Below are 52,389 nucleotides of genomic sequence, written 5' to 3'. Positions count from 1 at the left end.
GTTCGTGTACCTTGGCCCGTGCGTTTGCCTCCGGCTTCCTTCAGATTCGGCCTCGCGACCGACACCCTTGCCCTCGGCTAATGGCAGGCGCTCGCCAGCCCCCATTCCGGACTTTCACCGTAGAGATGACGCCCATGCCGGGCGTACAGCAAGAAGGCCGGCGGTCCGAACCGCCGGCCTTCTCCGTTGTTCAACGCGTTTTCCGCAGCAGATCCGCAAGCTTCGCCAGCGCGCGGCCGCGATGGCTGATCGACTGCTTCTCTTCCGTCGTCAGCTGGGCCATCGTCCGGCCGAATGCCGGCACCCAGAACAGCGGGTCGTAGCCGAACCCGCCGCTGCCGAGCGGTCTGTCGATGATCCAGCCGTCCACCATGCCGTCCGCCTCCGCGAACGCGCCGGTCTCCGGATCGTAGAGCGCCAGCGCGCAGACGAAGCGCGCCCGGCTGAGCGCGCGCACACCCTCGGGCAGGCCGGACGGCTGCGGCACGTCCGCCGCCCGCGCCGCCAGCTCGCGCAGCAGCTTCGCGTTGTTCGCGGCATCGCCGGCGTCTTCGCCGGCATAGCGGGCGGAGAAGACGCCCGGCTCTCCGCCCAGCGCCTCCGTCTCGAGGCCGGAGTCGTCGGCGAGCACCGGCACGCCGAGCGCCTCGCCCGCGGTGCGCGCCTTCTTGCGCGCATTGTCGGCGAACGTCTCGCCGTCTTCGACGATCGCGGGCACCCGATCGTCGCCGGAGAGCGTCCGTACGGCGAGCCCCAGCGGCGCGAGGGCGTGCGCGAACTCGCGTGCCTTCCCTTCGTTCTTCGTGGCGATGACGATGACGCTTAAGTCCCGGCTCATGCCGATCCCGCTCCGATCCGCGCGCCCTTCTCGCCGAGCAGTTCGCGCTGCCGCTCGATCAGCTGCCGGATGCCGCCCTCGGCGAGTTCAAGCAGCCGGTTCAGCTCTTCGCGGCTGAACGGCCGCTCTTCTCCCGTGCCCTGCAACTCGACGAACTGGCCGGAGCCGGTCATGACCACGTTCATGTCGACCTTCGCGTTCGAATCTTCTTCGTAATTCAGATCGAGCAGCGGTTGTCCGTCCACGACGCCGACGCTGACCGAAGCGAGAAAGTCGGTGACCGGGTACTTCTCGAACGGCTGCTGCGCGTTCAGCTTGTCGACGGCGAGCGCCAGCGCGACGAACGCGCCGGTGATCGACGTCGTGCGCGTGCCGCCGTCGGCCAGGATGACGTCGCAATCGAGCGTAATCGTCCGCTCGCCGAGCGCTTCCAGATCGACGACCGACCGGAGCGCCCGGCCGATCAGCCGCTGGATTTCCATCGTCCGGCCGCTCAGCTTGCCCCGCGCCGCCTCGCGCTGGTTGCGCACCTGCGTCGCCCGCGGCAGCATGGAATATTCGGCCGTCACCCAGCCGCGCCCCTGCCCTTTCATGAAGGGCGGCACCTTGTCCTCGACGGTGGCGGTGCAGATCACCTTCGTGTTCCCCATCTCGATCCAGACCGATCCTTCGGCGTACGGATTCGGATTGAGTTGCATTACAAGAGGGCGGAGCTGGTCATCCGCCCGGTTGTCGTTGCGCATTCGGCTGCCTCCCGATGATATTCTTCCGCATAACGGGTATATTGTACCAAAGTCATCGGGGAAAAGCATCCGGAACGGGCTTTCGAGCCGTTTGTCTGCTGATTCCCGGATCGGAATCTCGCCTATACGATCAAAAAAATGCCGGCTTCCCCGGCGACGCTCCCGGCCTGTGAAGATCAGGCAAGCGGGATGCATCTTGCGGGCAGCCGGCCCGATGGCCGTTCATGTTTTCAGCGCGTTGACGTGCTCGGGACGACTGACCGGCTCGGCGTAGGAACGATTGTCCGTATCCACGACGTTCGACGAACCGTTCACCCGGATCTGCACCTTCCCGGCTCCCGTATTTTCGCTGACGGACAATACGACCGCCTGCAGCATTTCGGACGGAAGCGGCTGTCCCTCTTCGTAGGTGGCATCCTTCAGATCGACCACCGCCGTATCGCCGTCCACCGTGACCGACGCAGGCTCGACATCTTCCGTCATGACGCCGCTCAGCTCCGTGCCGCGCGCCGGTCCCGCGATCAATTCGCGAAGCGCGGCGACAGCCTGGTCTTCTTCGCGTTCCACCAGCCGGGTGACCGGAACGAAGTACGGATCGCCTACATCGGAGATCGACGAGAAATAGACGGTCACCGGCATCGAATTGCCGTAGGAGGCTCCCGGCGCCACTTCGAGATTGATGCCCATTGCCCGCGTGAGCGGTCCGTCCAGCGGGTAGCCGTCGACCGGCATTTCGCCGAGTTCCTCCCCATCGTGGCGCAGCAGGACGCCTTCAACGTCCTCAAGTCCGGTCAGCGTCCACGTCACCGCTTCCAGGATGCGCCGCTCATCCTGCGGATTGTAATCGGTGAACGAACCGGCGAAGTCGACGATCGCCACCCGCTGCTCCCGATCGATCGTCAGCTTCTCGATCCGCGTGCCGGCCGGAAGCACCCCGCGGAATCCTTCCGGCAACGCCCCGGCCTCGCTCCCCTCGATCATACGCTCCATCGCCCGGATGCCGGCTTCTTCGGCGTCGCGTGCCGCCGCGTTCACCGTCACCGGCGCCAGATATCCGCCCCTGTCCTTCACATAGACGGTCAGCGGCGTCACCGTTTCCGCCGTCTCGTCCGCGGACGCCGAACCCGGGGACGGTTGTCCGGTCTGCGGTTGAACCGCGTCAAGGTCTTCCGGTTCGACGTTCTGCGGCGGGTCAATCTGCCGGCTTGCCGGCTCGCCGAACAGGCTGCAGCCGGACAAGATGAGCGGTAAGGCCAGCAAGCCGGCGGCTGCGCTCCTGCGCAAGGAATGGAACCGATTCATCTGCTCTCGCGCCTCCCGTGCACCATTCAATAATTTGTGGGATTCAGAATTTTTGTAGTAGTATGTATACGAGTCTTGTCCAGCAATAGAACTGAATCCATCGAATGGGAGTGCAGACATATGCCGGAACCGAAACCCTACGTGCTGAACAGCAAAGAAGTTCAGCGCGCGACATTGGAGTGGCTGGAGAAACGCGGCGTGACAACGAGGCACATTGCGGAACTCGTCCATTACTTGCAATCGCCGTATTTTCCCGATCTGACACTGGAAGAATGCGAACATCACGTTGTTGCGGTGCTGTCCAAGCGCGAGGTGCAGAACGCCGTGCTGACCGGCATCCAGCTGGACATGCTGGCGGAGGAAGGCAAGCTGCTGCCGCCGCTTCAGGATATGGTGAGACACGACGAAGCGCTGTACGGCATCGACGAGGTTTTGGCCTTGTCCATCGTGAATGTCTACGGCAGCATCGGGTTTACGAACTTCGGCTACATCGACAAGCAGAAACCGGGCATCCTTAATAAACTGAACGACAAAACCGACGGGGAAATCCATACATTCCTCGATGACATCGTCGGCGCGATCGCCTCGTCCGCGGCGAGCCGGATGGCGCACCGCAAGCAGGAAGAGAAAGAAAACGGCCTGCCGTCTGACTGATGCCGGCAGGCCGGACCGGCACGCAGATGCCATCGATCCGTTGGCGGCCGCTCAGCCGCGCCGCCAGCGGAGGATGCCGTCGGCGCCCCGCGCGGAGGCCGCACGCCCTTCCCCGGCGAGATGCTCGAGATGCGCCAGCGTCTCGGACATGGCAAAGCGCAGATTGTGCAGGCTGCCCTGCACCCGCTCGCCGAACAGGCGCATGCAGACTTCATAGCCGGTGAGCGGCTCAGCCAGCATCTCCTCCATGGCCGCAAGCCGGCGGACGTGGTGCGCCCGGATCTCGCCGATCCGATCTCGCATGCCGCGGAACGGATCGCGGTGACCGGGGTACGCGAGAATGGTCTCGAACGTCTCCAGCTCCGCGAGACTGTGCAGGTACCTCGCCAGCACGCCGGGCTCCGCGCCCGGCACAAGACTGATGTTCGGCGTAATGCCGGGCAGCACCTGGTCGCCGCACAGCATGATCCGGCTCTCGCGCTGCCAGAAGCAGAGATGGCCGTCCGCATGGCCGGGCGTGTCGAGAATTTCCCATGCCCGTCCGCCGATCCCGATGGTCCCGCCTCCCTGGATAAACACCGGCTCCGGCAAAGGAGACACCATGGCGACGAAGCTTTCCAGATGCTCCGCGAGGGCTTCTTCCATCCCGCGCGGCAATCCGTTCTCCCTGTACAGCGCCTGAAGCTCTGCCGTGAACGTCCGTCCGGGTCCCCACAGCCGCATCGCGTACGCATAGGCCCGTTCGGACATGTACACCGGCGCTCCCGACCGCTCCTGAAACCAGCCGGCCAGCCCGATATGGTCGGGATGTTGGTGCGTCAGCACGATCGCCCGGATATCGGCCGCATGAATCCCGCATCGCCTCAACACATCCAGCCACAGCCCTTCGGCATCCGGCGTCCGCAGCCCCGGATCGACCAGCGTCCAGCCGTCATCGTCCGGAATCAGATAGCTGTTAACATATCGAAGCGCAAACGGCAGCGGCACCTTGACCCGGAGCCAGCCGCCGTCCAGCCGTTCTTCTCCCTCACGCGTCATCCTGCCCATCTCCTTCGCGGCGCAAAAATGTCCCGCGGCCGCATCAAGCGCCGCGGGACGTGTGTTGCCGTCCTTTATCGTTCGATCCGCTTCCGATCTTCCATGAGCCGTTCCACCGTGTTCCAGTCCGGCGTGGCTTCCCAGTCGCCGCGTCCCTGCACGACGAGGGAGCCGCAGATGCTGGCGATCCGGACCGCCTCGACGATCGGGCGGCCTTTCAGCAGCCCTGCGAGCAGCCCCGCGCAGAATCCGTCGCCGGCCCCGACGGTATCGACGACTTTCTCCGCCTTGTAGAACGGCACGGCGGTGCGTTTCCCGCCTTCGACGATGACCGTCGTCTCTCCGACACCTTTCACGACCGAGACGGCGGACAGTTCCGAAAGCCGGGCGAAGATCGCTTCCTCGTCCGTCGTATCATAGAGCAGCTGCAGCTCGTCGTAGCCGGGAAGGAAATAGTCCGCCTGTTCCGCGATCGGAAGCAGCACTTCCCTCGCTTCTTCAATCGTCCACAGCTTGAGTCTGAGATTCGGGTCGAAGGATACTTTGACTCCGGCTTCCTTCGCGATCCGGACAGCTTCCCGTACCGTGTCGCGAGCGCTTTCACTGATCGCGCACGTAATGCCGGTCACATGCAGGATTTTGCTGCCGCGGATATAATCCGCATCCAGGTCGGACGGCTTCATCCGGCTGGCCGCGGAAAGTTTCCGGTAGTAGTAAACCGACAATTTGCCGCCGGGATTGTCCCGAAACATGACGCCGGTCTGTTCGCCCGGCACGAGCCGCGCGCGGGAGACGTCAACGCCTTCGCCGCGGATCGCCTTCAGAATCTTGAGTCCGAACGGATCGTCGCCGAGCGCGCCGAACCAGCCGCTGGAAACGCCGAGCCGCGCGGCTCCGATGGCCAGATTGCTCTCCGCGCCGCCGAACGTCAGCTCCAGCGAAGCGGCCTGGTCAAGCCCTTTGTAATCCGGCGCCATGCACAGCGCCATCGATTCCCCGAACGTGATCAGGTCCGGTGATTGTGCCGCCATAACGCAAACAATCCCTTCTCCATGAAGTCGTAGAATGAACCGCAATCAAATATTCGAATACTGCATGACGAAGATGATGGCCACATACAGCACGAGCAGCAAGATGCTGAACAAGCGGACGCGCGAAATGGCGCCTGCCGCGCTCTCGCCGGACTTCGCGGCAGCTACAATCGCTTTCAAAGGCTTCGTCATGATGCCGCCGAGCGCCCCGATGCCCAGGAACAGCACCAGCGTCAGCGTGGACCAAAGCACGGAGTAATCGGCCAGCGTCATCATGTATCCGCCGGTCAGCAACTGCAGAACGAGACAGAATTGCGCCACCCGGTTTGCGATCAGCACCCCGTCGGCAAAACCGGCCTGCCCTTCGCTGCTGAGCTGCGTAATGCGGCCGACCAGGAACGGAAGCACCAGATAGATGCCCATCCCGACAGCCCCGATCGCATGCAGGAAATAGAAAAACTGACCCATTCGGCACCTCCTATCTGAACTACTCCCAGTATAGCCGAACTTGTCCGCCGACACAAAGCCGCAGCCCGCTGAAACGCGCAAGACCCTGAACGCCTGTCAGGGTCTTGCAGCGGGCTCCGGAAATGGCCATTCAGCCGGCTGCGATGCGGATGACGCTGCGGACGGATTCGGCGGATTTGTCGAGCGCCGCCTTCTCCTCCGGCGTCAGTTCCAGCTCGAGCACCCGCTCGATGCCGCCGCCGCCCAGAATGACCGGAACTCCCATGAACAGATTGTCATAGCCGTACTCGCCTTCAAGCAGCGCGATGACCGGCAAAATGCGCTTCTTGTCTTTCAGAATCGCTTCCGCCATCTGCACGAGCGACGCGGCCGGCGCATAGTAGGCGCTGCCGCTGCCGAGCAGACCCACGATCTCTCCGCCGCCGACGCGGGTGCGCTGCACGATCGCCTCGATCCGTTCCTTCGGCAGCAGCTTCTCGATCGGAATGCCGCCGACGTTCGAGTACCGGACGAGCGGGACCATGTCGTCGCCGTGGCCGCCGAGCACGAATCCGCGCACGTCCTCGACCGAGACGTTCAGCTCCCGGGCGATGAACGTGCAGAAGCGCGCCGTGTCAAGCACGCCGGATTGGCCGATGACGCGGTTCTTCGGAAATCCGAGCGTCCGCCAGGCGACCCAGGTCATCGCGTCGACCGGATTGCTGAGGACGATGACGTACGCATCCGGGCAAGTCTGCCGCACCTGCTCGCACACCGAGCGGACGATGCCCGCGTTGGTCGTGACGAGATCGTCGCGGCTCATGCCCGGCTTGCGCGCCACGCCGGCCGTAATGATGACAATATCGGAGTCTGACGCGTCCTTGTAATCGGAAGTGCCCGTGATTCGGCTGTCGACGCCCAGCACCGGCGTCGCCTCGAGCATGTCCAATGCCTTGCCCTTCGTCGGATTCTCCAGTTGCGGAATGTCGAGCAGCACGACGTCGCCGAGCTCCTTCTGCGCGAGCATGAGCGCCGTCGTCGAGCCCGTGAAACCTGCGCCGATTACCGTAATCTTCTTCCTCTTGATGGACACGTTCCCACGCCAACCTCCGTTTCAAACGGCATCAAGCCATATGTTTGATAACCTCGTCGGCGAACTCCGAACATTTGACTTCCTTCGCGCCTTCCATGAGGCGGGCGAAGTCGTACGTGACCGTCTTGTTGTTGATGGCCGTCTCCATCCCTTTGTAGATCAGGTCAGCCGCTTCCTGCCAGCCGAGATGCTCGAGCATCATGACGCCGGACAGGATGACGGAACCCGGGTTGACGACGTCCTTGTCGGCGTATTTCGGCGCCGTGCCGTGGGTCGCTTCGAAGATCGCGTGACCCGTAACGTAGTTGATGTTCGCGCCCGGCGCGATGCCGATGCCGCCGACCTGGGCAGCCAGCGCGTCGGACAGGTAGTCGCCGTTCAGGTTCAGCGTCGCGATGACGTCGAACTCGGCCGGACGCGTCAGCACTTGCTGCAGCGCGATGTCCGCGATCGCGTCCTTGATGATGATCTTGCCGGCCGCTTCCGCTTCAGCCTGCGCCTTGTTCGCGGCTTCGACGCCTTCGGCTTCCTTGATGCGGTCGTATTGGCCCCAGGTGAACGTCTTGTCCGGGAATTCCTGCTCCGCGACTTCGTATCCCCAGTTCTTGAACGCGCCCTCGGTGAACTTCATGATGTTGCCCTTGTGCACGAGGGTCACCGATTTGCGCTTGTGTTTGATCGCATACTCGATGGCGGCGCGCACGAGCCGCTTCGAGCCTTCAGACGATACCGGCTTGATGCCGATGCCGCTCGTCTCGGGGAAGCGGATCTTTTTCACGCCCATTTCCTTCTGCAGGAACTCGATCACTTTCTTCACTTCGGGCGTGCCTTCCTGATATTCGATGCCGGCATAGATGTCTTCCGTATTCTCGCGGAAAATGACCATGTTGACGAGATCCGGACGCTTCACCGGCGACGGAACACCCTGGAAGTAGCGGACCGGACGGAGACAGACGTACAGGTCCAGCTCCTGACGCAGCGCGACGTTCAGGGAGCGGATGCCGCCGCCTACCGGCGTCGTCAGCGGACCCTTGATGGCCACGATGAATTCGCGGATTGCGGTCAGCGTATCGTTCGGCAGCCATTCGCCGTATGTATTATACGCTTTCTCGCCGGCAAATACTTCGTACCATGCGATTTTCTTCTCGCCTTTGTAGGCTTTCTCCACAGCCGCGTCCAGCACGCGCTTCGATGCGCGCCAAATGTCGCGGCCCGTGCCGTCGCCTTCGATGAACGGCACGATCGGGTTGTTCGGTACTTGCAGTTTGCCGTCCTTGATCGTGATTTTCTCGCCTTCCGTCGGCGGCGCAAATTTTTCGAGTTGCAGCATGGTGATGGTTCCTCCTTTACCTGAATCAAGCAGTCAAGTTGGCCGCAATACAGCTTCAGTGTCCGTCAACGGATCGGGCTCGTCCCGTCCGGACGGATCGTCTCACCGCTGGTCGATCGGCACGTAGCGCACATTCGTCGGGCCGGTATATTCCGCCCGCGGACGGATCAGCCGGTTGTCGCTGTACTGTTCGAGAATGTGCGCCGTCCAGCCCGACACGCGGCTGATGGCGAAGAGCGGCGTGAACAGGTCGCGCGGAATGCCCAGCATCGTATAGACCGAAGCCGAATAGAAATCGACGTTCGGCTTCAGCCCCTTCTGTCCGGTCACGAGCTCCTCGATCTTGACGGACATCTCGTACAGCTTCAGGTTGCCCGCCCGTTCGCCCAGCTCGCGGGACATCTTCTGCAGATGCTTCGCGCGGGGGTCGCCGTTCTTGTAGACGCGGTGGCCGAAGCCCATGATCTTCTCCTTGTTGGCCAGCTTGTTCATGATGTAGGACTCGACGTTTTCGATCGAACCGATCTCGTCAAGCATGATCATGACCGCTTCATTGGCCCCGCCGTGGAGCGGACCCTTGAGCGCGCCGATCGCGCTCGTGACACCCGAATAGATGTCCGAAAGCGTCGCCACCGTGACCCGAGCCGCGAACGTCGAAGCGTTCAGCTCGTGATCCGCATGCAGCACGAGCGCCTTGTCCAGCGCCTTGACGGCGACTTCATCCGGATCCTTGCCCGTCAGCATGTACAGGAAGTTGTGCGCGATGGATACGCCGGATTTCGGCTGGATCGGTTCCTTGCCCTCGCGGATCCGCGCGAATGCGGCCACAATCGTCGGCAGCTTCGCCTGCAGCTTCACCGCCTTGCGCAGGTTGGCTTCCGGCGACATATCGTTCGCCTCTTCATCGTACAATGCCAGTGCGGAGACAGCCGAACGAAGCGCAGCCATCGAGTTCGCTCCGGGCGGGTAAGTCCTCAGCTGCGTGAGCAGTTCATCGGGCAGCGCCGCGTTGGCGGCGAGCTCATCCATCAGACTCTTCAGCTCGGCCCTGTTCGGAAGTTTGCCGTGCCAGAGCAGATAGATGGTCTCTTCGAAGGTGGCATGTTCCGCCAGCTCGTCGATGTTGATCCCGCGGTAGGTCAATGCGCCGTCGATGATCGAACTGATCGCCGAAGTCGTCGCGACGATGCCTTCCAGACCTTTCGTTGCTGTCATGTCTCTCTCTCCTTTTCCGCAATTTCCGGGGAAATATTTTGCCCCATATTGCCGCCTGCGGGCATACGGAAGCACTTCAGCCGAGTAACGTACCAGAATATCATAACTTTTTTTGACGGGCATGTGAACATTCATGTAATGTTTGTTGGAAATAAAAATGCTTTATCGCCGTCATAAAAGAAGTTTTTGCCCTCGGACCAACCATCTGCATATGCCGGTATATTGTGCGACTTCTTCCCGCTTTTCATCCGCCGCCGGCCAGCCGCCTGAGCAGCGCGTACAGTTCCGGGGCGGCCCTGTCGAGCCGCGTCGGCTTCCAGTCCCGATTCAGCCAGACGTGGCCGGTTCCGCCTGCCGCGAGCAGCCTGCCGGGCAGTTGCCCGTCCGCATCCGCCGCCGCCGGCGGCTGTTCATCCTCCCCGATCAGCCGGACCTGCGAGTCGAAGTTCAGCCTGAGCGGCGACACTTCCCGCAGCCGGGTGCAGATGACGATGCGGTCGTCATACCGGGCCGGCTGCTCGTACCGGACGTTCAGATCGACGACCGGCAGCAGCAGTCCCGCGTCTTCCACCTTTCGATACGGCCATCCCGCATGCCGGATGAATTCGGTCCGCCCGATCTCGAACCAGGTCACGTAATTCGCGTAGAACACGACGTCCATCCGGTCCGTCTCCTGATAGCGGACACGCAGCGGGAACAGGTGCCAGTGCGAAGCCATGTCACGCCTCCCCCGTTGAAACTCGCCTGCGAACCGAATCGCCGGCGCACGCAGACACGGGAGCGGCCGGACCGCTCGGCGGTCCGCCGCTCCCGACTCGGTGAGCTTCCGGCGGACGGCGCGCTTACAGCACGCGCGCCTGTCCCGTATAGATGACGCCGATCTCGGCGTAGACCGTCACTTCCATCCCGTCCGACATCCGTTTCGTCGCATCGGACACGCCGAGCACGACCGGGATGCCGAGGTTCAGGCCGACGACGGCCGCGTGGCTCGTAATGCCGCCCTGCTCCGTGATCAGCGCCGCCGCTTTCTCGATGGCCGGCATGTATTCGCGGTTCGTCGAAGGCGTAACGAGAATCATGCCTTCCTTCGCCTTGGCGATCGCTTCTTCCGGCGTGTTCGCGACGACGACCTTGCCGGTCGCGGACTGGCTGCCGATCCCCTGGCCCTTGGCGACGAGATCGCCGACCGTATGAATCTTGATGAGGTTCGTCGATCCGGAACGTCCGACCGGCACGCCGGCCGTGATGACGACCGTGTCGCCGAGCTTGACGAGACCGGATTCGACGGCGCCGTTCACGGCGATGTCGAACATCTCGTCCGTCGTCTTCGCCGGCTTGCCGAGCACCGGAATGACGCCCCAGACAAGCTGCAGGCTGCGCATGACGTGCTCGACCGGCGTGACGGCGATAATCGGCGCCTTCGGACGATATTTCGACACCATCCGCGCCGTATAGCCGCTCTCCGTCGAAGTGATGATCGCATCCGCCTCCAGATCGAGCGCGGAGTTCGCGACCGCCTGGCTGATCGCTTCCGTCACGGTCGTCTGCTGGGCGCTCGCCTGGCGGAGGAAAATCTCCCGATATTCAAGCGCAGCTTCCGCCCGCTCCGCAATGCGCGCCATCGTCATGACCGATTCAACCGGATATTTGCCGGCCGCCGTCTCGCCCGACAGCATGATCGCGTCGGTGCCGTCGAAGATGGCGTTCGCGACGTCGCTCGCTTCCGCGCGGGTCGGCCGCGGGTTGCGCTGCATCGAATCGAGCATCTGCGTCGCCGTGATGACCGGTTTGCCGGCGCGGTTGCATTTCTCGATCATCATTTTCTGCACGAGCGGCACTTCCTCGACCGGAATTTCGACGCCAAGGTCGCCGCGCGCCACCATCAGGCCGTCCGCCACTTCAAGTATTTCGTCCAGATTGTCGACGCCCTGGCGGTTTTCAATCTTGGCAATGATCTGAATATGCGACGCGTTGTGCCGTTCCAGCAGTTCGCGGATTTCCAGCACGTCGCTTGCTCTCCGCACGAACGATGCCGCAATGAAGTCAATGCCCTGCTCGATCCCGAAAAGAATGTCGTTGGCGTCTTTCTCCGTGATGCCAGGCAGCGAAATGGCAACGCCCGGAACGTTGACGCCCTTCTTGCTCTTGATCGGGCCGCTGTTCTGAATCTCGCACTTGATCTCGGTGCCCTGGATCTCAACAACCTTCAGGCCGATCAGGCCGTCATCGAGCAGAATGGTGTCCCCGACCTTCACGTCCCGGGGAAGGTCGCTGTACGTCACCGGGATGCGGTGCCTGTCGCCGAGGATGTTCTCCGTCGTCAGCGTCACGAACTCGCCCGCCACGAGCTCGACCGGCTCTTCGGCCAGATTGCCGAGGCGGATCTCCGGACCCTTGGTGTCGAGCAGGATGGCGACGGTCTTGCCCAGTTCGCGGCAAGCCTGGCGGATGTTCTTGATCCGGTTGCCGTGTTCCTCGAAATCGCCGTGGGAGAAGTTCAGCCTCGCGACGTTCATGCCCGCCAGGATCAGTTTCTTCGTGTTCTCGAGTGATTCGCTTGCGGGACCGATGGTGCATACGATCTTCGTTTTGCGCATGTGCGGTATCCTCCGTTATTAGGTCAAACCTTGGAATGTTCACGCAAGCAAAACGGCTCGCTCCGTCTTCCGGGGCGGGCGAATCCGTCTTGCAGTGAAGGAACAGTCTCCTTGCAAGCGGAAAAACTTGCAAAGTCGCATCCTTAAATAAAATACACGATACTGGCTCAACTGTACATGGGCCTGTCCGGTTTCAGCGGGCGTTCGACTCTATCGCCGCGCTTGCGTCCGCACTCTCATCCGCCGCATTCCCGGCAGGGGGCTCCGGCTCCTTCCGGTCTTCCTCCGCTTCCGGCTCCCCGGATTTCCGCGGCGGATCCGGCGGCGCATCCGAACCTCCCGATCCGATCACGCCGATGCTCCGGAACTTCCGGTACCGGTCCTCGACCAGCTCCTCCGGCGACATCGCCATCAGTTCCTGCAAGTGGCGCCAGACGGCCTCTCTCACCAGCTCGGCCTGTCCTTCCGGATCGCGGTGCGCGCCGCCCTTCGGCTCGGGGATCACTTCCTCGACGATGCCGAACGCATGCAGATCCTGCGCCGTAATCTTCATGGCCTCCGCCGCTTCATCCGCCCGGGATGCGTCCTTCCACAGGATCGACGCGGCCCCGTTCGGCGAAATGACGGAATAGATCGCGTTCTCGAGCATGAGCACGCGGTTGCCGACACCGAGCGCCAGCGCGCCGCCGCTGCCGCCCTCGCCGATGACGACGCAGACGATCGGCACGCGCAGCGTCGACATGACGAGCAGGTTGCGCGCGATCGCCTCCGACTGGCCCCGCTCCTCGGCGGTGTCGCCGGGGTAGGCGCCCTTCGTGTCGATGAACGTGATGATCGGCCGCCCGAACTTGTCCGCCTGCCGCATCAGGCGCAGCGCCTTGCGGAACCCTTCCGGATGCGGGCTGCCGAAGAACCGGGCAATGTTGTCCTTCGTATCTTTGCCGCGCTGGTGGCCGATGACCGTCACCGGAACGCCGTTCAGCTTGGCCAGCCCGCCGACGATCGCCAGATCGTCCGCGAACAGCCGGTCGCCGTGCAGCTCGATGAAATCGGTGAAAATCGCCTGGATGAAATCGAGCGTCGTCGGCCGCTGATGGTGGCGCGCAATGTGCATTTTCTGCGCGGCGGTGAGGGCGCTGTACACTTCGTTTTCCAGCTGCCGGTACTGCGCTTCGAGCCTTGCGATCTCGTCGGAGAAGTCGAACCCGCGCTCCTCCGCGAATTTGCGCAGTTCGTCGATCTTGTTCCTGAGCTCGAACAGCGGTTTCTCGAATTCCAGTCCTCCGGCCATCATTCCGCCCTCCTCATGCTGTGCATGTCCAGCAGTTTCGCGAGCACCGTCCGCATATCCTTGCGGTGCACCACTTTGTCAAGCTGGCCGTGCTGCAGATTGAATTCCGCGGTCTGGAAGTTGTCCGGCAATTTCTGGCGGATCGTCTGCTCAATGACGATCCGTCCGGCGAATCCGATGAGCGCTCCGGGCTCGGCCAGATTGTAGTCGCCGAGGCTCGCGAAGCTGGCCGTCACGCCGCCGGTCGTCGGGTCCGTCATGACGGAGATGTAGAGCCCGCCTTCATCCGAGAACCGCGCGAGCGCCGCGCTCGTCTTCGCCATCTGCATCAGGCTGAAGATGCTCTCCTGCATCCGGGCGCCGCCGGACGTCGAGAAGAGAATGAGCGGCAGCCGCTTGTCACGGGCATACTCGATCGCGCGCGTGATCTTCTCCCCCACGACCGATCCCATGCTGCCCGTAAAAAAATGAAAGTCCATCACCCCGACGACGACCGGATGCCCGTCGATCGAACCGGTGCCGGTGATGACCGCCTCGTTCATGCCCGTCTTCGCTTTCTGCTGCTCGAGCTTGGCGGCGTAACCGGGAAAGCCGAGCGGATCGCCGGACTGCATGTCCGCGTCAAATTCATGCAGGATGCCGTCGTCCATCGTCATCGCGATCCGTTCCCGGGCGGTCAGCCTGAAATGGTATCCGCAGGACGGGCAAACTTTCAGATTCTTCTCCAGTTCCTTGCTGTATTGGATGTTGCCGCACTTCGGACATTTATTCATCAAGCCTTCGGGAATGTCCCGCTTTACGGGCCGTTCGGTAGGAATGGTCGCGTATCGTTTTTTATGAAAGAGATCCTTGAACATGAAGCCACCTCTCAGGGCACAAAATTATTGTGACGTGGCCGGCCGGCGCCCGCGTGTGGCGTCATCTGCTCCGTCAAAGGATGGCCGTACCCGTCACAACCGGAGGGTGCTGATCAAGCATTCAGTATTTCGTTCAATACTTCCTGCACTTCGTCCAATTCTGCGGATGGAACCAATATCTCGTACTGCTGTCTTGAGAGATTGACCGGCCTGACTTGCACGAGGAAACCTTCTTCGGTCAGACGCTGGCGGATTGTCTCGGAGATTTTCGCAGTCGGCGCGATATAGATTACCGTCCACATCGAAAGGTACCTCCCGAACCATTCGCAAGAAATAAGGCCGCATGTTGCCATAATGATAGCATATCCGCCCGATATGCCGCAACAAACAGAGCCGCGGCGGGCTTGTCCGCTCCGCGCCGCTTGCGTGGTTTGCGGACGAGCCAGCGGCAGCCGGTCCGGTCCGGGAGGCCGTCCGTTCAGCCCTCCCCCGGCAGCCCGTATTTGCGCGCGTCCGGGTTCTGGTGTGCGATCCGCGCCGATGCCGCGGCCGCAAGCGCCGACACGAGATCGTCCAGGAAGACGTGGACGCCGCGGCCGTGACGATCGCCGATATTCCCGCCACCGCTTCCGCCGTTGGCTGCGCCGTTCAGCCTTCCGATCACGCCCGGCTTCATTTTGTCGAGATACCCGAAGCTCGTCAGGCCGATCATGCCGTAAACGGAGACGATGCCGAGCGCCAGTGTCTCGTCAACCCCGTACAGCGATTCGTCTGCCTCCATGATCTGCTGCAGCGGTTCCGGCAGGAGGCCCCGGTCGGCCAGTTCATCCAGCGCGATGCCGGTCAGCAGCGTATATTGCACTTCCCGCTTCGCGAGCACCGCGCGCACGCTTTCCTCGCAATCGGCAATCGTCAACCGATCGTTGTAAGGACGCTGCAGGGACAGGACGATGTCCGCCACATCCCTGACCGAAACGCCTCTGCGTTCGAGCCATCGTTCAATCGCCGCGGTCATCCGCATACCCCCAATCGGGGCCTTGCGCGCTGCCGGGCAGCGCAGGCCCTTGTCTAACGATATGCATCCGACACGGCGAACGTTCCTTGGGATTTTCCGATCGACTGTTGCAGGCCCTGTTATGGCACGGCGTGCCGTTATTCAGGCTTGCCGCTGCGAGCGGGCAAGCATTAACGGCACGGGATGCCGTTAATGGCTGCCTTTGTTCATTCCCTGGGGCTCACGCTGCCTTTTAACGGCACGGCGTGCCGTTATTCAGGCTTGCCGCTGCGAGCGGGCAAGCATTAACGGCACGGGATGCCGTTAATGGCTGCCTTTGTTCATTCCCTGGGGCTCACGCTGCCTTTTAACGGCACGGCGTGCCGTTATTCAGGCTTGCCGCTGCGAGCGGGCAAGCATTAACGGCACGGAATGCCGTTAATGGCTGCCTTTGTTCATTCCCTGGGGCTCACGCTGCCTTTTAACGGCACGGCGTGCCGTTATTCAGGCTTGCCGCTGCGAGCAGGCCAGCATTAACGGCACGGAATGCCGTTAAGAGCCCTGTGCTGCAAGCTGGTGCCGCAGACAAAACAGCGGCAATCCCGTGAGCCGCTACTTCACGACGGCCGTGCCTTCACCGAGCAGCCGCACGATCGCGGCGAACAGCTCGCGGGAAGGTTTGACGCGCACGCTGTCGCCCAGTTCGATCGTCCGCTGTTCCCGCTCGTAGTAAAGCACCGTGCGCAGCGGGCCCGGATGGCCGTCCAGCAGACGGCGGAGCTCCCGGAGCACGCCGGGCTGTTCCCGGTCCGCCGGTATGCGGACGAAAACCCGCTGCTCGCGGGAAGCGGTCCGCCGCGACGCCGAAGCCTGGGGCGGCACGGAGGCCGGCAAAGGCGCCTCCGCGCGCAGGGCAGCCGCATCGTCAGGCCGTTTCGGCCCGCCGCCCGGCAATGGCGCGGCAGCCGTCCCCGGCGCATGTGCAGATGCGGCCGCGGAAGCGTCGGGTCCGCCGTGTGCGCTCCGGCCCGCGCTGAAGCCCGCGCCGCTCATGCCGCTTGCGCCGGGCTCGCCGGCCGCCGGGCGCCGGGCGCGCGCGTTCGCGCGGCCGCGCATCCGCCGGACATGGGGAGCCGGATTCGGCCCGTCCAGCGGCACGATGTCGTCCACGATCAGCTTGAAATCTTCATCCTGCTGCTGCACGACCGCCTGCACCAGGGCGAGCTTGCCCTTCTCCAGCCAGAAGCTGCTTCGCTTCCATACGCTCTGGAAGACGACTGCTTCCACGCGCGCGATCCGGTCTTCCAGCTCCAGGAAGCCCATCTGCTGCCCCTTGCGGCTCGTGAACGGCTTCACCGAGACGATCAGCGCGGCCGTCACGACCGCGGCGCCGTCCGGCGCGTCGGCCAGCTCGTACAGCCGGTCGACGCCGAGCCGCTCCAGCTCCGCTTCCCGCTCGTCCAGCGGATGGCCCGACAGGTACAGGCCGAGCAGCTCGCGTTCGAATTCGAGCTGCTGCCCCCGGGTGTAGGGCCGCACGTCCGGCAGCTCGACGTCCCAGTTGTTCACTTCCTCGAAGCCGAACAGCTCGATCTGCAGCTCTTCCCGTTCCTTCCGCCACTTCGAGACCGATTCGATCGTCTCGTCGAGCGCCGCGAGCAGCTGGGCGCGGTGGCCGGGCAGCCCGTCGCACGCTCCCGACAAAATGAGCGATTCCAGCACCCGCTTGTTCACGACCCGGAGGTCGACGCGCCGGCACAGGTCGAGCAGGCTGTCGAACGGCCGCTCCTCCCGGGCCGCCTTGATCGCCTCGATCGCCTGCGTGCCGACGTTCTTCACGGCGCCGAGCCCGAAACGGATCGCGCCTTCCGTCGGCGTGAACGATTCCTCGCTCTCGCTGACGTCCGGCGGCAGCACCGGGATGCCCATCCGGCGGCATTCGTCGACGTATTCCGCCGTCTTCCGCTGGTTCCCGGTGACGGAGGCGAGCATCGACGCCATGAACGGGATCGGATAGTGCGCCTTCAGATAGGCGGTCTGGAACGCGAGCACCGCATAAGCGGCGGCATGCGCCCGGGGGAAGCCGTAGTCCGCGAACCGGACGATCATGTCGTACACCGCGTTCGCCTCCGCTTCGGTGTACCCCTGCTTCACGCTGCCCGCGACAAAATGCTCCCGCTCCTTGTCCAGCGTCTCGCGCTTCTTCTTCGACACCGCGCGCCGCAGCAGATCCGCCTCGCCGAGGGAAAAGCCGGCCATCTTCGAGGCGATCTGCATGATCTGCTCCTGATAGACGATGATGCCATAGGTGTCGGCGAGGATCGGTTCCAGCGACGGATGCGGATAGGTCACCTTCGCGCGTCCGTGCTTGCCGGCGATATATTGCGGAATGAACTCCATCGGGCCCGGACGGTACAGCGCGAGCACCGACACGAGGTCCTCGAAGACCGTCGGCTTCAGGTCGCGCAGCACGCGCCGCATGCCGGCCGATTCAAGCTGGAAAATGCCCGTCGTCTCGCCCCGGCTGAGCATCGCGTACGTCTTCGGGTCGTCGTCCGGCACCCGCCGGAAATCGACCGTCTTCCCGTACAGCTTGCGGATCCAGGCCAGCGTCCGCTCGAGGATGGAGAGCGTGCGGAGGCCCAGAAAATCCATCTTGAGCAGCCCGACGGCTTCCAGCGCGTCCATCGGATATTGCGTGAGCGCGGTCCCTTCGCCGCCGGACTGCAGCGGCACATGGTCCGTCAGCGGATCCTTCGAGATGACGACGCCGGCCGCGTGGGTCGACGCGTGCCGCGGCATGCCCTCGACCTTGGCCGCCGTCTTGACCAGATGGTCCACCCGCGGATTCTTCTCGCACAAGGCGCGCAGTTCCGGACTCGCCTCGAGCGCCTTCTCCAGCGTCATGCCTGGCTGATTCGGAATAAGCTTCGCCGCCCGGTCGACTTCGGCATACGGCACGGCGAGCGCCCGGCCGACGTCGCGCACGGCTGCCCGGGCCGCCAGCGTGCCGAACGTGATGATCTGGGCCACATGTTCCTCGCCGTATTTTGCTGTCACATAGGCGATCACTTCATCGCGGCGCTCGTCATCGAAATCGATGTCGATATCCGGCATCGACACCCGCTCCGGATTGAGAAACCGCTCGAACAGCAACTTGTACTTGAGCGGGTCGACGTCGGTGATGAACAGCACATAAGCGGCAAGGCTGCCGGCGGAGGAGCCGCGGCCGGGTCCCGTCCGGATGCCCCGCTCGCGGGCGAACCGGATGAAATCCCAGACGATGAGAAAATAGTCGCTGTACCCCATCCGCTCGATGACGTCCAGCTCATACGCCAGCCTTCGCTCCGCTTCCGTGCGGAAGGCGGGATCGCTGCGCCACGCCGCTGTTCCGCCGTAGCGCGCGGCCAGCCCGTCCCGGCACAGCGCGCGCAAATATTCCGCGGAGGTCATCCCTTCCGGAACCGGCCGGAACGCGGGAAGCTGCGCCCGGCCGAACGTCAGCTCCAGATTGCAGGATTCGGCGATCCGCACCGTATTGGCCAGCGCTTCCGGCACATGCCGGAACCGCGCCGCCATCTCCTCCGCCGATTTCAGGTAGTTCTGGTCGGTCGTGATCTTCAGCCTGTCCTCGTCCTCGATCGTTTTGCCCGTTCCGATGCAGAGCAGCACTTCCTGCAGCGCCGCATCCTCCGGCCGCAGGTAGTGGACATCGTTGGTTGCGACGAGCGGGATGCCGGTCTCCTCCGCCAGACGGATGAGGCCGGCTGCCACCTTCTTCTGCTCCGGCATGCCGTGATCCTGGATCTCCAGATAGAAATCGTCGCCGAACATGTCCCTGAGGCGCAGCGCAACCCGCTTCGCTTCCTCGTCCCGTCCGTGCAGCAGATGCTGCGGAATCTCGCCGTTCAGACAGCCGCTCAGAACGATCAGCCCGTTCGCGTGGGCGGCGAGCGCTTCGTAGTCGATGCGCGGCTTGTAATGGAAGCCTTCCAGGTGGGCGATCGAGGTGAGCCGCATCAGGTTGCGGTAGCCGTCGGCATTTTTCGCAAGCAGCGTCAGGTGGTGGATCGGATGGTCACGGCGCGAACCCTTTTCCAGCCGGGAGCCCGGCGTCAGGTAAACCTCGCAGCCGATGATCGGCTTGATCCCGCAGGCGACGCAGGCGTTGTAGAACGGAATCGCGCCGTACATGACCCCGTGGTCGGTGAGCGCGAGCGCCTTCATGCCGAGCTCGGCCGCCCGGTCCGCCAGGCCGCGGATGCGCGCCGCGCCGTCGAGCAGACTGTATTCGCTGTGCACATGAAGATGAACGAACGAATCCGGTCGCGTCATAAGCGCTTGTCCCTTCCGTACGCGTAATTACGCCATCATTTTATCATAAAAAAGTTCGGTCATCTCATAGACTGGGTAGCGGAGAAGGCCTGTCCAATGCGGAACATGCGGGAGGTGCCGGCATGATCGTTTTTCTGTCGACGGCTGTTATCGATTTCTTCATCGCTTTCGGGGTCATCATCGGCGGATCGCTGCTCGCCGCGGTCGGCGCGGTGTTCGTCTCGTATCCGCCGGCTTCGACGATGCTCGACACGGCCATGCGGCTCAAGATATGGGCGATCGTCGTCGCGATCGGCGGCACAATCGACCCGGTGCGCGTCATCGAGGCGAACGTCACCGAGGGCCATCTGTCGCCGGCCGTTCAACAGATTCTGCTTATCGCCTGCGCGTTCCTCGGGGCGCATCTCGGGACCGAACTGGTCCGCTGGATCGTCCGGGGGGGACTGTGACGATGCGAGTGCCGTCGTTCGACCGGTTCCGCAGGATGAGCACCGCGCTCGGCATTTTCGTGCTTGGCATGGTCGCGGGCGCCGCGGTGTATAACGGGCTGTTCGCCGCGAAGTTCGACGCGCTGGTCGAGCGGCTGCACGAGGCAGAAGAGAAGCTCGGGGAATATGAACTGGAGATCCGGAAGCTGACGAATTACCGGAACCAGCACGGCATCATCAAATCGGTCGTGCCCCACATCGAAACCAGCCGCGGTCCGGACGGCAGTCCGAAGCCGCTTGATACGGTGACCGAAACAATGCTCAAGCAGCAGCTCCGGCGCGATCTCTCCGCTTTCCTCGGGCGCAACGTCTACGACATCGACTCGGAAGCCCGCCTGGCGCGGCTTCTGCTGGACGGCAAAGTGTACAAGGGATTGAAGAACACCGATTACGTGGTCGAGATCCGCACCGTGCTCGTCGCCGACGGCACGATGACCGTCTGGGTAACGGCGCGGCCGCGGCTGCCGGGGTGAAATATGACAAATCCCGGCCCGATTTGATACAATGGCAAGAGATTGTCGGGACGTTTGATCACCCGGACGATATCGGGGTGCTGATCAACCGTCTTTTTCAGCTTCGTGCGTGCTGAAGTCTCGCCGGACGAGCGCCTTGAAGCACTGTAACGTGGTATCCGCGTTACAAATTCGTCTGGTAGGCGCCTTGGGGCGCCGTAGCGTGGTATCCGCGTTACAGACTCTTGCGAGACTTCGAACGCCTCATTTACGCACTATACACGTTGCAACCGCACCATAAAAATGGGACCGCCCGCAATCACCATCTCAAATCCGTCTTGCGGACAGGCCCGTGAAATGAAAAGGAGCCGACATCACATCATGCCGATCGAAAATGTCGTTCTGCAATGGGTGCTCTCCATAGGCGTGATCGCCTCGCTCGCGGCGACCGTCTATTACAGCCTGCGGTACCGGCGCAGCGCCGATCTTAAGACGCGCGGCCTGCTGTCGGCGCGGATGAACATCGTCATGGGCATCATGCTGATCCTGCTGGCGCTGATCCAGATGCTGCTGTTCACCGGATCGACCATCCGCGTCATCGTCGGCGCCGTTTTCCTGCTGCTCGGCCTGTTCAATCTGTTCGCCGGGCTGCGCAACCACAGCGTCTACCGTTCGCTGAAGTAATCCTTTACAGCGGATCGATCATCTGCGCCGCGGCGAGCGCCTTGACGGCCAGGCCGTGCTCGTCGTGCAGCTCCATCTCCACCTTGGCCGACTTGCGGCTCAGCTCGAGCAGACGCGGCATGAGCCGAACCTCCGCCTCAATCTGCACCGGGCGGACGAAATACGTCGTGATGCTCTCCACGACATGGCCGCGCCGGGAAACCTCGCGAATCGTCTGCTTCGCTGCCAATGTCAGAAGCGAGAGCAGCGTGCCCTCGGATACGGTGCCGGCCGGTCCGGACATCTGCGGCGTCATCTTGCCGACATAGACCGGCAGCGCGTCTTCCGTCCGCTTTTCCTCCGTGAACCCGCTCCAGATCAGATCATCGATCGTCTCGCCCGGCTGCTGCTTGCCGGCGAACTGCATCGCCCGCGTAATGTCCGACCGGCTGACGACCGCCAGCAGCCGCCGGTGCCGGTCGACGATCGGCAGGAGGTCGATGCCCTCGCTCGTCATCCGGTGGGCGGCCGCCGCGACAGGCATCGACGGATGCGCCGTAACCGGCGGGCGGGTCATCCGCTTCTCTATCGCCTCATCCGGTTCCGCGCCGTCGGCGTCGCGCGCCGTCATCATGCCGACGATCCGTCCCCGGTCGTCGACGACGGGAAAACGGGCGAATCCCGTCCGCTCCCGCAGCCGCAGGTAGTCGGCGACCGTCTCGCTCATCCGCAGCGTAAGCGGCGCGCTGTCCGTCGTGACGATGTCTTCGAGCAGCATGATCTTCCGCGTAATGAGCCGGTCGTACATCGCCCGGTTGATCATCGAGGCGACCGTGAACGTGTCGTGCTTCGACGAAATGACCGGCAGCCCGGTCTCGTCGGCCAGCCGGATCACGTCTTCGCCGGTGCCGAATCCGCCGGTGATCAGCACGCCCGCGTGCCGCTCGAGCGCCCGCCGGTGCGCGTTCTCCCGGTTGCCGACGATCAGCAGGCTGCCGGCGTCGATGTAGCGGACCATCGCGTCGAGCTCCATCGCGCCGATGACGAACTTGTGCAGCGGCTTGTCGAGTCCCGCCGCGCCGCCGAGCACCTGGCCCTCGACGATGCCCGCCACGTCGCCGAATGTCAGCCGTCCGTCCCGCTGTCCCTGCTTCTTCTCGATCCGCACCGTGCCGATGCGCTCCCGCGTGCTGACATAGCCGGCGCTTTCCGCTTCTTTCAATGCCCGGTACGCCGTTCCTTCGCTGACGTGCAGCTTGCGGGCGAGCGAGCGGACCGAGAGACGGGCGCCCACCTTGAGATCCTTGATATATTCCAAAATGCGTTCGTGCTTCGTTACCGCCTCGTCGCGCGGAACTTCCGGCATGACCATCTTCCCTCCGCTCATGCGAAATGTTATTCTCATTTTACCAGAAAGCCGTTATAGTGAAGATATGCCCTGGATCCGTTTCACCGGCATTCGACACCGGGGCCTGGCGCGAGGTGTGTATGGAGTTTCCGTTGCTGCTGAAGATCGGATGTCTTGTCACGTTTCCCGAGGCGCTGACCGCGTCCTGGTTCTGCTTTCGTTTCTTCGGGCTGCGCCCGCCCCGATTCTTCCCCAGGCTGTTCTTGCTGGCGATTGTGTCGTCCGTGCTCATCGTCATCAGCCTGTCGCTGGTCGACCCGTTCATCCAGCCGTTCGCCGGCATGGTGTTGTATTTTGCCGTCTTGTCGCTCGTCTGTCCCGATCTGCCGTGGAAGGTCCGCGCCTTCCTCACGCTCGTCACGGGCTTGCTCTTCTTCCTGGTCGAGCTGTCATCCGTTGTCTATCTGGCATCCATCGGCGGCAGCCTGCCGACGGATCCCGGCGACTGGCCGCTGTATCGCTTCTTCCAGATGTTTTGGCCCGCGCATGCGCTGCTCGGCGCCTCCGCCTTGTGGATGGAGCTCACCGGACGTTCTCCCGGCCGGCGCGTGCTGCATTTTCTCATGAATGAGCGCAACCGGTACATTCATTACTATGTCGTTCTCGCCTTCGTCCAGTGTTTTCTCCTGATTCTGCTGTTCATGACGCGGTATGTACACGTGCGCGAGTCCGGCTTGCGCCTGCTGTTCTATGTGGGCATTTTCGCGGTCATCGTCATATCCTTCCTGACCGTGCGGCTGATTGCAAGAGCGCGCGATGAAGCCATCCGCGTGACGCAGGAGGCGTTCGTCGGCGACCTGATGCAGATGCTGACGACGATCCGCGGCCAGCGGCACGACTTCGTCAATCATGTGCAGACGATGTACGCGATGCTGACCATGAAGAAGCACGAACAGCTGAAACAATACATGGAAGAAGTCGTCGGGGAGATCCGTTCCGTAACCCGTCTGGCCGAAAAAATTCCGGCCACGGCGCTGGAATCGCTGCTGATGGCGAAGCAGGCGATCGCCCAGGTCAAGCAGATCCGGTTCGAGTATCGGCTGACGGAACTGCCGGAAGGTCTGTCCGCGGTGCGAAGCATCGATCTGGTGCGGATCGTCGGCAACCTGGTCGACAACGCCTTCGATGAAGTGATGAAGCAGAAGGAGAGTGCGCGGATCGTGACGCTGGACATCGACCAGACGGACGGCGAGCTGCGCATCAGCGTCGGCAACGCCGGCGATCCGCTGCCGGAGGCGGAGCGGAAGCGCATCTTCACCCCCGGCTACAGCACGAAGAAGAAAGGCCACGAAGGGCTCGGACTGCCGATCGTCGTCGAACGCGTCAGACATTACGGCGGCGATGTCGAAGTCGGCTTCCAGCCGGAGCGCGGCATCGTCTTCACCGCCCGCATTCCGATCAATCCGGAAGTGCGGCATGTCTGATACCTTGAGGCGCGGGGCGGCCTGATCACCGGACAAGCTGCAGGAACACGGACTGAACCAGTCCGATGATGCCGCCGAGCAGCGCGCCCAGCCAGGTGATTGCGCGGAATTCCCGCCCAGACAGGCTCAGCATGATGCGCTCGACCTGTTCGACCGGAAATTTCTCGACCTGCTTCTGCACAAGCTGGGGCAGTTTGAAAGCGGCGACAACCGTCTCCAGCCGGCGGTCCAGCAGGTCGAACGCGGCGCCGACGATCGCCCGCAGCGCCTCTCCCCATGCCCGTTCATGGCGGATAAGCAGTTCGCCGACATCCGTTTTCTCCAGTTCGCCGATCCGCTCTTCCAGGCGAAGCAGCCGCAAGGCCTGCTCTTTCAGCCAGGGGAGCGGATTTTCTTCGCCCGACAGGCGCGCCGCCGCCTGCTCGAGCGTCCAGTCTCCCGCTTCCGCCAGCTTCTTCGCGATGAACGTCCGCATCATCTCGCGCAGCGCGCCGCTTTCAAGCTGCTCGACAAGCACCTCGGTCAATTTTGCCGCCGCCTTGTCCTCATCCACGAAAATGCCCGCGAGCACGCCGATCCATCCGCCCGTCCGGTCCAGCAGCCCGTCGATCATGTTGCGCAGCGTCCGCTGGCCGCGAATGGAAAGCAGCTCCTCCCGGAGCGAAACGGCCAGCCAGTCCGACAGATCCTCCGCCCATCCGGCGGCCGTCTCTTCGGACCAGCCGGGCACCAGCTCCGCGATCGTCTTCGCCTTCCAGCCGCCTTCTTCCCACAACCGCTCGACCCACCGCTCCGCCAGCCCGGCGCCCCGGGCCGCCCATTTCGTCCGCATCGCTTCCCATGATTCACGATCCGTGAACTTCAGGATCAGCCGTTCCGCCGTGAGGCCTTCTTCGGCACGGGCCAGAAGCCAGCTTCGGATCTTCGCGGCCGCGGCTTCCTGCATCGCGCCGCCGCGCAGCCATTCCCGAATCCCGTCGGCCGTCACCAGATAGTCCGCGACGACATGGCCCAGCGCCGCAGCGATCTCGTCCTTGCGCTTCGGGATGAGGCCCGGCGTGAACGGCACCCGTCTGCCCAGGATGTACAGCGCGCGCCGCGGATGGAACAGCATTTTGATCGCGAAATGATTGGTCAACGCGCCGACGAAAGCGGCGACGCACACATTCACCGTGATGAATAGCCACAGCTGCATCTTTGGTCCGTCCTTTTGCGCGATCGGCCGGAGGGGCCAATCACCAGTGTATAGATGTCCTCATATAGTGGAGTAATCGTGATCATTGACCAGCTTGTGCCGTCGAGCGGCCCAGGGCGCCTGCGTGAGGGACGAAAGGAGATCGAGATGCAAAGTTCGAAGATCAGCGTTCAGATCGTCAGCCCCGGCATCCTGTCCGAAGATACGCTCATGCTTGGCGAATCGCACCTCAAAAAGTGGCAAATTCCGCAAGGTCAGACCGTTCAGCTCAAATTCGGCGCTTACCGCGACAACGTGAAGGTGATTCCCGTCCAGCGCTACGACGGCATGCGCATCAGTCAGGCCCTGGCCGGCCGGCTCGGTCTGCACGCGCCGTGCACCCTCCGCATGCGCTATCGCCGCGCATCGCGCCAGCTCGTGCTCGGACCGCTCATCGGCGTGCTGGTCAGCCGGGATTATCCGAATTCGCCTGATCGTCCGTTCGGATCCATCACCAGTTTCTGCAAGGAATTGGTGGATGCAGCGCGCATCCAGGGCGCTTCGGTCTATTTTCTGACGCCGGCGATGCTCGGCGGCAGCGTCTCCCGGCTGGACGTCTGGGTCTATGCCGACGGATGGCGCCGCGCGAAGGCGCCCGCGCCGGATGTCATCAACAATCGGCTGACGACGCGCAAGCTGGAGAATAAAACCAGCGTACAACATTTCTTCAAGGAAGTAAAATCGCGCTTCGGCACGCAGGTGTTCAACGAAAAATTTCTCGACAAGTCGGAAGTGTTCAGCGCGCTCCGCAAACAGCCGTCGCTCGGCCGGTATTTGCCCGAATCCCACCTGCTGAGCGGCTTTCCGATGCTGAAATCGATGTGCTCCCGCTACAGTACGGTGTTCCTGAAACCGGTCCGCGGCAGCCTCGGCAAGGGGATCATCAAGATCGTCCGCCTGCCGTCGGGAGGATACGCCGCGCATCATGCGACAACGCTCGGCACGCGCCGCCAGCAGTTTCCGACGCTGCTCAAGCTGTACGCCGCCATCTCGGGCAAGCTGCGCGCGGCCCGCTACCAGGTCCAGCAGGGGCTGAACCTGATCGAGACCGGGGGCCGGCCGATCGATTTCCGCGCGCTGGTGCAGAAGAACGGTTCCGGCGAGTGGATCGTGACTTCGATCGTGGCGCGGATCGCGGGCGGCCAGCATTTCGTGTCGAATATCGCCAGAGGCGGCACGCTCAGCACGGTGAGGGAAGCGATCGCGAAATCGAACCTGGCCGCCGGCCGCCAGGATGCCTCCGCACGGCTCCGGACGGCCGCCCTGCAGATCGCGGCCGGCGTCGATGCGCAAATTCCGGCGCATTTCGGCGAACTCGGCATCGACCTCGCGCTCGACACGTCCGGGCGCGTCTGGCTGCTGGAAGTGAACAGCAAGCCGTCCAAGAACGACAATACCCCGCTCTCCGCCACGGGCATCCGGCCGTCCGTGCGGGTCATGCTGCTCTATGCGCGCCATCTGGCCGGACTGTGAGCGGCCCGCCCGCCGCGGCGGACGGGGACGGTTCGGCGTGCTGATCAGCCGGGAGCCGGCCGGCGGCCGGATGCCGGAAGACCGCCTGTGCCGGATGCTGGCGGCGGCCGGAAGCGACATGGGGCTTGACGTGATCGTGTTTGCGCCGGAAGGCGTCCGGGAGGAGCGCAGCCGCGGACTGGTGCGCGGCTGGGCGCTCGCGGAGGGCGGCTGGATGCCGCTGCTTGCGCCCGTGCCGCCGGTCTGGTTCGACCGGCGGTTCCCGCGCTCGCCGGCAGAGCAGGCGGCAGGCGCGCGCGCCGTCCGCATCCTGCGGCGGCACGGCGCGGCGCCGCTCGGCCGCGCTCTGCCCGGCAAAGCGCAGGTGTACGCGGCGCTCAGGCGGTGCCGCGCGCTGGCCCCGCTGCTGCCGCCGACGGCGGCCTTCAGGCCGCGGCGGCTCGCCGGGCTGCTCGCGGCGCATCCGGCCGGCTTGTTCCTGAAGCCGGCCGCCGGCATGCAAGGCCGCGGCACGGCCGCCTTGCGCCCCGAGCCCGGCGGCGGCATCGTCCGCATTGCCGGGCGGACGATGCGGAACGAGGCGTTCGAGCTGCGCGTGCCCGCAGAGCGGCTCGCGCAGGCGGCCGAGGCGCTGACCCGCGGCCGCCCCTACCTCGTGCAGCCGCTGCTCGATTTGCGGACGGCGGCAGACGAACCGTTCGACCTCCGCCTGTTCGTGCAGAAGGACGGCTCCGGACGGTGGGGCGTGACCGGCGCCGCCGTCCGGATCGGCCGGCGGGGCACGGCGGCGAGCAATCTGCACGGCGGCGGCACGGCGCGCCCCGCCTTGCCTTTCCTTGCGGCGATGCTGGGCGATCATGCGGCCGCCCGGCTGCTGGGTGAGGCGAAGCGCGCCGCGCTGCTGGCCGCCCGCGAGGCCGAGCGCGCGTTCGGCCGGCTGGCGGAGATCGGCGCCGATTTCGGCATCGAACCGGACGGCCGGCTGTGGCTGCTCGAACTCAACGCGAAGCCCGGGCGCGCCATCTTCGCGGAGATCGGCGATGACGCGGGCGAAAGGCTGGCCGCGGAACGGACGATTTCTTACGGCCTCCGCCTGATGGCGGCGGGCGCGCCGGCCCGGGGAACCCCGGGCCCCGCGCTTCTTACGGACCGGCGCCGGAAGCGCTGCATGAACGGGACGACTGCTCACTCTACGGCTACCATGCAGGAGGTTCAATCATGAGTCTTACGAATTGCAACGTCCGCTTCTCGCAACAGGCCGACCGGGTCGTGTACGTCACCGGGGCGCTGCTGAAGCAGCTCAAGCTGACCGGCAAAAAGCGGATCCTGCTCAAGCTCGGCAGAGAGAAAGCGACGGCCGTCCTGCGCCCGCTGCGCAGGGACGGGAAGTACATCTACCTGTCGGCCGGCATCCGCAATCTGATGGGCGTGCCGAAGGCGGGAAGCGTCTATATCCAGAGCGCGAACAACGAAGTGCAGATTGGCCCGCTCATCGGCGTGCTCACGGACTCCTCCGTCCGGACTGCCTCGATGCCGTTCGGTTCCCGCACGCCGTTCATCCGGCAATTGCTTGCGGTCGGCGGCAAGAAGGCGTACTTCTTCGCGTTCACGCCGCGCGACATCGACTGGCAGTCGGAGCAGGTGAACGGCTGGTTCCTGAATCCGAAGGGCGGGTGGATCCGCAAGAAGGTGCCGCTGCCCGACGTCGTCTACAACCGGCTGCCGAGCCGCCGGGCGGAGCTGACGTCGTCGATCACCGGACTCCGGGAAAGGTTCGTCCGCAAAAACATCCCCTTCTTCAACTGGAGCTTCTTCAACAAATCGGATGTCTACGACCTCCTGCAAGGAGATCCGGACGGCGAGAAACATTTGCCGGAATCGGTGGCGGGGCCGACGCCGGAGAAAATCAAGGAAATGATCGAGAAGCACCAGTTCGTCTATTTCAAACCGACGGCCGGCAGCCTCGGCGCCGGCATCTATCGGCTGACGTATCACCCGAAACGCGGTTACTTCGCCAGGTACCGGCGGAACGGCCGCAACGTGCTGCTCCGGTTCCCTTCATTCCGCTCCCTCATGCGCATGCTGCAGGCGCGGCACGGAAGCTCGCTGTCCCGCTACGTCATCCAGCAGGGGATCCGGCTCGTCGAAATCGACGGATGTCCGATCGACTTCCGCTTCCATATGCACAAGAATGGCAACAACGAGTGGGTCCCTGTCGGCATCGGCGCCAAGAAAGCCGGGCGCGGCAGCGTGACGACGCACATCAAGAACGGCGGCTCGCTCATGACGCCCGAGCAGGCGCTCAGCCGGACGTTCGGCGAACGCGCCGGCGAAGTGCTGGAGAACGCGAAGAAAGTCGCCGTCAAGCTGTCCGAGGCAATTGAGCGGAACTATCCGCATACGCTCGGCGAACTCGGGCTGGACATCGGCATTGACAAGAACGGCGGCGTCTGGATGTTCGAAGCGAACGCGAAGCCCGGCCGCTCGATCTTCAAGCATCCGGCGCTCAAATCCCAAGGCCGGGCTTCCATGGAATATATTCTGGAACATTGCCTGTATCTGGCCCGCTTCAGGAGGAGGGAGGCATAATGCAGCATCCTGCTGCGGAACAGCAGCCCGCCGTAGACGCCAAAGCGAAGCGCCCGGCGTTCGCGATTCTGACGATCGAGGACGACGTGCAGCTTTTCCGGGGCAACCGGAACAACTTCGCCGACCTGATCAAGACCGGCCGGGAGCTCGGCTTCACCACCTACGTCGTGACGGTGAGCCAGCTCAAGCTGTCGAAGCCGCGCGTGGCCGGCTACACGTTCTCGGAAGAGACGCAGACGTGGAAGAAAGGCTGGTTCCCTCTTCCGGACATCGTCTACAACCGGGTGCCGATGCGCGAAGACGAAATGCTCCCCGCGGTGCGGCGCAAAATCGCGGCCTGCCTGAAACATCCGAACATCCGGCTGTTCAACCCCGCGTTCTTCAACAAATGGAGCCTGTTCGAGTGGCTGAGCATGTCGAAGACGACCCGGCCGTACATTCCGGTAACGCGCCGGCTCATCAGCCGGGAAAGCCTCCGGAACATGCTCAAGCAGCATCCGTTCCTGTACCTCAAGCCGGTCAGCGGCAAGGCGGGCGTCGGCATCATGTCCGTGCGGCTGTTCAAGGAGAAACAGCTTCCCTACCGGCTGAAGCTGCAGCAGAAGAAGCGGAGCAAGACGTTCCGCTGCGGCACGTTCAGCGCGCTGTGGAACCGGATCAAGAAGCAGCGCCAAGGCGAGCGGTACATCGCGCAGCAAGGCATTGAACTCGCCGCTTACGGCGACCGGCAGTTCGATCTTCGGGTGCTCATCCAGAAAAATCAGCGCGGCCAGTGGGACATTACCGGCATCGGCGCGCGGCTCGCCGGGTCGGCGAGCATTACGACCCACGTGCCGCGCGGCGGCAGCATCGAGGAGCCGGAGAAGCTGCTGGTCGGCGCGTTCGGCCCCGAGCACGCGCGCAAGATTCTGACCAAGGTGAAGAGCGCCGCTCTGCTCATCGCCCGTCAGATCGAGCGGGCTTCCGGCCATGAGCTCGGCGAGATGTCGATGGATCTCGGCGTCGACAAGCAGGGCGGCATCTGGTTCTTCGAGGCGAACTCGAAGCCGATGAAGTTCGACGAGCCGCACATCCGGCAGAAGTCCCTCGAACGCATTTTCCAATACAGCCACTTCCTGCTCAAACAGAAGAAAAAGAAGAAAGCGAGCGGAGCCTGATGGAGACGAAAATCCGCTTCGTGACACCGGTCAAATGGATTCTGCACCGCCGGAGGCTGCTCGCGTTCGCGGCGGCGTTCGGCGACGGCGCGATCGGCGAAGACGCGCTGCGCCGGCTGGCCGAACTCGATCCGGTGCTGCTCGGCCGTCCGGACAGGACCGGCACGGCCTGCGTCGTCGCGAAAGCGGGCGGCTGGACGGCCGGCGTCGCGCTGGCGATAGGCCGCGGCCGGGAAGCGTTTGTTGTCGTCGTGCATCCCGCCGTGCGCGGCCGCGGCATCGGGACGACCCTGACCCGGGCGCTGCTGGCGCGGACCGGGTCGCTGGACTGCCGCGTGCCGGCCTCCGACAGCCGGGTCGTCGCCATGTGCAGGCGCGCCGGACTGATGGAGGTCGACGCACCGGAAGCGGACGGCGGCTTCGTGCGGTTTGCGGGCGCACTGACGGCGGGACCGGACCGCTGCGCCGAACGGGAGTGTGAACCCTGACATGGGAAAACCGGTGCTCGGCATCATGACGCTCTACCTGAATGACCGCGGCCTGCTGGAAGAACGGTCCGTATACAAGAAAATGACGCTGGCCGCCCGGAAACTCGGCCTCGATCTGATCGTATTCACGCCGGATGACGTCAACTACAAGACGAACCGGATCCACGCCCAGCGGTATTTGCCGGAGTCCGGCACATGGCGGCGGGAGTGGACCGGATTCCCGCACATGATCTTCGACCGGTGCCGGATCCAGCGAAGCAAGCGCTTCGAACGGCTGAAATATTTTCGTTCCAGGTATGCGCATCATCTGTTTCTGAACAAACCGATCGGCAACAAATGGTCGGTCTACCGGACGCTCGCCCGCGACGCCCGGTTTCGCGACCATCTGCCGCATACGCGGATGTACGAGAGCAGCAGGGATTTGACCGAAATGCTCAAGCGGCATTCGCTGCTCTATCTGAAGCCGGCGGGCGGCACGGGTGGACGGGGCATTCTGCGCATTCAGCGCTCGGGCGCAAGCCTGCTCGTCCAGGGACGCGACCATTCCCGGCGGATCATCCGCCCGATGCGCATCCGGCCGTCCCTGCTTCCGGCGAAGCTCGCCGGCTGGGATCTGCGCGGCCGCAAATATCTCGTGCAGCAGGGCATCCAGATCCGGCTTTCGAACGGCCGGGTGCACGATTACCGGCTGCTCGTGCAGAAGAACGGCCGCGGCGAATGGAGCGTGACGGGCTGCGCCGTGCGGATCGGACCGCCGGGAAGCGTGACGAGCAACCTGCACGGCGGCGGCCAGGCGGCGCCGCTGTCCTCGGTGCTGCCCGGATGGCTCGGCAGCGAGACGAAGGCTCAGCAGGTGCAGGAAGAGATCGGGCAATTCGGCATCGACGTCGCCCGGTATCTGGAGAACTGTTTCGGCCCGCTGTGCGAGCTGGCCCTGGATCTTGCGATCGACAAGGACGGACGGTTCTGGCTGCTGGAAGTGAATCCGAAGCCGGCGCGCGACGTGTTCCGCCGGGCCGGCGAAAAGGAGGCGTACCGGCTGGCGCTCGTGCGGCCGCTGCAATACGCGCTGTGGCTGTACCGGAATCGTCTGCGCCAGCGGCGGACGGCCGGGAAAACGACGGGACGGTCGTCGCAACGGACGACGGGCAAGACGGCTGGCGGGACGGCCGGCAGAACGACCGGCCGCACGACGGGCCGGACGGCGGGCGGCGCGGCGGCGCAGACATGGGGACGGCCTGCGAGCCGGACCGGCAAGCAGCCGGAAGCCGCCGTATATTCGGTCGATGCGGCCGGCGAGCCGATGGCGTCCGAAACATGGCAGGCATGAACGATCACCCGACACCGCTGCAGAGACGGCGGGTCGGGGTGTGATGCTGTTGCCGGCGCCAGCGGTCAGCCCGGACGGTGCGGCCTAACCGGAACGGCCAGCACGACATGCAGCCGCTCGCCCATCTGATCCTGCTTCGTGATGTAGCCGTTCGTCTCCAACGCGTCCAGGAGCGCCGGAAGCGGCAGGCCGGTCTCGCTGCTGCCGCATGCGCCGCTTTCTCCGGCGGTCATCAGATCCGCGATGCAGATCCGGCCGTGGGGCTTCAGCACTCTCCGCATTTCCTGAACGGCGAGCAGCATCTGGCTGCCCGTCAGATGGCGCAGGGCAAAGCTGGAGACGACGAAGTCGAACCTCCCGTCCAGGTAAGGCAGCGCGAGGAAGTTGCCGAGCCTCGTCTCCACCTCGGGAAACTTGCGCCGGCACGCCTTCAGCATTTCCTTCGACTGGTCGACGGCCGCCATCGCCGCTCCCGCTTCCAGGCACAGGCCGGCCAGGTTGCCCGTGCCCGTCCCGATGTCCAGTCCCCGCTCGCCATGGACCGGGGCCGCCCGCTTCACGATCAGACGCAGCGCTTCATCGTAATCCGGATACTTCGTCTTGTCTTCCCGGACGAGCCGGTCGTGGTCGCCGGCCTGCTCGTCGAACCCCCAACGGTCCTCCCAGGCCGCTGCTCCCGGAGTCTCCTCGAACCTTCCGCCAACTGATACATGTCGTCGATCGGCAGCGTCCGGTTCTGCCGGAGCGTCTCGATCATGCGGTCGGCCGTCTCGATCATCTGCTTCATTTCGACCCATTTGGCGAACATGACGGACCGCTGCAGCTCAAGCAGCTCCATGAGCCTGCCCTCGTCATTCGCGTCGATCTCGGCGAGCGCCGTCCGGATGTCGGCGATCGGCATGCCCGCTTCCCGCAGGGCGACGATCGTCTGCAGCCGCCAGATGTCCTCTTCGCCGAACGCCCGATACCCGTTGTGCTGCTGTCTGGACGGCGAGAGGAGGCCCTGTTTTTCATAGAACCGGATCGCCCGCTGCGAAATGCCGAGCCGTTCCGCGGCTTCTTTGATTTTCATGAGACGTCCTCGCCTCCCGCGCTTGACCTTCCACTTGCGTCAAGGTTTAGTATAGCGCTCGAAGGAGGAGGTTGTCACAATGAAATTGCTGATCAAAGGCGCCACGATTCTGACGATGCGGCACGATGCGCCGTTCACCGGGGACATCCTGATCGACGGCAGCCGGATCGCGGACATTCAGCCGGCCATCCGGGACGCCGGGGCCGATGAGGTCATTCATGCCGAAGGAATGGCGGCGATGCCGGGGCTGATCAACGCCCATCAGCACACCCCCATGAGCTTGCTGCGGGGCTTCTCCGACGATCTGAAGCTGATGGACTGGCTGGAGAAGAAGATGTTGCCCGCCGAAGCCCGGATGACACCCGAAGACATTTACTGGGGCGCGAAACTCGCGATGGCCGAAATGATCCGCTCGGGCACGACGGCGTTCGCCGACATGTACATCCACATGAACGAAATCGCGGCGGCGGTGGAGGAAACCGGGATGCGCGCCTCGCTGACCCGCGGGCTTGTTTTCACGGAGGATGACGGCGGGCGGCGCATGGCGGAAGCGCTCGATCTCATCAAGCACTGGAGCGGCAAGGCGGACGGCAGAATCACGACGATGCTGGGGCCGCATTCGCCGTACACCGTTCCGCCGGAAGCCTGGCGCGAGGTGATCCGGCTGGCGGAGCAGGAGGATATCCCGATCCATACGCATCTCGCGGAGACGGTGGAAGAAGCAGCGATGATCCGGGAGCGGTACAATCAGACGCCGACCGAATATTTGTACCATCTCGGGCTGTTCGAGAAGGCGCATGTCCTGCTCGCCCACAGCGTGCATCTGAACCGGCGGGACATCGGGTATTTGAGGGGCATGCGGGGCGGCGCGGCGCACAATCCGGTCAGCAATCTGAAACTGGGCTGCGGCATCGCGCCGGTATCGGAGATGGCGGAACAAGGCATTGCGGTCGGCATCGGCACAGACGGCGCGGGCAGCGCGGCTACGCTCGACATGTTCGAGGAGATCCGGGCCGCCGCCTGGCTGCAGAAGCTGGATTACGGCGACCCCGCGAAACTGCCGGCCATGGAGGCGCTGCGCATGGCGACGGCAGGGAGCGCTTCGGTGCTCGGAATTGCGGATGAGGTCGGCACGCTGGAAGCCGGCAAGAAAGCGGACCTCATTTTGATCGATCTGCGGAAACCGCACCTGCAGCCCGTCCACAATGTCCCTTCCCTGCTCGCGTACTGCGCGGTCGGCGCGGACGTGGATACGACGATCGTGAACGGCCGGGTGCTGATGCGGGGCCGGCGGCTGCTCACGATCGACGAGGACGAGCTGCTAGCTCAGGTGTCGAAGCGGGCGCGGCGGATCGTGGAAGGGATTTGATCTGAAAGTTCGTTAAAGCCGGCGGGCGGATTTGCGTAACTTCCAATGATCGTTTGCGTATAAGGAGGTGTGTTTTGCTATACTCACCAATGGAATTATATACCGTTTCTATACAGATCTGAATGAGCCGAATAAAATGGATTCTACTCCATTTTTAGAATTTAATTTGTTTGACATTCGCGACAGTCAGGTCCCGGAACTTTTCAAGTTTCGTAAAGATAACTTCAATATAGAAAATATTCTTACTACCGCTTCTGAACTTAAATACTCGAACGAGATAAAGCAATTTCTTGCAAAACAATGGGAATCTCCTAGTGATGATTTCGTCGCTTTCATCCTGTCCGATATCTATCCTGGAAAGAAAACGAGACAGGTGCTTGAAAGATTCAATGGTTTGGTACGAAAATCTTTGAAGCAGTTTGTAAATGATATGGTTAATGACAAGTTGAAAGCTGCTCTAGCCAATACATCATCCGACTCGACAGATGATAAAACAGCCGAAAAAGAAATAGCAGCGAGTGCGCCCACCAATGATGAACCTCAAATTGAGACTACAGCAGAGGAACTTGAAGGTTATGTTGTGGTTAAATTAATACTGAAAGATGTAATGAATGAAGACCGTATTTTCTATCGTGACAACATGAGTTATTTTAACATTTTAGTCGATAATTCGATCCGAAAGTGGGTTTGTCGCCTCGGTTTTAATGGTAACAACAAGTATATACAATTCAACGATGAAGATAAAACCATGGTAAGTATAGAAAAACCTTTAGATATTTGGGGCTACAAAGAAAAAATCTTGGAAGTTTCCAAAAAGTTTATATAAAAATCAACTCCCTCGATCACGGACTTTGTTCGTGATCTTTTTTTCCGCCGTCGTTAGGTCATTTCCAGAACTTAACATCAAAAACACTAAAAAGGATGTCATCACCTTATCGGGTAAACTGACATCCTTACGAGTACTTTTACTTACACATCAAAACACCTTCTTCGTCTCCTGCTCCGCCTTCAGCAGCTCGACCGCCTCGCGGAACCGCAGCGAGTGGACGATCTCGCGTTCGCGCAGAAACTTCAGGCTGTCCTGGAGGTCGACGTCGTCCGTCTGGTCGATGAGCCACTGGTACGTCGCCCGCGCTTTTTCTTCCGCTGCGATGTCTTCATAGAGATCCGCGATCGGATCGCCCTTCGCCTGAATGTACGTCGCCGTCCACGGCACGCCGACCGCGTTGTTGTAGAACAGCGCCCGGTCGTGGTTCGAGTAGTGGGGACCGAGTCCCGCCGCTTCCAGTTGCTCGACAGTCGCATCCTTCGTCAGTTTATAGACCATCGTCGCGATCATCTCGAGATGGGCAAATTCTTCCGTGCCGATGTCCGTAAGTAATCCGATTACCTTGTCCGGGATCGTGTACCGCTGATTCAGGTAGCGGAGCGCCGCCGACAATTCGCCGTCCGCGCCGCCGTACTGCTCGATCAGATATTTGGCCATCCGCGGGTCGCATTTGCTGACGCGGACCGGGTACTGCAATTTTTTCTCATAAATCCACATCGCCTGAAGTCCCTCCTTGACCGGTTGTCGGCTCGCCGGCTGGCGTTACACTTGCCACGGCCACGGCGTGTTCGCCCAGTCCCACGGATAGCGGGAAAAGCTGTGGCCGAACTGCAGGAGCGGCCCGTACCGGCTCTCGTAAACCTGCGCGACTTGCTGCCTTCGCTGCGCGAACTGGTTGAACTGCTGCACCGCCTGCATGTCGTAAGGATGCGTGTCCAGATAAAGCGTCAGCTCCACAAGCACGAAATCGAGCTGCTGCAGCTCTGTCAGCAGCTGATAGTACGCTTCGTCCGGCTTCTTCCCGGCGCTCATTGTCCTTCCGCCCTCCCTTCCAGCATGCGGGATTCATACGGACTGTAAAGCGCCGGCCACAGCGTGCCCCGTTTCAGCGCTTCCGCGGGCGAAAACTGCGGCCAGTTCGGCGGCTGGTACGGGATGAGCAAGTTCGGCGGCACAAGATACGCTTTGCAGGTGATCGGCGGACAAGGGTCGAACGGGCCGACGAACGGATGCCATTCCCGAATCTGGTTCAGCTGGTTCAGGACGGTTCCCTCCTCACATCACAAGACTGCTCCAATTCATGGGTATGCGGCGCGAAGCGGCGGCAGACGCAAAAAAACAAGGCCCTTGTCCGCGGGAATCGTCCCGAATCGGACAAGGGCCTGTGAAATGGCATGGATCAGAGCCGGATTTTCAATTGGAACAGTCCCGCCTTGCGAGCCGCCATGAAAATGATGACGACAAGCGGACCGAGAAACACGCCGATGACGCCGACGAGCTTCAGCCCGACATACAGGCTGATCAGCGCGGCCAGGGCGCTGATGCCGATGGCATCGCCCAGCACCTTCGGCTCGATGATGCGGCGGAAGACCGTGATGAAAAGGAACAGCACGATCAGGCCGATCCCCGTGTAGTAATCGCCGGTCAGGATCAGGTACGACCCCCACGGAACGAGCACCGAGCCGGTGCCGAGAATCGGCATGATGTCGACGATGACGACGAGCAGGGCGATCGCCATCGGATATTTGACCCCGAGCAGAAGAAACCCGCTCAGCGTAATGATGTACGTCAGCGCGCTCAGGATCAGCTGCGAGCGCAGAAAACCGAAGATCGACCTGCGCAGATTGTCCAGCACTTCTTCCACTTGCTTGCGCGATTCCTCGGCGAAGATCGAGAGGAACGACGCTTTCATCGTCGGCAGGCTGTAGCTGAACATGTACACGGCCACCAGGAAGACGATGAAGAAAATGAACAGGTTCGGAATCTCGCCGGCCAGGCTGAGGAAGAGGCGGGACAGACTGGTCGCCGCCTGCGTCAGGGTGCCGGTCAGACCCGCCAGCCAATTCTCGATCTGGGCGGCCGTATCCGGCGGCAAATGCTCGTATAGCGATCTTGCATCGTTCAATGCGTCCTGGAAGTACACGTTCAGGTTGCTGACGTAGCCGGGCACCCGGTTCCAGAACGCGACAAGTTCGCTCACGATGCGCGCGCCGAGCAGCGCGATCAGGCCGAGCAGTACGATGGTGAACACCGTGCTTGATATCGTCCCCGCCGCCACCCGGTTGAGCTTGCCGCGAGACACCCGAATGAGCAGCGCGGTGAGCGGTTCAATGAAAATCGCCACGACCAGGGCAAGCAGAAACGGCGCGCCGACCGTGAAGAGCAGATACAGCAGTCCGAGTCCCACCGCGATCATGATCAAGGTGCGTACCGGCATGTCCGTTCATCGACCTCGCTTTCCACAGGTTGTTTCCGTTGCCGTCTGTCGGATACGCACCTGGTCACGCATCCGCCAGCGCCCGGCGGGTGGTGAAATCAACATCGGCATAATACATTGATTTGACGAGCAGATTCGGTCCGCAGCAGCCCGCTTCCGGACAGTGGCAGTTCACGCTGCGGGCGAGCGGTCCGTCCAGCCATTTCGCGAAAATGTCGTCCAGCCGTTCCTCGCGGATATTGCCGAATGCCGGAACATCCGCGAAGTCCGTCACGAAGACATCGCCCGTAAACACGTTCACATTGAGCCGGTTGCGGCCGTCCGGGTCGTTGCGCACCGTGACGCCTTTCGTCTCGGCAAGCCGGCGCGCAAGCCGGCGCTCCTCCGGATCCGGGCTGCAGCGGTAGAACGGCAGCGTGCCGAACAGCATCCAGACGTTCGGATCGCGATGTTCGATCAACTGCTCGATGGCGGCCGCCATCTCGGCGCGCGACAGCATCGGCAGCGAAGCGGCGAACGCGCTCGGATACATCGGATGGACTTCATGCCGGCGGCAGCCCATCTCGACGATATCGCGGTGAATGCGCACGATGTCCCGGTGCGTCCGATAGTTGATCATCGATTCGGCGGACACGAACAGGCCGCCCTTCGCCAGCCTCTGCGCGTTGTCCACCATCCGCTCGTACAGACGGGCGGCCGTCTCCCGCGACGGCGGATGGGGCGAAGCGCCGAACGTGATGCGGTGGAATTCTTCCACCGACGTGTAGTTATACGAGATGTGCATGACGTCGAGCCAGGGCGCGATCATCTCGTATCGGCCGTAGTCGAGCGTCAGGTTGGAGTTGAGCTGCGAGCGGAGATTGCGGCTGCGCGCGTACTTGAGCAGCGGCACGATGTATTCGCGCACCGTCTTCTCCGAGAAGGACGGTTCCCCGCCCGTTATGCTGATCGTCTCGAGATGTTCGACTTCATCCAGTCGTTTCAGGATGAGATCGATCGGCAGCTTCTCCGGTTCGCTCATCGCAAGCGTGTATCCGACGGCGCAATGCTCGCAGCGCATGTTGCACAGGTTGGATACGGTAAATTCCACGCTGGTCAGCACATGCCGTCCGTAACGGCGGAGCGACCGGATCGGATCCCACGGATCGTATTCCGGCGACAGCTCCGGCAGTCCGGCGGATGGTGCCGCCAATCGGTCTGCATTGATGTTCATGGCCAGCCCCTATTGAATGTTCTGCTTGAATCTATTTTCATTGTACTGCCCGGGCGGCGTCCCATGCAAATGTCCGCCGCCGGACCGTGCAAACCATCGGATGCGGTGCGCGTCCTCTACGGATGCGGCATCCGCAAGCTCGGCCGCGAGCACGTCGCGGATAAATTCGGGAAGATAGAGCCGGATGTCCGTGCCGAGTTTCAACGATTCGTACCCGATGCCGAACGTGAACATGTCGATTGTGCCGACCGTGTAGAGGCGGTCATCCCGGAGCGGCTCGGTTCCCGCCGTCACTTCGCGCAGCTTGCCGAACGGCGGACCGTCCGGATCGTACACGATCCGGAGGCCGTCCACGGCCAGCGTGCCGAGCCGATCGCCGCGGAAGCCGAAGCCGCGGATCGGGCGCTCGATCCATTCGGCCAGCAGCGCCTCTTCCAGCGCCTGCCGGATGTGCCGGCCGGTGAGCGTCATTCGGCACGGGTTGATCGGCGAAGGGCAGATCGCGTGCAGCCGGCCGGTCGTCACGCCGCCGGCGGGAAGTCCCCCGAGGATCTGCCCCGCGTTCACGAGGCCGATCTCCGCGCCGGTATGGCGGCGAAGGGCCGCGGCCAGCAGGTTCGGAAGCGGCGATTCCCGATCGTCGAACGCCTCGAGCGGCGCGGCCAGCACCGCTTCAACGCGGCTCAGCGCGGCCTCGGCTTCGGCGAGCCCGCGGGCGATCACGCCGGCCGCTTCCGGCCGTTCAGCCGCCTCGGCCATGGGCACGACCGACGCGCGGAAGGCGAAACCGCGGCCGTCCGCCCGGCGGTCGATCTCGACCCGCCCCAGGTAATCCCCGAACTTCCCGGTCGCAAGAATGACCGTCTTCCCGATGACGAGCGGTTCCTCCAGCAGATGATGCGTATGGCCGCCGAGAATGAGATCGATGCCTTCGATCTCCTCCGCCAGCCGGCGGTCCATCGGCAGGCCGAGATGGGACAGGACGATGACGATGTCCGCTTGCGGCCGGAGCCGTCTGACCTGTTCGGCCGCCGCTTCGACCGGATCGAGCATCCGCCAGCCGAGCTCGATGTAGAAATCACGGAACGCGGCCGTCACGCCCGTAATGCCGAAGGTGATGCCGCCTTTCTCCACGAAGACGGCCGGCTTCATCCACGAAGGCCGGCCCCCGTCCGATTCCCGGATCATGTTCGCGCATACGACCGGAAAATGCGCATACCCGCCGTACAGTTCGTCCAGTGCGTCCATCGTCCATGAGAGGCCTTCGTTGTTCCCGAGCGTCACCGCGTCGAAGGCCGCCTCGTTCAGCAGCTCGATGTTGACCCGGCCGCCGGTGCCTTCCGTCTCCTTCCGCATCCGGTCCATATGGTCGCCCGCATCGAGCACGAGCAGCCGGTCCGCGCCGTACCGGTTCCGGGCCTCCGCGATATACGCCGAAAATTTCGCAGCTTGTTCCAGCCGGCTGTGCAAATCGTTGCTGTGCAGCAAAAGCACCGTGCCGGGTTGTTTTGGGCCGTCAGCACGCATGGATCATGATTCCTTCCTCTCATGGTCAACGTGTAAGCAACCGGGATCATCCCCCGATCTGGGACATCCGCCGCTCGGTCGGCACATGGCTCTGCGCTTCGTCCGCCAGTTTCGCCGCCATTTCGTGGTTCTCCGGCTTGATCGCCATGGCGCGAAGGAACAGGCGGCGCATCGCTTCGGGGTCGCCGACCGCGGGCCTGACGTACAGTTCATCCACCCAATACAGGCACGGTTTCAAATGGCCGTCGGCCGTCAGCCGCAGCCGGTTGCAGCTCTTGCAGAAATGGTCGCTGACCGGATGGATCAGGCCGATCGAACCTTTGCCGCCCTTGATGCGATAGTTGTCCGACGGCCCGTTGCCGGCCGTGCGGCCGCCGGACTCGAGTTCGAATCCGGCTTCGCGCGCCAGCTCGAGTACCCGCGTAAGCGGCAAATAATAGTTCTTCCATTGTTCATCGGCATGCCCGATCGGCATGTACTCGATGAACCGGACATGCAGCGGCTCATCGCGCGCCAGCTTGAGGAACGAGACAATTTCATCCTCGTTCACGCCGCGCAGCAGGACGCAGTTCAGCTTGATCGGCTCAAAGCCCGCGCGCGCCGCCGCCTCGATGCCTTCGAAGACGCGGCGCAAATCGCCGCGCCGCGCGATCATCCGGAACCGCGCAGGATCCAGCGTATCAAGGCTGATGTTGACGCGGGTGACGCCCGCCCGCCTCAGCGCTTCTGCCTGGTCTTTGAGCAGCAGGCCGTTCGTCGTCAGCGAGATTTCTTCGATGCCCGGAATTGCGGCAAGCCGGGCGACCAGCTCGTCCAGCCCTTTGCGGACAAGCGGTTCGCCGCCTGTGATGCGCAGCCGCGCAATCCCGAGCGAAGCCGCCGTCCGCACGACATCCACGATCTCGTCGAACGTCAGCAGCGAGGACGGGTCGGCGAATTCCACGCCTTCCTCCGGCATGCAGTAGAGGCAGCGCAAATTGCAGCGATCCGTCACCGATATCCGCAAATAATTGTGTACGCGCCCGAAGCGGTCCGTCAGAACGCCCGTCATCGCCGCACTCTCCTTGTCCTCACGCAGGCCGGTTCCCGTCTGCAAGACCGGTCACGTGCGCCGCGAATCTTTACAAGTTCTAGTTTATCACTTCTCCTATAAATATGATATGCTATTCAGTAACCAACACACACCATTGGACGGGGTTGACGATATGGAAGTGCAATGGACGGTCCGCCTGTTCGCGGGGCTGGCGGAACGGCTGGGAGGAAACGAGGTCCGCGTATCGTCAGCCGAAGGCGGCATGACGGCCGGCAAGCTGAAGGCGCTGCTTGCCGAGCGGTTCCCTTCGCATGCCGGGCTGATCCATGCGTCGTTCGTGGCGCGCAACGAAGTGTACGCGGCTGACGATGAGCCGCTCGAATCCGGCGATGAGCTGGCGCTGCTGCCGCCCGTTTCCGGCGGCGCGCCGGAGAACGCCGGCGAGGACGACCTGGCATCGGAGGACGGACGTTTCATCCTGACGTACAAGCCGCTTGACGCGGACCGCATGCTGTCGCAGGTGATCGTGCCGGAACACGGCGCCTCGCTTGTCTTCGTCGGCACGACGCGCGAATGGACGAACGGGCGGCGCACGGTCCATCTCGAGTACGAAGCCTATGCGCCGATGGCGCTGAAGACGATGCGGCAAATTGATGATGAGATTGCCGCGAAATGGCCGGGCACGCGGTGCGCGATCGCCCATCGCCTCGGAACGGTTCCGATCGGCGAAGCGAGCGTCGTCATCGCCGTGTCGGCGCCGCATCGCGCCGGCTGCTACGAGGCGAGCCGGTATGCGATCGAACGGTTGAAACAGATCGTGCCGATCTGGAAGAAGGAGATCCGGGAAGACGGGTCGGAATGGATCGGAGAGCAGCAGGAGTCCTGGAATCCGACGGCTCCCGCCGCTGATTAGGAGAGAGAATGCGCATGTCCCCCTCGTCAGAACGATATGCCCGCCAGGTTCGCTTTTCCCCTTTTGGCATGGAAGGTCAAAAGCGGCTCACTCAAGGGTTTGCGGTTGTGGTCGGAATGGGCGCGCTCGGCTGCGTCATCGCCAATCACCTGGTCCGCGCCGGAATCGGCCGCATCCGCCTGATCGACCGCGACATCGTGAGCTGGAGCAACCTGCATCGGCAGCTGCTCTATACGGAAGCGGACGCGGAAAGCGGCGTGCCGAAGGCCGAAGCCGCGGCCGCGCAATTGCGCACGTTCAACCGTCAGGTCGCCATTGAATCGGCAACGGTCGATCTGAACTCCGGAAATGCGGAATTGCTGCTGGCCGATGCCGATCTGATCGTGGACGGGACGGATCATTTCGGCGTCCGGTACCTGATTAATGATGTCGCGGTCAAATTCGGCATTCCGTGGATCTACGGCGGCGCGGTGGGCGCTTCCGGCATGACGATGACGATCATGCCGGGCGAAACGCCGTGCTACCGCTGCCTGTTCCCGTCGCCGCCGCCGCCCGGCTCGACGGATACGTGCGAAACGGCCGGCGTCCTGCCGCCGATCGTCGATCTGATCGGTTCGCTGCAGACGATGGAAGCGATCAAGCTGCTCGGCGGGTACAAGGAACAGCTCCATGGCGCATTGCTTCACGCAGATCTGTGGAAAACGGACTTCTCGAAAATGAAGACGGCAGGCGCGCGGCGAGCCGATTGTCCCTGCTGCGGCATTCGCCGGTTCGACTATCTGGACGCGGTCGTTCGCGGAAAATCGGAAGCTGTCCTGTGCGGACGCGAAACGGTGCAGATTGCGCCGGCCGAGCCGCTGCAGCTTCATCTGGACGAAATGGCGGAACGGCTCAAGTCCGCGGGCCGCATCGAGCGGAACCCCTGGCTGCTGCGGCTGATGCTGGAAGACGGCATTACGCTCGTCCTGTTCCCGGACGGGCGGGTGCTGGTGCAGGGCACCGGCGATCCGGATCTTGCAAGGCGCATTTACGATCGCATCCTGGCTCCCTGACCCGGTTATTGTCAATTCGTGGAATAGCTGATACGATGAAACTATCGGTTTTTTCAACTTCCAGGGATTCGCGAAAGGTGATGGTATGCAGGTCCACGTTGCTGATCTGAGAAGCGGTGATGTCGTCAGCCGGGATATTTTCAACGCATACGGTCTGTTCGTATTGCCTGCCGGCACGCAGCTGTCAGAATCGGAGATCGCGAAACTGTTCCAGCACCAGATCGACTATGTCGACATTGAACCCCGGCACAGCGACACCGGGAACGTGCCGACGGCTCTGCGTCTGAAACCAATGTTCGAGTCGGCGGTGGCGGGCAGCGAATTGCTGTACCGGGAAGCGCTGGAGTCGGGCGTCGTCCGTGAGGAGCAAATGGACGAGGTGTTCCGTCCGCTCACCGACCGGCTTCCGGAAGAACGGGACGTCGTCTCGATGCTGCTGCTGCTCAATTCGGAAGCGGAATATACGTTCAACCATGCGGTTCGGGTCGGCATGCTGGCCTACTACATCACCAAGTGGCTTGACTGGAGCGAAGAGGAAGCGCTTACAGTCAGCAAAGCGGGATTTCTGTGCGACATTGGCAAATGCCGGATTGACCCGGCGCTGCTCAACAAGACCGATCCGCTGACGGAAGAAGAATATCGCATGATCCGGAAATATCCGATCTTCGGATACGAAATCGTCAAACGTTCGTTCAAAAATGAACTGATGGCCAAGGCGGTGCTTCAGCATCTGGAGCGGATGGACGGTTCCGGTCATCCTTACGGCATCAAGGGCGAGGACATTCATGAAGCGGCGCGCGTCCTTGCCGTCGCCGACGTCTGCAGCGCAATGATCTCGACGCGGACGTACCGGGAACGCCGCGACCTTCTGCACGTGCTGCGGGAATTGAACCGGCTCAGCTTCAATGAGCTCGACCCGACGGTCGTCCATACGTTCATCCGCCGGCTGCTGCCGTTCTTCGTCGGCAAGACGGCCGTCCTGTCCAACGGCGAGTCCGGCGTCATCGTCATGACGAATCCGACCGATTTCTTCCGCCCGCTCATCCGGTGCGGCGAGACGTTCATCGACGTGTCCCGCCAGCAGGGCGTCGAAGTCGTCGACATCGCCATGTAAGCCTGCGAAAGCAAGCCCTGCGTCTGATGCGCAGGGCTTCTTGCTTCTGGTTTCGTGTTATGAGATGCGTTTCGCAAACAGGAACGTCTCTTTCCAATACGGCTTGTTGATGTCCGTGATCTGGACGCCGTCCTGCGGCAGCGGGCTGGCGTGGATCATTTGCTGGTTGCCGATGTAGATGCCGACGTGGCCGACTGTCGTGTCGTTCTTGAACCGTCCAGGGACATAGAAGTAGAGCAGATCCCCCTGGCGCAGCTTGTCCCGGGCCACCTCTTTCCCCAATCGTGCCTGCGCCCGAGCCGTCCGGGGCATGTCGACCCCTTGTTTCGCGAAAAGGTACTGGACGAACGACGAGCAGTCGAAACGCTTCGACGTGGCATAATGCGCCGCGCCGAACTGGTACTTCACGCCAAGATAACGTTTCGCTTCCTTGATCAGCTCGGCACCGGCTGGCGAGGAGGCGTCGCCATCGCCATGCGCTGTCCAGGGGGCATGCGCCTTTCGGCCCTCCGCGCGGACAGCCGGGTCGTCGGCGAAATCTTGCGATGCAGCCGTGTCTTCCCGCTGCGGCTTCGGGAAAATCGCCGCCTGCACCGCGTCCACCGTGAAAACCGCTTCATCCCCGAACAGCTTCTTCAATTCGTTCGAAGGCACCAGCATGCGGCCGTCCATGAGTCTGGCCGGTTTGCTCATCGTCAGGGTGCGCTCTTCTTTCACCACTTCACGGGATTGATCCGTGATCGTCATGACCACATCGTGGTCGCCGATGAGCAGCGATTTGCCGTCTTCCGAATACTCCGTATGAAAACCGATCAAGCCGGCCATCTTCTCGGCGTCGGCGTAGGTTTGGCCGTCCAACTTCTCGAACGGAACAATCGCCCGGCCGAGTTCCAGAAGATGTTCGGCGTTGTTTTCCTCCAGGGCGGATTGACGACCTGTCCCCTTTTGGCCCGGGGTGTTCGCTTGCTGGCGCCCGTCATGATTCGCGTTTTGCCGTTCGCCGCATCCGGCCACTGAGGCCGATATGAGCAAAAGAATAAGCAACAGCGCCAGCGCGCCTCTTCCTTGCCCTCTTCTCCAGGTACCTGCCATCTGCCTTCCTGCCCCTTCCTGACATGGTGTTGGCATTCCATAGGATGGTGTCGGAGAGAAGCGATTATGCGCCTGGCGTTCGGGCTTTCGGGTTTATTTCAGGAAGGCAGCCAGGATTAACGGGAGAGAAGAAAGGGGGATGAACAGGTTGTGACAGGAAAGATCAGGCCGGCCTCGCCGCCGGCTGCACGGCCAAAATGTTGTCGATCCGAAATGTCCAGTGTATTAGAGCCATTAGTGCTCAAATACGCGACATTATAAGGCTTAATACTAGACGACCATTCAAGTTCGAGGGAATTAGAACCGTTGTTAATCAAATCAGTTTTCTCCTTAATCGCCGCTAACCGTCCAAACACAGTTGCTGTAGCTGAACTGTCTCCTGTTGCACCGATGAGGTCAGTTTTTGTCTTTACTGCTGCCAAACGGCCAAAAACAGTTGAGGCAGATGAACTATCCCCGGTAGCTCCAATCAAGTCAGTCTTCGCCTTCACATCCGCCAGACGCCCAAAAACTGTTGTTGTACCGGCTGCATCGCTCGTCGAGCCGATCAAGTCCGTCTTGGCCTTGATAGTCGCAAACTTGCCAAACACCGTCCCAGCAGACGTGCCATCGCTTGTCGAGCCAATGAGATCCGTCTTCGCTTTGATGTCCGCAAATTTTCCAAATACTGACGCAGTACCTGATGCATCACTCACTGTACCGATCAGATCCGTTTTTCCTTTTACTGCTGCCAGCCTACCAAACAACGACGCCGTTGATGTACCGTCACCTGTCGTCCCAATAAGATCAGTTTTTGTCTTCACACTTTGCAAGGTCGGTAACAGAGTGTTCTCAATCGAACTTTCTGCTGCCATCACCTCAGCCAGACGTGCCACATCGTCTGCTGCAGCCGGTGCCGCTGCTTTAAACCTGCCAACTGGATCGCGCTGGACAATTGTGTTCGGTGTAGCCGCAGACGTAGCACCATGTGCACCGCTGGTTGTGTTGGCATGAGCAGCAAGATCGGCTGTCTTCGCCACATCCGCCGCCACTTTCGATGCCGTAACCGCGCCATCAGCCAGCTTCTCCGTCGTGACTGACCCATCCGGGTGATCAAGTACAGCAGCAGATTTGTGGTCCAACAGATCTGCTGCATTGTCATTAATCTCCTGCCCAATCTGGTTCAAATCCTCCGGCTGCACTTTATCCTCCATCTGCCAATCCGTCTTCGCCATCAGATACCCTCCTTCACTTCAATTGACTGAATCATCAAATGATCCGCCGCAATCGGAATATTGACGATGTTCGAGCTAATCACATTATCAGCCGCGTCTTTGAGCCTCTAAATCTATTGTTTTACGAATTACTGTTGATGGGGTAGTTGTATCAGGTAATCTAGCCTCCTGGGCAAACGCTACAAGCTCTACAGATTCCTGCAAAAACGCAGTATCAATCATTTCACGGGCACCTCCGGTCCCAAAGTTGCGAACGGCGCGGCGCCGAGCTGCCACGAGCCGTCCAACTTGTAATTCCAGGTGACGTCCTGCACAGCGATTGACTCGACCAGTTCAATGTCATCTTGCAGCGCCGTATTCTGCTGATACACGATGTTGGCCGGAATGATCACCTTGACGGTATGCTCGACTTCCCGGAAAATCTCGGCATCGTCGATCGCTGTGGTAATGGTAAGCCGGAAATTTTGCACGTCAATATCCGCAACCGTCCGCCCGGGCCCGACCAACCGATCCAACTGCTCCTGCAAATAACGCAGCGTATAAGGCGGCTTCGTGGATTACGAAATATCCGCTCGGTGTGGCGGAGATGTTCGGGTGAATAAAATAAACGAAGCTGCTTCCGCTATTTTGTCGAAAAGCGCCGTTCTCCGGAAAATTAGAGGAAACTTCTTCTTCTATCCTCCCGATTTTCCGGAAAAACCGCCAATTTGACCAAAATGGGCGAAGCAGCTTCTTCTATTTTCCCGCCAACGTCCGATTTCCCGAAAATAAGCGCAAAACTTCCGCTATCAGCGGCCGGTTCAACCATCTGCGTCTTGCAGCGCGAAAATTTTCTTCAGCCATTGATGCGCCAGCTCCGGCCACATGGCGATCCCGTCGTCCGGCTGCCTCAAGTGCGCGAAACGGGCCAGATACTGATTCACCACTTGCCTTGCATCGGCGCCTTCGGGGACCGGCCCGATCTGATCATAAGGAGGCGGCAGCTCCATCCGGTGATCGATCAGATACTGCAAAGCCTCGTAAACCTGCTCCATCGTATAATCCCGGCCATATTCTCCGGACGCCCATTGCCGATTGGCCAAGGACAACCCATGCCTGCCATTGCCGAATACATGAAGCTCAAACGGAACACCGTTTTCCTTGCATGCTTTGGCGAAAAGGAGCGAATTCTCGACAGGCACCGCTTCGTCGGTCGCCGTATGCCACAGAAATACCGGGGGCGTGCGGCGGGAGACGTGCTTTTCCAGGGACATGTATGCCAGCTCTTCCGCAGTCGCTTCCGGACCCAGCAGCGCCTTGAAAGACCCCTGATGCGCGTATTCTCCGGAACTGATGACCGGATAGGACAGGATGACCGCATCCGGCCGATTGCTGACTCCTTCGTATTCGGGGCTGACCGGCTGAAGCGCTTCTGCGTCATGGTGCACGGCCAGACTTCCGCACAAATGTCCGCCGGCCGAAAATCCGCAAATGGCGACCTTCTCCGGATCAATCCGAAACTCACGGGCTTGCTTCCTCACGAACCTGACCGCTTGGGACAGATCCTTCAGCGGCTGCAGTTTCAAGGGCGTTCTCTGCAACAGATTGGTCGTGTAGGTGAGTACGAACACATTGCAGCCTTTGTCGTAAAAGGCCTTGGCCACAATCTCCCCTTCCGTGGGAGAAACGAGGATATACCCGCCGCCCGGTACGACAATAAGCGCGGGCCTGATTTCATCATCTTCGTGGACATAGGTAACCAGATTCGGTACAAAATCGCCCGTTACGGGGTACGTGTATTCTTCTTTGCGCCATAGGGCATGGGTTTTCGTGATCATCGGCAGATCTCCTTTGAATGCGGTTTCCTGAAGAAAAGGATACCATCCCGCCGACTCCGGGAACAGAGAAAATCAACATTTTTATCGGTGCATTTTTCACAAAAAATGACGCGGCCCCCTTCCAAAGGGTGACCGCGCCGGATGTCACGCGCAATGCAGCTGTTTAACCGATCGAGCCTTCCATCTCGAACTTGATTATTTTAGCTTTTCGCCGCGTATTATGTGGTCACAAAACCCTTGATATTACGCGGTTTTTGTTTTTACATTTTTCATATCCCATCATACTTTTTCATGTATTTGTGGGCAGATTGTGGGCAAACACAAAGAGCAGCCGGTCTCATCCGCGCTGCTCCCCTTTCTCCATCGCCCGCTGCCTCTCCATCCACAACCGCTCATACCCCGGCACCGGCAGCCCGCACCGGGTACATACATATGCCTGCGGCCACTGATCGCGGGTCCAGCGCGGCCGCATGAGCGCCATGCAACGGCACGTCGGGATCGGGCCCATCCACGTCTTCACGCCGACCGCCTCCGCACCGGCACGCAGGCCAGAATCGAGTCTATCCGAAACGTCCGCGGCGCGCCGGACGCTTCGCAGAACGCCCGCACAACGCCGTCCCGCACGCCCAGCACGCGCACTACGCGCTGCGAAAGACGGCCGTCGGCGCCCTGGTAGATGATCTCGACGCGGCGGCCGATGTACTTCGCGATCATGACGATCACCCCGAACATGTGTTTGTGTTATGTATTATATGCGAATGGGTGTTCGGTATTCAAGATACAAAAAATCCCCGCCCAGCACGTAGCTGAGCGGGAATCGCTCATTTCTTGGCACCGAATGCCCGATACAGCATCACCCACAGCTCCTCGCGCGTAACCGGATCCTGCGGGCGCGCGCCGTCCGTGATGCCAGACTCGACCGCCCACTCTCGGGCGGCCGCAAACTCGGCGCGCCAGTCTTCCGTGGCCGGCGGCCGCGCGGGCTGTTTCGGCCGGAGACCGTATGTCTCCACGATCCCGGCGACGATCGCCTCCGCACACTTGCGGCGGTAAGCGTCGCTCTTGAGCAGCTCGCACTCCTGCCGGTGCGTCATGAATCCGCACTCAACGAGGATTGCGGGCATTTTCGTCTCCCGCAGCACGTGGAAGTTCGCTGACTTCACGCCGCGATCCGGGCGCCCCGTGGCCCGGATAAGCTGCCGCTGGACGGCGTTGGCGAGCGCCACGGCCGCTGGCGGGCGCGTCTCGTAGACATACGTCTCGATGCCCTGTGCGCTGTTCCATCCGCCATCGCCGGCCGCGTTGGCGTGAATCGAAACAAACAGGTCGGCGCCCCATCTGTTCGCCCGATCGGTGCGCTCCTTGAGCGGCACGTCCCGATCATCTGCGTGCGTCAGCAGGATATCGACGCCCTCATATCCATGCAGGAGCGCGTCGGCGACGTACCGGGCGACCGAGCTGTTGAAATGATATTCCCGGAGCGAGCCGTCCGGGCTTCGCTTCCCCGGCGTCTCCGGACCGTGGCCGGCATCAATGACGATCCGCATCGCTGACATCCCCCTTCCCGCGCAGCACTTCCACCGCCCGCTGCATGACGGGCGGAACGGGAACACCGATCCGGCCAGCGTTTTCGATCACGCTGAGCAGCTCGTTTGCGAGAAAGAAAAATATCGCCGCATCTCGGAAAAGGTGGGCGGCGCCCAGCGCGGTATCCACCAAGTGCGCGGCGGCCACAACGGCGAAGATGCCGACCTTCTTCGCGATGCCCCATGCACCGACTTCGCTGTTCAGCTTTCCTTCTTTTGCGGCGGCTGCGAACCCGGTCACATAATCCAACACAACAAACGTAAGCAGAATCGAAAGCAACGACGACCACCCCCCGAAAAGATAAGAGGCGGCCGCGCCGCCGATTGCAACGATGGTTTTAAACAGGTTTTCCATGATAGGATGCACCTCCAAATAGTAAGGGCGCCGCATCTAGCGACGCCCTTTAAACTCTTTTTCTGCGTCCTCCCTGCCTACCCTCATTCCCTTAACAAAACCGTATGTGAAGGCAATCCAGAACGACAGATAGAAGATCGCGAAGAAGAACGAAACTTCCTCGTTCCAAAATGCATTTAGAACCCCTATTAGAATCATACCGCCGACAAACCATGTCATGAGCAGGACTTTTTCCCACCGATCCACATGCAACACCGCCGTTTTTCACTATCATAACCTCTATGGGTTATTTTGTCAGCTCCTTCAATTTCTGTTCCCGCAGCTTCTTCAGCTCTGTCTCTCTCCGCCGCTGATCCATCAGCGTCCTGTAGAACGTCTGCGGATCGTCGATGTTCTGATAAACCCTCGTTTGACGCTCACTTAACGGCCTTCTGTTCTCACGGGTGTACTCTTGCCCCTCGGATGTGGCATAGGGCCCGAAAAGTGCCGCGCGAAGGGTGTTTTGTGGCGTACTTTCGACCGGAAACCGCAGCTTCGGTTCCTCAATCCGCGCGCCGGTCGTCAGCACGTTCTCCGTGTACGATCCACCGCGGACGAGCGCGTCGACGCCGCTGATCGTCTTCTTGAGCTGGTTGCCGCCGAACGGCAGCACGAATTTAAACAGCGGGTCCGTAATGGCGCCGGCGACCAGCAGACCGGAGCCGAAGCGCGTCGGATCATTGTCGCCGAACAGTTCTTTCCGGGTCGGCAGTTCCATCCCATTGACGTTTTTGCCGTACTGCGGATACAGCAGCGTGGCCGTTTGACCGAGCGGCACGTTTGAGAGCACTTCGCCGGCGATCCGCCCGGCACGCTGCAGGACGCTTCCATCCTCCACGGTCGCGGCCTCATAGATCGCGTCGATCGGATCGAAAACAACGCCGCTGCCTGTGGTCCGCTCGAACGCCTGATTGAGCAGCCAGTTCGAAACGAAAAGCGTCACCAGCGCGCCGAAGCGCTTCTCGTCGACGAAGTCCTTCATGACGCGCCAGAGGTTGTTGACCTCGAGCTGGAAGGGCGCGACGAGATTGAACACCTTTGATTTGATCATCAGCGGCTGCTCGCCAACGCCGCGCCCGCCGACCAGCCGGCGCGTCTGCTCGTCCGCGAACTTCACCGGATCGGCGATACCCTGCCGGATGGCCTTCGCATACGCCGTGTTCCATACGAACGACGTGCCGATGCGGTCGGACGCCTCCATCATGAATTCAGCGAATCGACGCGGCTGCTCCCACCACTTTTGGTCGAAGCGACGG

The 52,389-nt window shown here is 62.0% G+C and carries 52 protein-coding genes and 1 pseudogene; 16 read left to right on the top strand and 37 right to left on the bottom strand.

Annotated elements, in window-relative coordinates:
- Positions 1-190 precede the first annotated feature (190 nt).
- From C6W55_RS14530 to C6W55_RS14520, 3 genes are all read right to left on the bottom strand, one after another.
- Entirely contained in the window at positions 191-838 is a 648-nt protein-coding gene (locus C6W55_RS14530; RefSeq protein WP_015255442.1) for a non-canonical purine NTP pyrophosphatase, read from the bottom strand.
- Positions 835-1,581, bottom strand: a complete 747-nt coding sequence (rph, locus tag C6W55_RS14525) for a ribonuclease PH (protein ID WP_015255443.1) — start codon at positions 1,579-1,581, stop codon at positions 835-837. The genes C6W55_RS14530 and rph overlap by 4 nt, the downstream gene beginning before the upstream one ends.
- Positions 1,582-1,803: 222 nt before the next feature.
- Positions 1,804-2,883 carry a GerMN domain-containing protein gene (locus tag C6W55_RS14520; RefSeq protein WP_015255444.1) on the bottom strand — a complete coding sequence of 360 codons (1,080 nt, stop codon included), beginning with the start codon at positions 2,881-2,883 and terminating at the stop codon, positions 1,804-1,806.
- Positions 2,884-3,003: 120 nt separating this feature from the next.
- Between C6W55_RS14520 and C6W55_RS14515 the strand changes: the two genes are divergently transcribed.
- A complete protein-coding gene (locus tag C6W55_RS14515) occupies positions 3,004-3,537 on the top strand; it encodes a phosphatidylglycerophosphatase A family protein (RefSeq protein WP_015255445.1) in 534 nt (177 codons plus the stop codon).
- A gap of 51 nt (positions 3,538-3,588) precedes the next feature.
- Here C6W55_RS14515 and C6W55_RS14510 read toward each other — a convergent pair whose 3' ends face one another.
- The 13 genes from C6W55_RS14510 to C6W55_RS14450 all read right to left on the bottom strand — a co-directional run bounded on the left by C6W55_RS14510 (position 3,589) and on the right by C6W55_RS14450 (position 19,765).
- On the bottom strand, positions 3,589-4,575 hold the full coding sequence (locus C6W55_RS14510) for an MBL fold metallo-hydrolase (protein ID WP_286893461.1): 987 nt from the start codon (positions 4,573-4,575) through the stop codon (positions 3,589-3,591).
- Positions 4,576-4,649: 74 nt separating this feature from the next.
- Positions 4,650-5,606, bottom strand: a complete 957-nt coding sequence (locus C6W55_RS14505; protein WP_213486138.1) for a sugar kinase — start codon at positions 5,604-5,606, stop codon at positions 4,650-4,652.
- Between the two features lie 45 nt (positions 5,607-5,651).
- A complete protein-coding gene (locus C6W55_RS14500) occupies positions 5,652-6,074 on the bottom strand; it encodes a hypothetical protein (RefSeq protein ID WP_015255448.1) in 423 nt (140 codons plus the stop codon).
- Positions 6,075-6,204: 130 nt separating this feature from the next.
- Entirely contained in the window at positions 6,205-7,146 is a 942-nt protein-coding gene (gene mdh / locus C6W55_RS14495) for a malate dehydrogenase (protein WP_015255449.1), read from the bottom strand.
- 31 nt (positions 7,147-7,177) lie between these two features.
- On the bottom strand, positions 7,178-8,476 hold the full coding sequence (gene icd, locus C6W55_RS14490) for an NADP-dependent isocitrate dehydrogenase (RefSeq protein ID WP_015255450.1): 1,299 nt from the start codon (positions 8,474-8,476) through the stop codon (positions 7,178-7,180).
- 102 nt (positions 8,477-8,578) lie between these two features.
- On the bottom strand, positions 8,579-9,691 hold the full coding sequence (gene citZ, locus C6W55_RS14485) for a citrate synthase (protein WP_286893456.1): 1,113 nt from the start codon (positions 9,689-9,691) through the stop codon (positions 8,579-8,581).
- Between the two features lie 244 nt (positions 9,692-9,935).
- Complete coding sequence (locus C6W55_RS14480; protein WP_015255452.1) at positions 9,936-10,409, bottom strand: acyl-CoA thioesterase; 474 nt, start codon at positions 10,407-10,409, stop codon at positions 9,936-9,938.
- A gap of 124 nt (positions 10,410-10,533) precedes the next feature.
- Entirely contained in the window at positions 10,534-12,288 is a 1,755-nt protein-coding gene (gene pyk / locus C6W55_RS14475) for a pyruvate kinase (RefSeq protein WP_286893453.1), read from the bottom strand.
- A 193-nt stretch (positions 12,289-12,481) separates the two neighbouring features.
- Positions 12,482-13,579, bottom strand: coding sequence for an acetyl-CoA carboxylase carboxyltransferase subunit alpha (locus C6W55_RS14470; protein ID WP_083883242.1), 1,098 nt, complete (start codon positions 13,577-13,579; stop codon positions 12,482-12,484).
- Positions 13,579-14,436, bottom strand: a complete 858-nt coding sequence (gene accD, locus C6W55_RS14465) for an acetyl-CoA carboxylase, carboxyltransferase subunit beta (RefSeq protein ID WP_286893450.1) — start codon at positions 14,434-14,436, stop codon at positions 13,579-13,581. The genes C6W55_RS14470 and accD overlap by 1 nt, the downstream gene beginning before the upstream one ends.
- A 113-nt stretch (positions 14,437-14,549) precedes the next feature.
- A complete protein-coding gene (locus C6W55_RS14460) occupies positions 14,550-14,738 on the bottom strand; it encodes a hypothetical protein (protein WP_015255456.1) in 189 nt (62 codons plus the stop codon).
- Positions 14,739-14,914: 176 nt separating this feature from the next.
- The gene (locus C6W55_RS14455; RefSeq protein ID WP_015255457.1) at positions 14,915-15,451 is read right to left on the bottom strand and encodes a phosphatidylglycerophosphatase A family protein; all 537 of its coding nucleotides are present in this window, start codon (positions 15,449-15,451) and stop codon (positions 14,915-14,917) included.
- Between the two features lie 591 nt (positions 15,452-16,042).
- Positions 16,043-19,765 (bottom strand): DNA polymerase III subunit alpha, encoded by a 3,723-nt coding sequence (locus C6W55_RS14450; RefSeq protein WP_286893446.1) that lies wholly within the window; start codon positions 19,763-19,765, stop codon positions 16,043-16,045.
- Between the two features lie 122 nt (positions 19,766-19,887).
- On the opposite strand from C6W55_RS14450, the gene C6W55_RS14445 reads away from it, so the two are divergent.
- The 3 genes from C6W55_RS14445 to C6W55_RS14435 all read left to right on the top strand — a co-directional run bounded on the left by C6W55_RS14445 (position 19,888) and on the right by C6W55_RS14435 (position 21,389).
- The gene (locus tag C6W55_RS14445; RefSeq protein WP_286893444.1) at positions 19,888-20,214 is read left to right on the top strand and encodes a YtrH family sporulation protein; all 327 of its coding nucleotides are present in this window, start codon (positions 19,888-19,890) and stop codon (positions 20,212-20,214) included.
- A gap of 2 nt (positions 20,215-20,216) precedes the next feature.
- The gene (locus tag C6W55_RS14440) at positions 20,217-20,726 is read left to right on the top strand and encodes a sporulation membrane protein YtrI (protein ID WP_286893442.1); all 510 of its coding nucleotides are present in this window, start codon (positions 20,217-20,219) and stop codon (positions 20,724-20,726) included.
- A 360-nt stretch (positions 20,727-21,086) separates the two neighbouring features.
- Complete coding sequence (locus C6W55_RS14435) at positions 21,087-21,389, top strand: YtpI family protein (RefSeq protein WP_286893440.1); 303 nt, start codon at positions 21,087-21,089, stop codon at positions 21,387-21,389.
- Between the two features lie 4 nt (positions 21,390-21,393).
- Here C6W55_RS14435 and C6W55_RS14430 read toward each other — a convergent pair whose 3' ends face one another.
- Positions 21,394-22,734 carry a DRTGG domain-containing protein gene (locus C6W55_RS14430; RefSeq protein ID WP_015255462.1) on the bottom strand — a complete coding sequence of 447 codons (1,341 nt, stop codon included), beginning with the start codon at positions 22,732-22,734 and terminating at the stop codon, positions 21,394-21,396.
- A 122-nt stretch (positions 22,735-22,856) separates the two neighbouring features.
- Between C6W55_RS14430 and C6W55_RS14425 the strand changes: the two genes are divergently transcribed.
- Positions 22,857-24,200: a sensor histidine kinase gene (locus tag C6W55_RS14425; RefSeq protein WP_286893438.1), complete on the top strand. Its 1,344-nt coding sequence runs from the start codon at positions 22,857-22,859 to the stop codon at positions 24,198-24,200.
- Positions 24,201-24,225: 25 nt separating this feature from the next.
- Here the strand turns inward: C6W55_RS14425 and C6W55_RS14420 are convergent, their stop codons facing one another.
- Positions 24,226-25,395, bottom strand: a complete 1,170-nt coding sequence (locus tag C6W55_RS14420) for a DUF445 domain-containing protein (RefSeq protein WP_286893436.1) — start codon at positions 25,393-25,395, stop codon at positions 24,226-24,228.
- Between the two features lie 147 nt (positions 25,396-25,542).
- Here C6W55_RS14420 and C6W55_RS14415 point away from each other — a divergent pair, with 147 nt between their 5' ends.
- The 6 genes from C6W55_RS14415 to C6W55_RS14390 are packed head-to-tail and all read left to right on the top strand — an operon-like array spanning position 25,543 to position 32,471.
- Positions 25,543-26,907 carry a YheC/YheD family endospore coat-associated protein gene (locus C6W55_RS14415; RefSeq protein ID WP_286893435.1) on the top strand — a complete coding sequence of 455 codons (1,365 nt, stop codon included), beginning with the start codon at positions 25,543-25,545 and terminating at the stop codon, positions 26,905-26,907.
- Positions 26,882-28,129, top strand: coding sequence for a YheC/YheD family endospore coat-associated protein (locus C6W55_RS14410; protein ID WP_286893434.1), 1,248 nt, complete (start codon positions 26,882-26,884; stop codon positions 28,127-28,129). The genes C6W55_RS14415 and C6W55_RS14410 overlap by 26 nt, the downstream gene beginning before the upstream one ends.
- Positions 28,126-29,496, top strand: a complete 1,371-nt coding sequence (locus C6W55_RS14405; protein ID WP_286893432.1) for a YheC/YheD family endospore coat-associated protein — start codon at positions 28,126-28,128, stop codon at positions 29,494-29,496. Before C6W55_RS14410 ends, C6W55_RS14405 begins: the two co-directional genes overlap by 4 nt.
- A complete protein-coding gene (locus C6W55_RS14400) occupies positions 29,496-30,653 on the top strand; it encodes a YheC/YheD family endospore coat-associated protein (RefSeq protein WP_286893430.1) in 1,158 nt (385 codons plus the stop codon). The genes C6W55_RS14405 and C6W55_RS14400 overlap by 1 nt, the downstream gene beginning before the upstream one ends.
- Positions 30,653-31,141: a GNAT family N-acetyltransferase gene (locus C6W55_RS14395; RefSeq protein ID WP_286893426.1), complete on the top strand. Its 489-nt coding sequence runs from the start codon at positions 30,653-30,655 to the stop codon at positions 31,139-31,141. The genes C6W55_RS14400 and C6W55_RS14395 overlap by 1 nt, the downstream gene beginning before the upstream one ends.
- A gap of 1 nt (position 31,142) precedes the next feature.
- Positions 31,143-32,471 (top strand): YheC/YheD family endospore coat-associated protein, encoded by a 1,329-nt coding sequence (locus tag C6W55_RS14390; RefSeq protein WP_286893425.1) that lies wholly within the window; start codon positions 31,143-31,145, stop codon positions 32,469-32,471.
- A 65-nt stretch (positions 32,472-32,536) separates the two neighbouring features.
- Here C6W55_RS14390 and C6W55_RS18285 read toward each other — a convergent pair.
- A pseudogene (locus C6W55_RS18285) lies at positions 32,537-33,543 on the bottom strand (MerR family transcriptional regulator).
- A gap of 79 nt (positions 33,544-33,622) precedes the next feature.
- On the opposite strand from C6W55_RS18285, the gene C6W55_RS14380 reads away from it, so the two are divergent.
- Together C6W55_RS14380 and C6W55_RS14375 are read left to right on the top strand one after the other, a co-directional pair.
- Positions 33,623-34,912: an amidohydrolase gene (locus C6W55_RS14380; RefSeq protein WP_286893423.1), complete on the top strand. Its 1,290-nt coding sequence runs from the start codon at positions 33,623-33,625 to the stop codon at positions 34,910-34,912.
- 136 nt (positions 34,913-35,048) lie between these two features.
- Positions 35,049-35,738 (top strand): hypothetical protein, encoded by a 690-nt coding sequence (locus tag C6W55_RS14375; RefSeq protein WP_286893422.1) that lies wholly within the window; start codon positions 35,049-35,051, stop codon positions 35,736-35,738.
- 150 nt (positions 35,739-35,888) lie between these two features.
- Here C6W55_RS14375 and C6W55_RS14370 read toward each other — a convergent pair whose 3' ends face one another.
- From C6W55_RS14370 to moaA, 7 genes are all read right to left on the bottom strand, one after another.
- The gene (locus tag C6W55_RS14370; RefSeq protein WP_286893420.1) at positions 35,889-36,458 is read right to left on the bottom strand and encodes a manganese catalase family protein; all 570 of its coding nucleotides are present in this window, start codon (positions 36,456-36,458) and stop codon (positions 35,889-35,891) included.
- A gap of 45 nt (positions 36,459-36,503) precedes the next feature.
- Positions 36,504-36,773 (bottom strand): spore coat protein CotJB, encoded by a 270-nt coding sequence (locus C6W55_RS14365; protein WP_286893418.1) that lies wholly within the window; start codon positions 36,771-36,773, stop codon positions 36,504-36,506.
- Positions 36,770-36,994 carry a spore coat associated protein CotJA gene (locus C6W55_RS14360; protein WP_286893467.1) on the bottom strand — a complete coding sequence of 75 codons (225 nt, stop codon included), beginning with the start codon at positions 36,992-36,994 and terminating at the stop codon, positions 36,770-36,772. Before C6W55_RS14360 ends, C6W55_RS14365 begins: the two co-directional genes overlap by 4 nt.
- 146 nt (positions 36,995-37,140) lie before the next feature.
- Positions 37,141-38,178, bottom strand: a complete 1,038-nt coding sequence (gene ytvI, locus C6W55_RS14355; protein ID WP_286893416.1) for a sporulation integral membrane protein YtvI — start codon at positions 38,176-38,178, stop codon at positions 37,141-37,143.
- A gap of 64 nt (positions 38,179-38,242) precedes the next feature.
- Positions 38,243-39,391: a radical SAM/CxCxxxxC motif protein YfkAB gene (yfkAB, locus tag C6W55_RS14350; RefSeq protein ID WP_286893415.1), complete on the bottom strand. Its 1,149-nt coding sequence runs from the start codon at positions 39,389-39,391 to the stop codon at positions 38,243-38,245.
- A 9-nt stretch (positions 39,392-39,400) separates the two neighbouring features.
- Complete coding sequence (locus C6W55_RS14345; protein WP_286893414.1) at positions 39,401-40,918, bottom strand: bifunctional metallophosphatase/5'-nucleotidase; 1,518 nt, start codon at positions 40,916-40,918, stop codon at positions 39,401-39,403.
- Between the two features lie 46 nt (positions 40,919-40,964).
- Positions 40,965-41,969: a GTP 3',8-cyclase MoaA gene (gene moaA / locus C6W55_RS14340; RefSeq protein ID WP_286893412.1), complete on the bottom strand. Its 1,005-nt coding sequence runs from the start codon at positions 41,967-41,969 to the stop codon at positions 40,965-40,967.
- Between the two features lie 154 nt (positions 41,970-42,123).
- On the opposite strand from moaA, the gene C6W55_RS14335 reads away from it, so the two are divergent.
- From C6W55_RS14335 to C6W55_RS14325, 3 genes are all read left to right on the top strand, one after another.
- A complete protein-coding gene (locus C6W55_RS14335) occupies positions 42,124-42,864 on the top strand; it encodes a molybdenum cofactor biosynthesis protein (RefSeq protein WP_286893410.1) in 741 nt (246 codons plus the stop codon).
- A gap of 8 nt (positions 42,865-42,872) precedes the next feature.
- Positions 42,873-43,916 carry a ThiF family adenylyltransferase gene (locus C6W55_RS14330; RefSeq protein WP_353682043.1) on the top strand — a complete coding sequence of 348 codons (1,044 nt, stop codon included), beginning with the start codon at positions 42,873-42,875 and terminating at the stop codon, positions 43,914-43,916.
- Positions 43,917-44,001: 85 nt separating this feature from the next.
- Complete coding sequence (locus C6W55_RS14325; protein ID WP_286893407.1) at positions 44,002-45,030, top strand: HD-GYP domain-containing protein; 1,029 nt, start codon at positions 44,002-44,004, stop codon at positions 45,028-45,030.
- Positions 45,031-45,087: 57 nt separating this feature from the next.
- On the opposite strand, the gene C6W55_RS14320 is transcribed toward C6W55_RS14325, so the two are convergent.
- The 11 genes from C6W55_RS14320 to C6W55_RS14270 form a co-directional block, all read right to left on the bottom strand.
- Complete coding sequence (locus C6W55_RS14320) at positions 45,088-46,122, bottom strand: C40 family peptidase (RefSeq protein WP_286893405.1); 1,035 nt, start codon at positions 46,120-46,122, stop codon at positions 45,088-45,090.
- A gap of 116 nt (positions 46,123-46,238) precedes the next feature.
- Positions 46,239-47,336 carry a hypothetical protein gene (locus C6W55_RS14315; protein ID WP_286893403.1) on the bottom strand — a complete coding sequence of 366 codons (1,098 nt, stop codon included), beginning with the start codon at positions 47,334-47,336 and terminating at the stop codon, positions 46,239-46,241.
- Between the two features lie 87 nt (positions 47,337-47,423).
- Positions 47,424-47,558, bottom strand: a complete 135-nt coding sequence (locus C6W55_RS14310; protein WP_286893402.1) for a hypothetical protein — start codon at positions 47,556-47,558, stop codon at positions 47,424-47,426.
- Positions 47,555-47,851 (bottom strand): hypothetical protein, encoded by a 297-nt coding sequence (locus C6W55_RS14305; RefSeq protein WP_286893400.1) that lies wholly within the window; start codon positions 47,849-47,851, stop codon positions 47,555-47,557. Before C6W55_RS14305 ends, C6W55_RS14310 begins: the two co-directional genes overlap by 4 nt.
- 285 nt (positions 47,852-48,136) lie before the next feature.
- Positions 48,137-49,153 (bottom strand): alpha/beta hydrolase, encoded by a 1,017-nt coding sequence (locus C6W55_RS14300; protein ID WP_286893396.1) that lies wholly within the window; start codon positions 49,151-49,153, stop codon positions 48,137-48,139.
- 337 nt (positions 49,154-49,490) lie between these two features.
- Positions 49,491-49,673 (bottom strand): hypothetical protein, encoded by a 183-nt coding sequence (locus C6W55_RS14295; protein ID WP_286893393.1) that lies wholly within the window; start codon positions 49,671-49,673, stop codon positions 49,491-49,493.
- On the bottom strand, positions 49,670-49,867 hold the full coding sequence (locus C6W55_RS14290; protein WP_286893389.1) for a hypothetical protein: 198 nt from the start codon (positions 49,865-49,867) through the stop codon (positions 49,670-49,672). Before C6W55_RS14290 ends, C6W55_RS14295 begins: the two co-directional genes overlap by 4 nt.
- A 107-nt stretch (positions 49,868-49,974) precedes the next feature.
- A complete protein-coding gene (locus C6W55_RS14285; protein ID WP_286893387.1) occupies positions 49,975-50,700 on the bottom strand; it encodes an N-acetylmuramoyl-L-alanine amidase family protein in 726 nt (241 codons plus the stop codon).
- On the bottom strand, positions 50,684-51,094 hold the full coding sequence (locus C6W55_RS14280) for a phage holin family protein (protein ID WP_286893385.1): 411 nt from the start codon (positions 51,092-51,094) through the stop codon (positions 50,684-50,686). Before C6W55_RS14280 ends, C6W55_RS14285 begins: the two co-directional genes overlap by 17 nt.
- A 36-nt stretch (positions 51,095-51,130) precedes the next feature.
- Entirely contained in the window at positions 51,131-51,340 is a 210-nt protein-coding gene (locus C6W55_RS14275) for a hypothetical protein (RefSeq protein ID WP_286893383.1), read from the bottom strand.
- 40 nt (positions 51,341-51,380) lie between these two features.
- Positions 51,381-52,389: hypothetical protein (locus C6W55_RS14270; protein ID WP_286893381.1), on the bottom strand; the 1,009-nt coding region annotated here is incomplete at its 5' end.

This window comes from Thermobacillus sp. (genome assembly GCF_003390775.1).
GTDB classification, from domain to species: Bacteria; Bacillota; Bacilli; order Paenibacillales; family Paenibacillaceae; genus Thermobacillus; species Thermobacillus xylanilyticus.
This window is presented reverse-complemented; position numbering and strand designations above follow the sequence as displayed.

Excerpts from the sequence above, each read along its gene's own strand:
- citZ (WP_286893456.1), bottom strand. The coding sequence starts at position 9,691 with ATGACAGCAACGAAAGGTCTGGAAGGCATCGTCGCGACGACTTCGGCG.
- C6W55_RS14470 (WP_083883242.1), bottom strand. The coding sequence starts at position 13,579 with ATGGCCGGAGGACTGGAATTCGAGAAACCGCTGTTCGAGCTCAGGAAC.
- C6W55_RS14335 (WP_286893410.1), top strand. The coding sequence starts at position 42,124 with ATGGAAGTGCAATGGACGGTCCGCCTGTTCGCGGGGCTGGCGGAACGG.
- yfkAB (WP_286893415.1), bottom strand. The coding sequence starts at position 39,391 with ATGAACATCAATGCAGACCGATTGGCGGCACCATCCGCCGGACTGCCG.
- C6W55_RS14415 (WP_286893435.1), top strand. The coding sequence starts at position 25,543 with ATGCAAAGTTCGAAGATCAGCGTTCAGATCGTCAGCCCCGGCATCCTG.
- C6W55_RS14345 (WP_286893414.1), bottom strand. The coding sequence starts at position 40,918 with ATGCGTGCTGACGGCCCAAAACAACCCGGCACGGTGCTTTTGCTGCAC.
- C6W55_RS14480 (WP_015255452.1), bottom strand. The coding sequence starts at position 10,409 with ATGGCTTCGCACTGGCACCTGTTCCCGCTGCGTGTCCGCTATCAGGAG.
- C6W55_RS14450 (WP_286893446.1), bottom strand. The coding sequence starts at position 19,765 with ATGACGCGACCGGATTCGTTCGTTCATCTTCATGTGCACAGCGAATAC.
- C6W55_RS14300 (WP_286893396.1), bottom strand. The coding sequence starts at position 49,153 with ATGATCACGAAAACCCATGCCCTATGGCGCAAAGAAGAATACACGTAC.
- C6W55_RS14310 (WP_286893402.1), bottom strand. The coding sequence starts at position 47,558 with ATGATTGATACTGCGTTTTTGCAGGAATCTGTAGAGCTTGTAGCGTTT.
- C6W55_RS14390 (WP_286893425.1), top strand. The coding sequence starts at position 31,143 with ATGGGAAAACCGGTGCTCGGCATCATGACGCTCTACCTGAATGACCGC.
- rph (WP_015255443.1), bottom strand. The coding sequence starts at position 1,581 with ATGCGCAACGACAACCGGGCGGATGACCAGCTCCGCCCTCTTGTAATG.
- C6W55_RS14425 (WP_286893438.1), top strand. The coding sequence starts at position 22,857 with ATGGAGTTTCCGTTGCTGCTGAAGATCGGATGTCTTGTCACGTTTCCC.
- C6W55_RS14530 (WP_015255442.1), bottom strand. The coding sequence starts at position 838 with ATGAGCCGGGACTTAAGCGTCATCGTCATCGCCACGAAGAACGAAGGG.
- C6W55_RS14375 (WP_286893422.1), top strand. The coding sequence starts at position 35,049 with ATGGATTCTACTCCATTTTTAGAATTTAATTTGTTTGACATTCGCGAC.
- moaA (WP_286893412.1), bottom strand. The coding sequence starts at position 41,969 with ATGACGGGCGTTCTGACGGACCGCTTCGGGCGCGTACACAATTATTTG.
- C6W55_RS14395 (WP_286893426.1), top strand. The coding sequence starts at position 30,653 with ATGGAGACGAAAATCCGCTTCGTGACACCGGTCAAATGGATTCTGCAC.
- C6W55_RS14520 (WP_015255444.1), bottom strand. The coding sequence starts at position 2,883 with ATGAATCGGTTCCATTCCTTGCGCAGGAGCGCAGCCGCCGGCTTGCTG.
- C6W55_RS14515 (WP_015255445.1), top strand. The coding sequence starts at position 3,004 with ATGCCGGAACCGAAACCCTACGTGCTGAACAGCAAAGAAGTTCAGCGC.
- C6W55_RS14420 (WP_286893436.1), bottom strand. The coding sequence starts at position 25,395 with ATGCAGCTGTGGCTATTCATCACGGTGAATGTGTGCGTCGCCGCTTTC.
- C6W55_RS14370 (WP_286893420.1), bottom strand. The coding sequence starts at position 36,458 with ATGTGGATTTATGAGAAAAAATTGCAGTACCCGGTCCGCGTCAGCAAA.
- C6W55_RS14280 (WP_286893385.1), bottom strand. The coding sequence starts at position 51,094 with ATGGAAAACCTGTTTAAAACCATCGTTGCAATCGGCGGCGCGGCCGCC.
- C6W55_RS14325 (WP_286893407.1), top strand. The coding sequence starts at position 44,002 with ATGCAGGTCCACGTTGCTGATCTGAGAAGCGGTGATGTCGTCAGCCGG.
- C6W55_RS14510 (WP_286893461.1), bottom strand. The coding sequence starts at position 4,575 with ATGACGCGTGAGGGAGAAGAACGGCTGGACGGCGGCTGGCTCCGGGTC.
- icd (WP_015255450.1), bottom strand. The coding sequence starts at position 8,476 with ATGCTGCAACTCGAAAAATTTGCGCCGCCGACGGAAGGCGAGAAAATC.
- C6W55_RS14505 (WP_213486138.1), bottom strand. The coding sequence starts at position 5,606 with ATGGCGGCACAATCACCGGACCTGATCACGTTCGGGGAATCGATGGCG.
- C6W55_RS14290 (WP_286893389.1), bottom strand. The coding sequence starts at position 49,867 with ATGATCGCGAAGTACATCGGCCGCCGCGTCGAGATCATCTACCAGGGC.
- C6W55_RS14285 (WP_286893387.1), bottom strand. The coding sequence starts at position 50,700 with ATGCGGATCGTCATTGATGCCGGCCACGGTCCGGAGACGCCGGGGAAG.
- C6W55_RS14380 (WP_286893423.1), top strand. The coding sequence starts at position 33,623 with ATGAAATTGCTGATCAAAGGCGCCACGATTCTGACGATGCGGCACGAT.
- C6W55_RS14400 (WP_286893430.1), top strand. The coding sequence starts at position 29,496 with ATGCAGCATCCTGCTGCGGAACAGCAGCCCGCCGTAGACGCCAAAGCG.
- C6W55_RS14410 (WP_286893434.1), top strand. The coding sequence starts at position 26,882 with ATGCGCGCCATCTGGCCGGACTGTGAGCGGCCCGCCCGCCGCGGCGGA.
- pyk (WP_286893453.1), bottom strand. The coding sequence starts at position 12,288 with ATGCGCAAAACGAAGATCGTATGCACCATCGGTCCCGCAAGCGAATCA.
- C6W55_RS14455 (WP_015255457.1), bottom strand. The coding sequence starts at position 15,451 with ATGACCGCGGCGATTGAACGATGGCTCGAACGCAGAGGCGTTTCGGTC.
- accD (WP_286893450.1), bottom strand. The coding sequence starts at position 14,436 with ATGTTCAAGGATCTCTTTCATAAAAAACGATACGCGACCATTCCTACC.
- C6W55_RS14315 (WP_286893403.1), bottom strand. The coding sequence starts at position 47,336 with ATGGCGAAGACGGATTGGCAGATGGAGGATAAAGTGCAGCCGGAGGAT.
- C6W55_RS14435 (WP_286893440.1), top strand. The coding sequence starts at position 21,087 with ATGCCGATCGAAAATGTCGTTCTGCAATGGGTGCTCTCCATAGGCGTG.
- ytvI (WP_286893416.1), bottom strand. The coding sequence starts at position 38,178 with ATGCCGGTACGCACCTTGATCATGATCGCGGTGGGACTCGGACTGCTG.
- C6W55_RS14500 (WP_015255448.1), bottom strand. The coding sequence starts at position 6,074 with ATGGGTCAGTTTTTCTATTTCCTGCATGCGATCGGGGCTGTCGGGATG.
- C6W55_RS14430 (WP_015255462.1), bottom strand. The coding sequence starts at position 22,734 with ATGCCGGAAGTTCCGCGCGACGAGGCGGTAACGAAGCACGAACGCATT.
- C6W55_RS14320 (WP_286893405.1), bottom strand. The coding sequence starts at position 46,122 with ATGGCAGGTACCTGGAGAAGAGGGCAAGGAAGAGGCGCGCTGGCGCTG.
- C6W55_RS14365 (WP_286893418.1), bottom strand. The coding sequence starts at position 36,773 with ATGAGCGCCGGGAAGAAGCCGGACGAAGCGTACTATCAGCTGCTGACA.
- C6W55_RS14330 (WP_353682043.1), top strand. The coding sequence starts at position 42,873 with ATGCGCATGTCCCCCTCGTCAGAACGATATGCCCGCCAGGTTCGCTTT.
- C6W55_RS14440 (WP_286893442.1), top strand. The coding sequence starts at position 20,217 with ATGCGAGTGCCGTCGTTCGACCGGTTCCGCAGGATGAGCACCGCGCTC.
- C6W55_RS14445 (WP_286893444.1), top strand. The coding sequence starts at position 19,888 with ATGATCGTTTTTCTGTCGACGGCTGTTATCGATTTCTTCATCGCTTTC.
- C6W55_RS14460 (WP_015255456.1), bottom strand. The coding sequence starts at position 14,738 with ATGTGGACGGTAATCTATATCGCGCCGACTGCGAAAATCTCCGAGACA.
- C6W55_RS14405 (WP_286893432.1), top strand. The coding sequence starts at position 28,126 with ATGAGTCTTACGAATTGCAACGTCCGCTTCTCGCAACAGGCCGACCGG.